The organism is Pseudoalteromonas sp. NZS100 (assembly GCF_015864815.1).
GTDB lineage: Bacteria > Pseudomonadota > Gammaproteobacteria > Enterobacterales > Alteromonadaceae > Pseudoalteromonas > Pseudoalteromonas distincta.
The window spans coordinates 57672-102551 of sequence record NZ_JADYWM010000015.1 but is presented as its reverse complement, the minus strand read 5'-3'; the positions used below and the strand labels follow the sequence as shown (position 1 = coordinate 102551).

The 44880-nt window shown below is 39.3% G+C and carries 34 protein-coding genes, 1 pseudogene and 1 riboswitch (1 of these 36 cut by a window edge); of the genes and pseudogenes, 20 read left to right on the top strand and 15 right to left on the bottom strand.

The annotated features are described in order from the left end of the window. Positions 1–169: 169 nt before the first annotated feature. The 4 genes from I6E69_RS15130 to I6E69_RS15115 form a co-directional block, all read right to left on the bottom strand. On the bottom strand, positions 170–1060 hold the full coding sequence (locus tag I6E69_RS15130) for a dienelactone hydrolase family protein (RefSeq protein WP_197121587.1): 891 nt from the start codon (positions 1058–1060) through the stop codon (positions 170–172). A gap of 106 nt (positions 1061–1166) precedes the next feature. Next, positions 1167–2123, bottom strand: a complete 957-nt coding sequence (locus I6E69_RS15125; protein ID WP_197121586.1) for an alpha/beta hydrolase — start codon at positions 2121–2123, stop codon at positions 1167–1169. 355 nt (positions 2124–2478) lie between these two features. Continuing rightward, positions 2479–5628, bottom strand: coding sequence for an efflux RND transporter permease subunit (locus tag I6E69_RS15120; RefSeq protein ID WP_197121585.1), 3150 nt, complete (start codon positions 5626–5628; stop codon positions 2479–2481). Positions 5629–5630: 2 nt separating this feature from the next. Then, positions 5631–6809 (bottom strand): efflux RND transporter periplasmic adaptor subunit, encoded by a 1179-nt coding sequence (locus tag I6E69_RS15115; RefSeq protein ID WP_004335425.1) that lies wholly within the window; start codon positions 6807–6809, stop codon positions 5631–5633. A 169-nt stretch (positions 6810–6978) separates the two neighbouring features. Here I6E69_RS15115 and I6E69_RS15110 point away from each other — a divergent pair, with 169 nt between their 5' ends. Next, positions 6979–7242, top strand: a complete 264-nt coding sequence (locus tag I6E69_RS15110) for a YkgJ family cysteine cluster protein (RefSeq protein ID WP_007375812.1) — start codon at positions 6979–6981, stop codon at positions 7240–7242. Between the two features lie 160 nt (positions 7243–7402). Here I6E69_RS15110 and I6E69_RS15105 read toward each other — a convergent pair whose 3' ends face one another. Continuing rightward, complete coding sequence (locus I6E69_RS15105) at positions 7403–9256, bottom strand: TonB-dependent siderophore receptor (RefSeq protein ID WP_197121584.1); 1854 nt, start codon at positions 9254–9256, stop codon at positions 7403–7405. 339 nt (positions 9257–9595) lie between these two features. Here I6E69_RS15105 and I6E69_RS15100 point away from each other — a divergent pair, with 339 nt between their 5' ends. Then, on the top strand, positions 9596–10084 hold the full coding sequence (locus I6E69_RS15100; RefSeq protein WP_197121583.1) for a peptide-methionine (S)-S-oxide reductase: 489 nt from the start codon (positions 9596–9598) through the stop codon (positions 10082–10084). 152 nt (positions 10085–10236) lie between these two features. On the opposite strand, the gene I6E69_RS15095 is transcribed toward I6E69_RS15100, so the two are convergent. The 4 genes from I6E69_RS15095 to I6E69_RS15080 all read right to left on the bottom strand — a co-directional run bounded on the left by I6E69_RS15095 (position 10237) and on the right by I6E69_RS15080 (position 15494). Then, positions 10237–10788 carry a DUF4136 domain-containing protein gene (locus tag I6E69_RS15095; protein ID WP_024595193.1) on the bottom strand — a complete coding sequence of 184 codons (552 nt, stop codon included), beginning with the start codon at positions 10786–10788 and terminating at the stop codon, positions 10237–10239. Between the two features lie 108 nt (positions 10789–10896). Then, a complete protein-coding gene (locus tag I6E69_RS15090) occupies positions 10897–13674 on the bottom strand; it encodes an ATPase (protein ID WP_197121582.1) in 2778 nt (925 codons plus the stop codon). Further along, positions 13671–14219 (bottom strand): hypothetical protein, encoded by a 549-nt coding sequence (locus I6E69_RS15085; protein WP_039488140.1) that lies wholly within the window; start codon positions 14217–14219, stop codon positions 13671–13673. Before I6E69_RS15085 ends, I6E69_RS15090 begins: the two co-directional genes overlap by 4 nt. A gap of 3 nt (positions 14220–14222) precedes the next feature. Further along, on the bottom strand, positions 14223–15494 hold the full coding sequence (locus I6E69_RS15080) for a hypothetical protein (RefSeq protein ID WP_197121581.1): 1272 nt from the start codon (positions 15492–15494) through the stop codon (positions 14223–14225). 222 nt (positions 15495–15716) lie between these two features. Here I6E69_RS15080 and nhaD point away from each other — a divergent pair, with 222 nt between their 5' ends. Together nhaD and lysC are read left to right on the top strand one after the other, a co-directional pair. Next, complete coding sequence (nhaD, locus tag I6E69_RS15075; RefSeq protein WP_197121580.1) at positions 15717–16964, top strand: sodium:proton antiporter NhaD; 1248 nt, start codon at positions 15717–15719, stop codon at positions 16962–16964. A gap of 101 nt (positions 16965–17065) precedes the next feature. Beyond that, a riboswitch (Lysine riboswitch) is annotated at positions 17066–17238 on the top strand. Between the two features lie 75 nt (positions 17239–17313). Then, positions 17314–18705, top strand: coding sequence for a lysine-sensitive aspartokinase 3 (lysC, locus tag I6E69_RS15070; protein WP_149602448.1), 1392 nt, complete (start codon positions 17314–17316; stop codon positions 18703–18705). Between the two features lie 59 nt (positions 18706–18764). Here the strand turns inward: lysC and I6E69_RS15065 are convergent, their stop codons facing one another. Continuing rightward, complete coding sequence (locus tag I6E69_RS15065) at positions 18765–19523, bottom strand: 4'-phosphopantetheinyl transferase superfamily protein (protein ID WP_197121579.1); 759 nt, start codon at positions 19521–19523, stop codon at positions 18765–18767. 141 nt (positions 19524–19664) lie between these two features. Between I6E69_RS15065 and I6E69_RS15060 the strand changes: the two genes are divergently transcribed. Further along, positions 19665–20987: a sodium-dependent transporter gene (locus I6E69_RS15060; protein ID WP_197121578.1), complete on the top strand. Its 1323-nt coding sequence runs from the start codon at positions 19665–19667 to the stop codon at positions 20985–20987. 93 nt (positions 20988–21080) lie between these two features. Here I6E69_RS15060 and I6E69_RS15055 read toward each other — a convergent pair whose 3' ends face one another. Next, positions 21081–22061 (bottom strand): 2-hydroxyacid dehydrogenase, encoded by a 981-nt coding sequence (locus I6E69_RS15055; protein ID WP_197121577.1) that lies wholly within the window; start codon positions 22059–22061, stop codon positions 21081–21083. Between the two features lie 88 nt (positions 22062–22149). Further along, the gene (locus I6E69_RS15050) at positions 22150–22710 is read right to left on the bottom strand and encodes a glutathione peroxidase (RefSeq protein ID WP_197121576.1); all 561 of its coding nucleotides are present in this window, start codon (positions 22708–22710) and stop codon (positions 22150–22152) included. Between the two features lie 121 nt (positions 22711–22831). On the opposite strand from I6E69_RS15050, the gene I6E69_RS15045 reads away from it, so the two are divergent. Continuing rightward, positions 22832–23713, top strand: a complete 882-nt coding sequence (locus tag I6E69_RS15045) for an NAD(P)-dependent oxidoreductase (protein WP_197121575.1) — start codon at positions 22832–22834, stop codon at positions 23711–23713. 274 nt (positions 23714–23987) lie between these two features. Here the strand turns inward: I6E69_RS15045 and sbcB are convergent, their stop codons facing one another. After that, the gene (sbcB, locus tag I6E69_RS15040; protein ID WP_197121574.1) at positions 23988–25439 is read right to left on the bottom strand and encodes an exodeoxyribonuclease I; all 1452 of its coding nucleotides are present in this window, start codon (positions 25437–25439) and stop codon (positions 23988–23990) included. 1375 nt (positions 25440–26814) lie between these two features. On the opposite strand from sbcB, the gene I6E69_RS15035 reads away from it, so the two are divergent. The 4 genes from I6E69_RS15035 (at position 26815) to I6E69_RS15020 (ending at position 31938) form a co-directional block, all read left to right on the top strand. Continuing rightward, on the top strand, positions 26815–27450 hold the full coding sequence (locus I6E69_RS15035; protein ID WP_197121573.1) for a hypothetical protein: 636 nt from the start codon (positions 26815–26817) through the stop codon (positions 27448–27450). 488 nt (positions 27451–27938) lie between these two features. Next, positions 27939–28685 (top strand): hypothetical protein, encoded by a 747-nt coding sequence (locus I6E69_RS15030; protein ID WP_197121572.1) that lies wholly within the window; start codon positions 27939–27941, stop codon positions 28683–28685. A 1313-nt stretch (positions 28686–29998) separates the two neighbouring features. Next, positions 29999–30418: a hypothetical protein gene (locus I6E69_RS15025; protein ID WP_197121571.1), complete on the top strand. Its 420-nt coding sequence runs from the start codon at positions 29999–30001 to the stop codon at positions 30416–30418. 269 nt (positions 30419–30687) lie between these two features. Further along, positions 30688–31938 (top strand): sodium:proton antiporter, encoded by a 1251-nt coding sequence (locus tag I6E69_RS15020; protein WP_197121570.1) that lies wholly within the window; start codon positions 30688–30690, stop codon positions 31936–31938. A 76-nt stretch (positions 31939–32014) separates the two neighbouring features. On the opposite strand, the gene I6E69_RS15015 is transcribed toward I6E69_RS15020, so the two are convergent. After that, a complete protein-coding gene (locus I6E69_RS15015; protein ID WP_197121569.1) occupies positions 32015–32563 on the bottom strand; it encodes a hypothetical protein in 549 nt (182 codons plus the stop codon). Positions 32564–32941: 378 nt separating this feature from the next. Between I6E69_RS15015 and I6E69_RS15010 the strand changes: the two genes are divergently transcribed. The 3 genes from I6E69_RS15010 to I6E69_RS15000 all read left to right on the top strand — a co-directional run bounded on the left by I6E69_RS15010 (position 32942) and on the right by I6E69_RS15000 (position 36376). Then, positions 32942–33349: a hypothetical protein gene (locus I6E69_RS15010; protein WP_024609350.1), complete on the top strand. Its 408-nt coding sequence runs from the start codon at positions 32942–32944 to the stop codon at positions 33347–33349. A 544-nt stretch (positions 33350–33893) separates the two neighbouring features. Beyond that, complete coding sequence (locus tag I6E69_RS15005; protein WP_197121568.1) at positions 33894–35192, top strand: porin; 1299 nt, start codon at positions 33894–33896, stop codon at positions 35190–35192. A gap of 257 nt (positions 35193–35449) precedes the next feature. After that, positions 35450–36376, top strand: coding sequence for a LysR substrate-binding domain-containing protein (locus I6E69_RS15000; RefSeq protein ID WP_039488158.1), 927 nt, complete (start codon positions 35450–35452; stop codon positions 36374–36376). A gap of 116 nt (positions 36377–36492) precedes the next feature. Here I6E69_RS15000 and I6E69_RS14995 read toward each other — a convergent pair whose 3' ends face one another. Then, on the bottom strand, positions 36493–38178 hold the full coding sequence (locus I6E69_RS14995; protein WP_197121567.1) for a BCCT family transporter: 1686 nt from the start codon (positions 38176–38178) through the stop codon (positions 36493–36495). Positions 38179–38550: 372 nt separating this feature from the next. Here I6E69_RS14995 and I6E69_RS14990 point away from each other — a divergent pair, with 372 nt between their 5' ends. From I6E69_RS14990 to I6E69_RS14965, 7 genes and pseudogenes are all read left to right on the top strand, one after another. Further along, positions 38551–39741 carry an aromatic ring-hydroxylating dioxygenase subunit alpha gene (locus I6E69_RS14990; protein WP_010553492.1) on the top strand — a complete coding sequence of 397 codons (1191 nt, stop codon included), beginning with the start codon at positions 38551–38553 and terminating at the stop codon, positions 39739–39741. Then, a complete protein-coding gene (locus I6E69_RS14985) occupies positions 39741–41165 on the top strand; it encodes an aldehyde dehydrogenase family protein (protein ID WP_197121589.1) in 1425 nt (474 codons plus the stop codon). The genes I6E69_RS14990 and I6E69_RS14985 overlap by 1 nt, the downstream gene beginning before the upstream one ends. Positions 41166–41264: 99 nt before the next feature. Next, positions 41265–41426 (top strand): annotated as a pseudogene (locus tag I6E69_RS20705) (rubredoxin); the annotation flags it as partial. Further along, positions 41415–42677, top strand: coding sequence for an FAD-dependent oxidoreductase (locus I6E69_RS14980; protein ID WP_331459129.1), 1263 nt, complete (start codon positions 41415–41417; stop codon positions 42675–42677). The pseudogene I6E69_RS20705 and the gene I6E69_RS14980, both read left to right, overlap by 12 nt. 3 nt (positions 42678–42680) lie before the next feature. Beyond that, complete coding sequence (locus tag I6E69_RS14975) at positions 42681–44003, top strand: FAD-binding oxidoreductase (protein WP_039488163.1); 1323 nt, start codon at positions 42681–42683, stop codon at positions 44001–44003. Next, positions 44000–44350, top strand: a complete 351-nt coding sequence (locus I6E69_RS14970) for an ethanolamine utilization protein EutQ (RefSeq protein ID WP_010553496.1) — start codon at positions 44000–44002, stop codon at positions 44348–44350. Before I6E69_RS14975 ends, I6E69_RS14970 begins: the two co-directional genes overlap by 4 nt. Before the next feature lie 241 nt (positions 44351–44591). Next, positions 44592–44880: the 5' portion of a hypothetical protein gene (locus I6E69_RS14965; RefSeq protein WP_010553497.1), read on the top strand. It continues 122 nt past the right edge of the window; only the first 289 of its 411 coding nucleotides appear in the window; it begins with the start codon at positions 44592–44594; the stop codon falls past the right edge of the window.

Sequence of the window (44880 nt, the reverse complement as noted above, 5' to 3'; positions counted from 1 at the left end):
TCGCTTTAGCATTTACTATGATGTGGCTACCAATGTGGGCTGATTGATATATGTACTACAAAGATCAACAGCCCCTAGTTATGCGTAGCAAAAAAAATTAAAGTTAATAAAAACCAAGTATTTTTAATAGTGCCACCGGCTTAGAGCTGGTGGCATTATTTTTTATTCGTTAACTTAGCTTTTTATTAAAAAACTCAACGGTACGTTGCCATGCAAGTTCGGCATTGTCTTTATCATAGCGACCTGTCGAGTCGTTATGAAAACCATGATTTGCCCCTTTATACATATGCATAGTGTATTCAACATTATTAGCTTTTAAATCTTGTTCGTACTGTGGCCACGACGCGTTTACACGTTTATCCAGCTCGCCTAATTGAATCATTAACGGTGCTTTAATATTTTTACGTAAACTTTCACTGGCGGGAGTGCCGTAAAAAGGCACGCCAGCGCTGATTAAATTACTATCTACTGCCGCTAAATAATTAACAATATAGCCACCAAAACAAAAACCGACAGCGCCTAATTTACCGTTACTGTTAGCATGCGATTTTAAAAAGTGCGCTGCGGCAACAAAATCGTTTTGAATTTTAGCGCGATCCATGGTTTTTTGCATAGCGCGTCCTTCATCATCATTACCAGGGTAACCACCCAGAGGAAAAAGCGCATCGGGTGCAAATGCAATAAAACCTACTTTAGCTAAGCGCCTTGCTACATCCTTTACGTAAGGGTTTAAACCACGGTTTTCGTGTATCACAAGTACAACAGGAAGCTTACCTTCTATGTTTGTAGGGGTTGCTAAGTAACCTTTGCCTTTACCGTGCCCATCTGGCGAATCGAATTCTTCGTACGTTGCTTTAATATCATCGTCATTAAACGACACTTGTTCAGCCAATGCGTAATTAGGTAATAATGCTGATGTAAGTACAGCCATCGAAAAGCCAAGTGCAGCAAGGCCACCGAGTTTTTTCATAAACGTGCGGCGGTCCATCAAACCATGGGCGTATTCGTCATACCAATCAAAGGCTTCTTGAGGAATGTGATCAGAAGGGGATGTATTCATAGCTGTTCCTTAACTTTATTATGTCTATTTATTATTTAAATACCATAACGTATTAGGGATAAAAAACGAGCAATATCTCTCTCAATTATTAGGATTGTTGCCAAAGTTATCCATCAAGCAAGGAAAGGAGCACATTCCTTTGTTGTGCGGATATTAAAGAAACCATTTCAAGATGATTTAAATCTTTTACCTCATAAATGCTCACTTTTGGGTTACTAAGAGTAAGCAACCCATTATATGGACTCACTTTGTCTGCATTACTTGAAAAGATGTAAGTTTGCCTTGCATGAGGGGTCTTATTTAGATTACTTAATATGTCGAGTTTATTAAGAGGTACTTTACTGTTTTCAATTACCTTAGCCGCGACTTCGTTTATATAATCATCACCTAACAGTTTGCTATAAACAGGGTATGATAATTTAGCAATTGTTCTTAGTGCGGCTTTAAAATTAATCATTGGAGCAAAAAGTATATGCTTATTAATATTGAGTTTGGTTGTGAGGTCGATGCTTGCAACTGCACCCATAGAGTAACTAAGCAATGAAATGTCGGTGTATTGGTGTTCATTTATATATTTTACTAATAAATCAAGGGAGTTTAAGCCATACTTAAATTCATCGTATTGATTACTTGCAGGCATCACTATTACATTCTTTCCAGTGATATGGCTAAGCCATCGGGCTTGCATGGTGTAAACCAAACTATTTACGCCATATCCCGGAAAAATAATTAAAAGCCCATCATTTGACTTACTCGGTAAATTATCAGCATTGAGTTGATATTCAAAAGTATCGTCTTCAGTGCTTCCTTTACTAATTAAAGTTAATGTTAACGTATTGCCACTTAGTAGATAATTATCAATATCCTTAGGTGAAATAATCCTAAAATCAAGACAACCTATTTCGCTGCTGCAGTAATGGGTTTGTGCTCCAGATAAAGCGATAGAGCTCTCAAATTCTTTAGGGAGAACTTTCTCCGGAGGCTTAGTTATTTGATAAGCAATATAGCTCTGGCAACCACTTAAAAAAATAACTAAAGAAATAATCAGTATGTATAAGCGCATTAAAGTCCCTTTAATTTTCAAGCTGAAATTTTTATTGATTAATTAATGCCTGATATCCCTTCATCTATGCCGATTAAAAAGTCGAGCCCTACAAACGCAAACTATATTGCAACGGCGCCTAATAGCATTAAGTTGCGGTTATTCTTTTTGTAGCCAAGAGTGGTTAATACAGCAAAAACAATAAATAAAATAAGTTGAATTGTGCCCATCATTATTCCTTTTGAGGGTTATATTTATAGAGTTAAACTATCAGTAAGATAAAGACTTAGCAAATAGGTGAATATTATTTTTAAGCTAAAAATAAAAAGCTCGGCATATAATATGCCGAGCTTTTTTGGTTGGGATGTTACTTAATTTAGCTATTTGTAGGCGCTGGTTGGGCATCTACTAGTGGCGGCTTGCCGCGCATTTTACGAACTAATCGTTTAGCATCTTCTAGTGCAACATACTGGCACGGTATAAGTATCAGTGTAATTACTGTGGCAAATAACACACCAAAAGCAAGTGATACAGCCATCGGGATAACAATTTTAGCTTGTAAACTCGTTTCAAAAATAATTGGCATTACACCAATAAAGGTAGTGATTGAGGTGAGTAGTATTGCTCTAAAGCGACGAGCACCGGCTTGTACTACTGCATCTTTAATTGCAACACCTTCGGCGCGGGCTTTGTTTACAAAGTCAACCATAACGAGGGAATCATTTACGACCACACCCGCTACAGCAATAATGCCAAACATCGATAAGCTACTCATGGTCATACCTAAAATCATATGGCCAAACATAGCGCCCACTACACCAAACGGAATAACCGACATTATAATAAGTGGCTGCGAGTAAGAGCGAAGTGGAATCGCTAATAAAGCAAATATAATCATCATTGATATACCAAAGTCACGAAGCTGTTCTGAAGCGCTATCCATCTCTTCTTGAATGCGCCCAGCTACATCACTTGTAACGCCAGGGTAGCTTTTAAGTAATGTTGGTAAGTATTCATCACGAATTTCTTCTGCAATTGCAAATGGTTCGGCTTGGTCGGTATTTACCGCAGCCCATACGTTTACAGTACGTTTAGAGTTTTCGCGGCGAATACGGTTAACACCGTCAACCAGCTTAACTTCGGCTATTTCACTTAGCGGTACTTCAGCGCCTGTAGGCGTAATAATACGCACACTTGCTATGTCACTTATTGAGTTACGTTCGTCTTCTGGATAGCGAATCATGACTTTAATTTCTTCGCCTTCACGCAATATTCGCTGCGCTTCTAAGCCGTAGTAACTAAAGCTAACTTGCGACGCTACATCAGCAAGCGTTAAACCCATGCTGTAAGCGAGTGGTTTCAAATCAAGTTGCACTTCGTCGGTAGCGCTTTGCATTGAATCGTTTACGTCGCCAACGCCTTCCATTGTTTGTAATTTGGCTTTTAATTTACCAGCCACTTCTTTTAGCTCGTTAGCATTTTTGCCTTCAAGTTTAAAGCTAACGTCGCCATCATCTCGACCGCCATTCATTATACTGTCTTGAATGGTCATGGTTTTAATGCTGGGTAGAGCGGGCATTTGCTCGCGCCATAACGCACTTAGGGCAAAGGTATCGATAGGGCGTAAATCAGGCTCTACCAAAATGGCCATAATATTTGCTTGCGTTCGTCCGCGCAGACTTACCGATAAATCGCGGATCATCGGTTTACCGTATTGCTCTTGTAGTTGCTGATCGACCTTTAACAACACGCTTTCTATTTTACGTGCGGTTTCAAGTGTTGCTTGCTCAGATGAGGCAAGGTTCATTTCTATATCAATACGCGGAAAGTCGTGCGGTATTTTAGGGTTTGGTACAAACTTAACTAAACCACCTGCAAACATACCTGCGCTTACAATAAGCAAACACATAAAGCCGACAATCACTGTATAGCGATAATGAATACAGCGGCTAACAAAAGGAAGGTAGTAGTTATTCACAAAGCCTTTTAAACCACTATCAATCACCATACGTAAGCGATGCAATAGGTTTTTAGGATTTGGTTTACGCGGATTCATTGCTGCAATATGCGCAGGTAAAATTAGTTTTGATTCAATGAGTGAAAAAATCAAACATAAAATAATAACGCCACCAATGGCCTTAGAAAAAGCAGCGCCAGGGCCGGTTGCGAGTGTTTGTGGTAAAAATGCCGCAATGGTGGTTAGCACACCAAAGGTTGCTGGCATCGCAACGCGTTTTACACCACGTACAACGTTATCAAGTGTATGGCCGTGTTTTTCTATTTCGGCACTGGCTGACTCGCCCACAACTATGGCGTCATCAACAACAATCCCGAGTACAAGTATAAAGGCAAAAAGAGAGGCTAGGTTAATTGTTACATCTAAAAAGCCAATAGGCATAAACAAAAAGGCGCCCAGAAAAGACACCGGTAAACCCATCATTACCCAAAATGCTAAGCGTAGCGGTAAAAATAGTGCCAGCACTATCATTACTAACAAGCCACCCCAAATCATGTTATCGACCATCATATCGAGTCGACCTTCAAGGTAGTAAGTTAAATCAACAATAGGAGATAGCTTAACACCTGCAGGTAAAAGTGGCTCTTTAGTTGCCATGTAGCTTTTAAGTACTTTTGCTACATCGGTAATGTCTTGATCTTTTGATGCGTTAACTTCAAACGAGAGTGAGTTTTTACCATTGTATTTTGAATATTGTAGACCTTCTTCAAAGCCATCATTAATAGTTGCAACATCGCCTAAATAAATTTGTGCGCCATCAGCAAGGGTAATAAGTGGCAGTTTTTCAAACTCAAAACCACGGTAGGCTTGTTTTTCAACACGCATCGAAATATAACCATTTTCAGAGCGTATTTGCCCCGCCGACATATTTGCCGAAAAGTTTTGCACCGCGCCTGCAATATCTCTAAATGTTAAGCCGTACTCGCGCAGTTTATCGGGGCTGACTTCTATACCAATTTCGTATTCTAAGCCGCCGTTAAAATTAACAAGGTTAACGTGAGGCAGTGCTTGTAACTCGTCTTTTATATCGTTGCCAAGCTCTTTTAACTGGTAGTTACTCATGTCGCCGTAAAGCGCGAGTATCATTACCTCTTGCTCAAACTTATCGCGGCGCACAACAGGGCGCTCCATTCCCGCAGGAAAGGTGTTTATTGAATCAACTTGTACTTTAATTTCATCAAGTACTTCTTGTGGATTGTATTGTTCTTCTATTTCAATCCACGCTTGTGAAAAACCACGGTTAGAGTACGTAATTAGGCGTTTAATGCCTTCAATACCTTCGAGGTTTTCCTCAACTTTTATGGTTATGCCTTCTTCAACCTCTTGCGGGGCTGCACCTGGGTAAACTGCTTGTACACTTATCCAGTTGCTTTCAAACTGTGGGAACATTTGTTTGCGAATGGTCATCGCCATTAAAATACCGCCCACTAATATAAATATCATTAGTAGGTTGGCTGCAACGGGATTTCGGGCAAACCATGCTATTAACCCTGTTTCACGAGTGTTCATGATTATTCCTCTTTCAGCGCAAGTTGAGTTACATCAGTTTTATCAGGCGCAATATCTTCAATTTTTACTGCCATACCTTCAGTTGGGTATTCAAGCGCTGAGGTAACAATTTGCTCGCCATTTTTTAACCCTTGGCTGGCTATAATCATGCCGTTTTGTTCGCGTATAATATTGAGGGTTTTAAACGACAATGTTAAATCGTCATTTAAAATTACAATTTTATTATCTTTAACTAAGTGGTGGGCAACAATAATTGCGTTATCAAGCGGGCGACCTTCAATGGTAGCGTTAATGTACGAACCAAAACGAAGAGGGCGTGTTTTGTCGCCATAAGGTGTTGCAAGTTGTGCTACCAAATAGCTCATGCGGCTTGTTTGATCAACCACACCTTCGGTGCGAATTACTTTTGCCTGCCACATTGTTTGCTTACCTGCGTATTCTGCGTTAAATGTAACATTTGAGCCTACGCCGCCATTTTTTAAATATTGCAGTTCTTGATCGGCAACCGGTAAACGTACCTCTGCAACTGAGGTTGCGCTTAGTGCGCCAAAACTATTACCTGGGTTTACTACTGACCCCAAGCTAATTGTGCGCTCATTAATAATGGCATCATAAGGGGCTTTAATATAAGTACGCTCAAGATTGCGGCTAGCACGTTTAACACTTGCTTGAGCAGAGCGGTAACGCGCTAATTTTTCGGCCAGCTGTGGTTTTCGTAAATAAAGTTCTGATGCGATAGCGTCGCTTGAATCTGACTTAATGCGCTCCCACTCAGCTTGAGCGACATGTGCTTGCGCGCGTTCTATTTCAAGTGCTGAGCTTGCTTGTGCTAAACCCGCTTGCGCTTCAATAAAGTCTGCCTCGTAATCATTTGCATCAATTCGTGCTAAAATATCGCCTTGCTTTACAAACGCGCCTTCAACAAATTGATCTGATACCGAAATAACTTGCCCGCTAACTTGTGCTATTAGCTCGGTACGATACTTTGGTTTAACAATGCCGTACGATTTAACATCGAGCGTTATAGAATCTAAAAGTACGCTTTGTGTTGCTACTAAAGGACGTAAATCTTGCTCTGGCTTTTCTTCGGGTGGTTTTTTCATTGCCATAAAGGCGAAAGCTAAAGCAATACCGCCTGCTAAAACAGCGATTGGGAGTATTATTTGTTTTGTAGTAGCCACAAGGCATTCCTTCATAATTGGTGGTGACAGAGCAATAATACGCAATAAAGTGTTTACAAGCTGTTTTAAGATGTAACAAAGCATTACATGTGTGTGTTACAACTCACTATGCGACTAATTAAGTTCCTAAAAAGAAAATAAAGTAAGTGTTTTTTATACAGAGGAAATTATGAAAACCGAATCGATGAATTGCAGGCTAGGCTGCGGCGCATGTTGTATTGCGCCAAGTATTAGTTCGCCTATTCCAGGTATGCCAAATGGTAAAAAAGCCGGAGAACGTTGTATTCAGCTAGATGAACGTAATTTATGTAAGTTATTTGGTGATGAAAGTCGCCCAAAAGTATGTAGTGATTTTAGCGCCACGCTTGATGTGTGCGGGTCAACAAATGCACAAGCTCTAGCGCTTATTACAGAGCTCGAAGAGCTAACTTAGTGAGCTCTTGAAATACACATATATTTACACTTATCTATTAGTGAGTATTTATTTTAAGTAATTAAAAGCTGCGCTTTTCACGCGAGCAAGCTCTGCGTCTACCGCCAAAGTGTAGGTTTGTGTCTGTTTTTGCAGACGTGAAGCTTGCTTACGTTACTAGTTACCAGCTATACGTTGCGCTTAACGTATATTGCTCACCGCGCCCTGGTGTACCTGGTATTTCTTCAAACGACTCATCCCATAAGTTATCTGCCGCTAGGGTGATAAATAAATTACTCAACTGTGGCGGCGTTATTTTAAGTGTTAGCTGGGTAAATAACGCGTTGTCATTGCCGTTTCTAAGTGAATTTTTGTGTTGTGTACGCCATTCGTTATCTATTCTAAATTCTAAAATATCAGTTGGGTTGTACACAGCGCCAAGTGTTAAACGGTGATCAGGAAAGTTTAACGCGTAAAAGCTGGCATCAATATCGGCTGCGCCGTAGTTTTCTGATTTATGTAAATAGGTGTAGCTTGCTATAAGTTTTGCTGTATCAAAGTGCTTAGTCGCTAAAAATTCAACCCCTGCTGTATCAATATCAACTGGGTTTGCAAAGCGCGCTGAGGTTGAATCAAAATTAAAGGTCCAATCGGTTAAGTTATTATCTTTTCGATAAAAAATAGCCGAGTTTAACTGCCAGGTTTGTTCTTCAAGTAATAAACCAAGCTCCAAGTTTGATGTGGTTTCGCGCTCAAGGTTGTAGTTACTTCTAAATAACCCGCCTGAATCACTGCCGCCAATGGCTGTGTAGCCTGCAACTTGACTCGCTTGCGCGTATGATAAGTAAAGGGTTTGTGCTGTGCCGTCACTATTTTGGGTGTTTAAGGTTATGTCACCAATAGCTGATACTTCAGCATCATCACGATTTGTATCGTCATAGGCTGCGCCTAAACGAAATGTAAGTTGTTTATTATCCTCAAGCGCCATTTTGTATTCAGGCAATACGCTTAATTTATAATACTTACGAGAGGTAAAGTTGTTTTCAAGTGTGGTTGATTCAATCGAGTCGTCAATAAACTGTGCAGAGTAGTTTATTGCCAGTGCATCGCTTTGTGCATGGCGACCCGAAAGTCCAAGCGATTTAACTTCGCTTTTATGAAAAGCTTCAAATGCACTAGGATTTTCGCGCGAGTAAATATAGTGATCGTCATGGGTACGATAATAAGCAGATACTTCAAAGTTGCTGTTATCAGCGTAGTTTTGCTTGTGATTAAGCATCCAAAGACGGGTTTCTAAATCTTCAGTTTCGTTAACGCCAAAAGGGGTGTACAAGTTAGGCCAGCCAAAAAACTTATCTTGTGAGCCAAAAAACAAATCTGTTTGGCTGTGCTCGCTAGCTAATTGAACGCGAGCTGAGGCGCGCGAGAAGTCATGCTCGCCATTATCAATGGTGCCATCACTTTGCGAATGAGAATACTCACCTTCAAAACCCAGAGTATAGTTAACTAAACTATCAAGTTGTGTGTTTTTAGCAGCGTGAATACTTTGCAGATTAAAGTCGTTTGTACCAGTACCAAGGGAAACACTACCGCCAGTAATAATCGGTTTCCAACCAAATGAAACCGTACCTACAGAGCTATTCATACCGTAAAGTGCGTTATCGGCACCGGTTAAAATATCTGGGCCGCTTAGCATTTGCGGTGCAATGGGTATTTCAGCAAAATAATGACCAGATTGCGGGTCAAGCAGGGTAGTGCTTCCTACTCTAAAACCGGTGTTTTCGAAAATACCGCCGCGTATAGTTACATCAGCCTGCGCCTCAGCCATATTACGCGATTGTAAATCAACACGAGGGTCATATTCTAAATTAGAAATAGGTGAGTCGAATGTACCTACTGGCAACTTATTTGCAGTGGGTGAGGCCTCAACCGTTATTTTCTCGATTGCCGACTCATCAGATAGCGTATTAGCATTAGCAAATGCAGTAACGCTGCATAATATTGCAGGTATTATAATGTGTGGTGTGCGATTCATGTGTTTCTCATCATTTTTTATTTGTAGCTGCGGTTACAATTAATTTTAAAGCTTATATTTGAGCATGATAAAATAACTAAATGTAACAGCAGTCATTTTGTGCGCGATTGTACATTAATTTGTTAATAACTGCATTTGATAACCATTTACGTAATACCGGCTTTATTAAAAACATGGTCATTCTATCGTATTAAATAGCGCACTCACTGCGTTAAAAATTATTTATATAGAACAACTATATGTCATAATTTCGCCTTGTTATTGCGCTATTTTCTTGGCGCTATAATAGAACACTATTTTAATGCAATCGGTATAATTACTTATTAGGTAACATTTATAATGGATACTAAAGAATATAATACTATTTACTTTGCTGGTGGCTGCCTGTGGGGCGTACAAGAATTTTTAAAGCACTTACCAGGCGTAATAAGTACTGAAGCAGGGCGCGCTAATGGTACAAGCAAAACCACTGACGGCGAATACGATGGTTATGCCGAATGCGTAAAGGTCATTTTTGATTTAAAAGTCGTTAGCCTAAATAAGCTGTATGACTACTTTTTTGAAATTATTGACCCGTATAGCATTAATAAACAAGGGGATGATGTAGGCCCTAAATACCGCACTGCCATTTATAGCAAAAGCCAAAGCCATTTAGACGCAGCAAGCAATTATATAAACAAGCGCAGTGATGCCGATAAAATTGTGGTAGGGGTAGAGCTGCTAACTAACTACGTGCCAAGCGATCCTGAGCATCAAGACCGACTAACTAATCATCCTGATGACTATTGCCATATACCGCTTGAGTTATTGCATAAGTATAAATCGTAAATTTAACTCGGTGTTTTTTTGTAGACGTGCAGCTTGCTGACGTGACGAGCGCAGCTCGTAATTACTTAAGTCTGTAAGCCCAAAAATACACATCCACAAAAAAGCTCACGAACTGTGAGCTTTTTTAAAACTTACTTATAGCTAATTTTAACTTACTGCTGCTTTTGCGGCGGGAAGTTACTTAAAATTTCGCTCACTGTTTTATTAATTGATGCTTCACGTTGTTCTGGCGATTGGTTTTTCTTTAATCGGCCTTCTTTTGCGCCGCGCCATACTAGCTGGTTAGATTCACGATCCACAATATCAATAATCAGTGTACCCACTTCGTATTCACGCGCAGTTGTATCGCGTTGAAAACCAGTACCCCAATAACCCCAATGCGGGCGGTAGTTTACATTAAATGTATCTACTTCAAGCTCTTTGTCTACCGATGCATGATAGTTAACAAGTACATCAGCATTTGCTGCATCAACTAAGCTCATACCTAGTGTTTGGCTCAGTTCTGCGTTAACGGCAGTGCGAACACGTTTTTCCATTAGGCCATTAATTTGGTAGTTATTTGTGTCTTTAGTTAGGCTGGCGTTTTCTACCCAAGCAAATGTTTTAAAATTACTAAAGTTGGCTGATTTATCGTAATCCCAATCAGGGGTTTGTGTACAGGCTGTAAGTAGTGCTAGCGCTGCAACAATAAGTATATTTTTCATTACGTTTGCTCCAATAAAATGCATTAATTTAAAATAACACACATAGTTTAAATGTGTATTATTTAAACGTCCTATATTTTAGTTTAGTTGGTTTGCCTTAACGGCCAATTAATTGTGTTCAACTTCAATCCAATCTTTTTCATCCACCCAGTTTTGTGCACCGTCTTTTACTGAACGAATAGGCACAATGTAGTCACAACTTATTTGTGGCTTAACTGAGGCAAATATAGGCACAAAACCAAAGCTTAGTGCGGTTTCTATAATCGCTTTTTGATTTTGCGGGTCAATGTCGGCCGCTTCATCTATGTAAATAGGTATACGGTATAGGTTTTGTTCTTGATCGCTTAATAAGTAACGAATAAACAACATGCCACACAATAACTTAATCGTAATACGTGTGCCATTTGAACCCGCCGAATCTATTTTTTCAAAGTGTTCGGTTTCACCTGCGCGGTTAACCACTTCAAATCGAATATCAAATAAATCAGTTAAGGTTAAACCCGCTTTATCTGAGGCGAGTTTAATTAAGTGATCTTTTGCTTCGTTTACCGCGCTTTCGCTGTACGGTTCTTGGCTAAGTAAATCAAGCGTGTCACCTTGCTCAAACTGATGCGACGTACTGATAATGGTATCTATACTATCAACCAGCATTTTGCGCGGTATGACGTTAATTTTAAACGCTTGCAGGTTTGAAATTCGGTGCTGGCTTATGCCTTTATTAAAGCTGTTCATTTCGCGGCGAAGGCGGTCTAAATCTTCTCGCAAGCCTTTAATAGTTGCGGCCACTTCGGTAAGCGCAACACGTGCTTGGCGCTCAACAGCGTCGCGTTCGTTATCAATATTATGAAAGGCGCTTATTAGCTTTTGGTATTTAGTGTATTCGTCATTTTCGTTGTCGAATTTAGTAATACCCGCGTTATATACATGCAAATAGGTATTACGCACGTTTATGTCAAAATTACGCAGTTCTTGGCAGTCTTTATTAAAGTGATGAACAAGGTCGCTTAAGTTATCAAAGTCGACCGTAATATCAATCATGTACGGGGTTACTTTACCACTGTATAAATCAAGCGTGTGGTCAATTCGCTCGCTTTTAACTTGGCGTAGGCGCTCAGTTTGACGATTAATTTGCTCTTGTTTCGATTTAATTAACGAGCGACGATCGGCAATTGAGCCGCTATTTTTTTGAATATCTTGCAGGTAGTCGTCAACTTGTTCGCGCTCTGCTAACAATTGCTCTTTTAGCATGGCTTGCGCTTCAACCGATTGCTGCATTATATCAAACTGCTCTAAGCGTTTTAGGGCGTTCTCAGCGCTCATTAGTTCATCGTATAACGCGTCTTTTTCTTTTTGCTTGTCGGCAACGTTTGCAGCAACATCGCGCTGTTGCTTAAACTCTTTAAGTGAATGCTCAAGTGCATTTAACTGAGCGGTTAATTGCTCTTTGTTTTCGCCGCTTTGCATTTGCACAGGCGAGAGCTTTTTAAGCTTAATGCTCGCACCTGGTAGCGTTAATACGCCGCCTTTAACGTTTTCACTTAATAGCGATAAAAACTCACCAAATGCATCTTCATCATCAATGGTTATATCGCCATTAGTGGTGGTTGCAAACGAGAGAATATCTGGGTTTAAAATGCGCGATATTTCTTCTACTTCTTTTAACGAGAGGTCTTCGCGCATGCGGGTAAACAAATTAAATTCAAGATTTTTAAGTTGCAGCTTTAAGCTCTTAATTTGTTTTTGTGTTTCGCTGATGCGGTAGTCAAGCGTGTGTAGGCTTTGCCCTTGTGCGCTGGTTATAGAGTGCGAAAGCGACTCGTAATCTTGCTTTAACTGAGTCAGGCTGGTTTTAAGCGTGGCTTTATTTACCAGTTCAAACTCGCTTTTAAGCGCATCGTAATCTAAAAACCATTGCTCAATTTGAGTTTGTCTGCGCTCTATATCACGCGATTGCTGTACGTATAAGCTTTGCTTTTGCTCAAACTCGTGTTTTTCGTGCTCTATATCTTCAAGGGCAATGGCAAGCTCAGAGAGTTGCGACTCTTGATAGGTATCAAAATCAATCAGTGCTTGGTCAATTTTAGGTGCGTATGCGGCTAATTTACCTTTAAGCACGGTTTGGTTTTCAAGCATTGATTCAAGCGCGGCTATTGGCTCTTGCATTGACTCAAGGGCTTTTAATTCGCGTTTTGAGCGATTTACTTTATCAAACGAGCGGCGCCATACTTCATAAAAGTCGACTTTAGAGTTCGACATATGGCGTTCAAACACGCGTAGCATAAAGCGTTTTACGTCGCTTGCGCCTAATTTGTGTAAGTTAAGAATACGTCTAAATATTTCTTTATAAATAGAGGAGTCTTGCACATTATTAAGCGGGATCATTTTTAAGTTTATGTCGCCGTCAAAAGGCGTTGCGCCGCCAGTAAGTAGCGCGTTGAGTTCTTGTGCTTTTAACTCAATAGGGTTGTAGTTAAGCGATTTTAAATGGTTGAACAGCTTGGTAAATTTAATAATAGTTTTACCTTGCGTGTACTGTTCTAAATCAAGCTTACCTTGATAACAAAAGTACTGATGCGCGTAACCAGCAATTTTACCAAGTCCCGCAACGCCTATTACTACCGAGCCATGAGGCAAGTTAGCTTCTAGTAAAATGTACGACTGATCGGATGAAAAATAAAACTTACGAGTTTCATCTAAATCGTGTCCATCCCATTCTGTTAAGCGTAAATCGTTAATAAGCGGGAACTGCAGGGCGTTAATAACCGAGCTTTTACCTGTGTTATTAGGCGCGCAAATAGAGCTGCTTTTATCAAGCGGGATCACACATTTTGCATAGCCTGCGGTGTTAAGTAGGGCGAGTTTGCTTAGTCCGTATAGATTTTTCATTCCTCGTCCTCTGTTAAATAGGTTTCTTCGTTTACTTCCATGAGTGCATCTATGTAGCGGTGAATTGGCGCTTGTAGCATAAAGCCGCCTTCTACTTCACGGGCTAAACCTAAGCGCACCATGCGCAGGTAAACGTCTTTACGTAGGTCCGATCCCGAAAATATCTCAAGCTGATCAAACAAATGTTTGTTAATTTGCACCAGCGTTTGCATAAGCTCTAAATCGTTTATGTCGTCAAACAATGCGCGCATTGGGTCTTTACCCGTATTGGCGTAGTGCTCAATTAAAATGTAAATGGTGAGCGCGATAGCGCGAGATATTTTGCCCATATTGGGTGTGCTTTCGTCGCTACCAAAATAATAAAAGCCACGGCTGTCGTGTTTTAAATCGTTACCTAAAGCGGTAAATAGGGCGGTGTAGTCTTCTATGTGTTGGTCAAGCTCTTGCCACATTACGTTGTCTTGCTCGCAAATGTGATAACCCGCTACTAATTTTTTATTAATGGCTTGTAGATGGGTTAGCTCGTCTAAGTTTATGTGTGTCATGGTTTATTTACCTGCCTTTTGATCTGGCTGAGGCTCTGAATTAAATGGATATAAAGAAAAGTGCTGACCGGCAATTTTTACGCGGGCTTTTTCATCGCTTTGAATTATTTTAATATCGCTGTCGCTGACCAATTTTTGATACAAAAATAGCATTTCGTCGGCATCGAGATCTGGATAGCTTTCGTCTAAAAATTGCAGCAAGGGCTGCGGCTTTTTGCGTTTTTTATTAAAGCGCTTAGCAAAGCTGGTTTTAACATCGTTGTAGTCAGGAATATTAGGTGTAACAAATGCAGGCACGTCTTGCTGGTCAGGCAATTGGTATTCTTCGTGTTCAAATTCAACCAAGCTTGCCATGTAAGCCACAATATGGCGTTGCTGACCAAGCGAATATCGCTGCGCGTCGCTTACAAAATGTGGTTGCACAGCACTTAGCATATTGTCTACGCCATTTTTACGTACAAGCCCAAGTACTTTGGCTGCTTGGCGAGTAATTAAGTTATTACGGCGTAGCTCCTCGCGCAGTGGCATAAGCATATCGGCACTTTTACGTAAGCTTTCTCGGCCCATTAAATGCATTTCGAGTATACGGGTACGTAATTGCTCCAGCATGCGTTTGTCGGTATACGCTTTACCTGAGCGCTCAATGTGCAGTATTTGCTTACTTATTTGCTCTTCAATGAGGGTAAAACATGCATGAAACTCACCACGAATATCAACCATTTCAAGCATTGGCTCTATGTATTCATCAAAGGCTTCTATTACCGCTTTATAACGCTTTTGCAGCGATTGCACTGCATTATTTGATTTGGCTTGTTCAACAATATTTAAAATAGCGTTTTCGTTGTGCGTATAGAGCTTCATTATTTTACGCACCCGATCATCCATAATGCGGCTGTAGCGGCGTAAATCGTCAAAGTCTTCTATTTCGCCAGCGTTATCTAGGCGGTTACCTAAACGAGCTAGGTCCTCTACTAATACGCTAATTTCTTGCGCTAAACCTAAATGCTCTTCTTGCAGTAAAAAAGTAGCAAAATCAGCAATAGCACGATTTATTTCAAGCTGAGAGGATTTAGCCAGTGGAATTAAAATATCTTGGTTTAACAAACGATTTGTTTCTTTATAAATGCGTTCGTTTGACCACGTAGGCTGCTTTTGCTTAATCGCGTTTTGTACGTCTTTTAGGCTAAAGTCAGCCATTTTAAAACGTTTAAATAATAGCTCTAATACACCCCAATGTTCGGTTATGGTGTTTAGCAGCTTTTTAGCTGGGATCATAAGGGGTTACAACATCCTAGTATTTTATTATTGAGTTCTTTTAGAAGACTCATTATTACGTATTTTTAATTAACCTTGTCTGTATATAGTATTCGTTTTTAAGACCATTTAATAATAGTTTTTGCATAGAGGCAGTGCTAAAATTCGCGCCGAAAATAGGCACATGAAATGGAATGTTATTTGTGTGTTCTTTAAAACTATATCAAAGGTTGTTTAACTACCATGGTTTCCTCGATTATTCTAACCCTGATAGCGATTGCATTTTTACTGATCGTTATAGAAGATATAATCCACGTAAATAAAGCTAAAACCACGCTGTTTTTTGGTACGCTTTGCTGGATTCTTCTTTTTATATACCCCCTACACGGGCAAAGCCCCGATACGATTCAACATCTTTTAAATGAAAATATTTTAGAAATTGCCTCATTATGGCTATTTTTAATGGCTGCAATGACCTTTGTAGCGTATTTAAATTCAAAGGGGTTTATAGAAAATATTGTGCACCGTGTTATGCCAAAAAGTATTAGCGAAAAAAAGCTCATGTTTTTGGTGGGTGGATTTGCATTTTTGTTTTCGTCGATTTCAGACAACGTAACAGCGACGCTTATATCGCTTGCGGTTGTTATGTCGTTAAAACTTGAACCTAAAAAGCTCGTTAAATACGCCACGCTTATTGTGTTTGGGGTTAACTCAGGTGGGGTATCGTTAATAACCGGTGACGTAACCACACTAATGATATTTTTAGATGGCAAAGTAACCATTGCTCATTTATTACTACTTATAGCGCCAGCACTTGCAAGCGTTATGCTGCTTGCCGCGTTACTGTCTATCGGTATGAAAGGGCGTGTTGAGTTTGCTAGTGCAGGTAAAACCCGCATTGAAAAAACCGACATAACCATTGCTGTTATATTTTTATCTACCGTAGTGAGCACACTTACGCTGAGTGTAATTTACAGCGTACCGCCTCTATTAACCTTTTTGTTTGGCTTATCAGTGATGTTTTTAGTGGCGCAATTTTTAATGCGCAAAAAAGACATAAACAAAGACATAATCGATTTTGTTCGCGATATAGAATACGACACATTATTGTTTTTTGTAGGTGTACTTTTACTTGTAGGCGCACTTAAAGAAATTGGTATGTTGAGTAAATTTACCGACCTATACACGGTAATGGCACCTGAGTACGCAAACTACTTAATGGGCATATTATCAGCAGGGGTCGATAACGTACCGCTTACCGCTGCATTATTAAAAGCCGATATAGTAATGAGCCAACAACACTGGTTGTCGTTTACGTATGCAACGGGCGTGGGCGGTTCAATGCTTATTATTGGGTCGGCTGCGGGCATTATTGCCATGAGTAAAGTTAAAGCGCTTACCTTTATGAGCTACTTGCGTTTATCGCTACATTTATTAATTTGTTACACGGTTGGATATGCGGGCTCGTATTACATGGGCAGTTTTATTTAACTCATAAATTATTAAATGCTTGACAGCTAGACGTCTAAACGATAACTTTCAAAGCCCCGCTACTTAGTGGGGTTTTGTTTTATTAGCCACTGGTTAATAAAGCATTCAGAAGAGGTGCGATACTTAGGTACTTAATGTTAGGCGACGAAAGCCGATGATCATTAAGGAGGGAAGTACTCGCCGAGGAAAATAATGGTACGTCGTCATTGTTTTTCGGTTTATGGGGCTGAATCCTCAAAACTGTCACCAATATAGGTGGAGAGCTTCTGGCAGTGGACTTATCTTCAAGCATTCCTTTGCCAAGTTCTTCTTGTTTTATTGCGGTTTGGATACCGCGAAAGGAGACTAAATGACTACCCAATCAGTGCCACAAACAGTATCAGGCGCAAAATCAGATTACATCGTTGCCAAATTTGGCGGAACCAGTGTTGCAAATTTTGAAGCGATGAGTCGCTGTAGCGAAATTATTGTTGCAGATAAAAGCGTACGTATTGTTGCCGTGAGCGCCAGTGCCGGCGTAACTAATCACTTAGTTGCACTGTGTAAATCAAGCATTACCTCAAGTGAGCGCCAAGAACACATAAACGGCGTGCTTGCTATTCAACAAACTATTTTAGATGAATTATCGCTAGATGCCGATTTAGCGGTTGGCTTTAACGAAACCTTAAAAGCATTTCAAACATTGGCTCAAGAGCCACTAACAACCGATCAGCAACACGACGAGCTACTTAGCTTTGGTGAGCGTTTATCGTCGTATTTGTTTGCTCAGGTACTGCGTTTACAAGGTTTAAATGCCGATCGCTTTGATGTGCGCAAGGTGCTTAAAACCGACAGCCAATTTGGCAAAGCAACGCCCAATGTTGCAGCCACAGCGCAAGCTGCTAAAGAGCATTTAATTCCGTTATTAGACGCTCAAGTAATTGTAACTCAGGGATTTATTGGTAGTGACGAATACGGCCAAACCACAACGCTAGGACGAGGTGGTTCAGACTATAGCGCTGCATTACTAGCAGAGGCGATTAACGCTAAAAGCGTGCATATTTGGACCGATGTAGTGGGCATTTTTAGCACCGACCCGCGTTTGTGCGCAAAAGCGACGCCTATTGCACGCTTAAGTTTTGACGAAGCCGCTGAAATGGCAACCTTTGGCGCAAAAGTATTACACCCAGCAACTATCTTACCAGCGAGCCGTAGCCACATTAACGTGTTTGTAGGTTCTAGCCGCGAGCCAGAGCGTGGCGGTACGTGGATTGAGCGCGAAAAATCGCAGCAACCAGGTATACGCGCAGTAACGCAACGTAAAAACCAAATATTGCTTACGCTTAAAAGCCCAGAAATGCTCCTAGCAAGCGGCTTTTTAGCACGCGTATTTACACTATTAAGTGAATACAATATATCGGTAGATTTGGTAACCACATCAGAAATCAGTGTAGCTATAACCCTTGATAACGCGCAAAACGCCTCGCGCCCAGAGCTTGATCAAGAATGCCTAGATAAGCTTGCAGAGTTTTGCCATGTTTCGGTAGAAAACAACCTAACATTGGTGGCACTTATTGGCTCTGAGATTCAATTACGCCAACACGAAATGAACTTAATGAGTGTGCTAAAAGATTTTAACATTCGATTAATTTGTCACGGTGCTAGTAAGCACAACCTGTGCTTTTTAGTAGAGCAAACTGAGTCAGATAACGTAGTACAGTCTATCCATAGCCGTTTATTAGAAAACGATTTTGCTGCGTAAGTAACTGTTATTCAGGATAATCACCTAGTAAAGTTAACTAGTAAAGTCACTTAATAAAGTTACTTAACAAAATCAGTTAATAAAAAGCATCGCCAGTCGATGCTTTTTCTATGCACCACACTCACATCAAAACAAACATTACTGTCACTGCTATCAGCTACAGTAACGCGATTACTGCAAGCACTCAGCTTTGCACTATGTAATTCGTCAAACACATTGGGGCTAAGTAATTTTGCAATAGGGCGGCTGGTGGCTTTAGCAAGTGACTCTTTTAATGTCCAAATTCTAAAAAACGTATCTGCTTGGGCTTGGGTATTAGTAGGCTCGGTAATAAGTGTAATTTCATCATTATGATAAAAATGCTTAGCGAGCTTTTCAAACGGGCGCTTTAGGCTTACTTTTTCAATATCAAACCCAAACTCACTTTTATCAAAATTTAGCGCGACCCCAACTAAACCATGCGAGTGCGAAATACAGGTATTAATAACATCACCATTTACGTGTATTTGCAGCTTTGAGCTTGCCTCGTCAAATTCGGTACTTATTTTATTAAGGGCTACGTGCGCATGTTGCGGCTGCGTTACTTTAATAAGGTGTTTTAACAATAACCGCGTAGCTAAATACTCTTGCTTAGCTTGTGGGCTTTTACGGCAGTTTATAATGTTTAACTCAAACGGGCTTAAGCAATCGGGCAAATTAAAGTCACTAAGCTCAAGTGTTTTAGCATTAAATAATAAAATGCTGTTACTCGCTAAAGACAAATTTGCCAATTGAGTTGAAGTAATACTCAAGGCGTTTTTAAAATAGTGTTCAGTCATAAAAGCCCTAAAGCAAAAGAAGTCGCTGATATTGTGAACGGTTAACGCCACTAATAAAGGCTGGGTACAATTTTATTACTCAGCTGGCATGAAATATGGTTTAATTCACAATAATCAAAATAATAACAGATTTGTAGATGTATGGCACAAGTGCGTGATGGGTTTCAAAGCCGACTTGGTTTTGTTTTAGCCGCTGCTGGCGCAGCAGTGGGTTTGGGTAATATTTGGGGTTTTCCTACGCAAGCGGCCAACCATGGCGGCGGTGCTTTTTTACTGGTTTATTTTATTGTTATATTTTTACTTGCGCTTCCTGCGCTGTATACCGAACTTTATTTAGGTCACAAAGCACAAGCTAACCCGGTAAAAGCATTGGGCGATGCATGGCAAAACACTAGCCGTAAAGTAGGTGCAGCAGCCGGTTACATAGGCCTTGCAGGCGCAGTTGTTATGCTAAGTTTTTATTCAATAGTGGCAGGGTGGATGCTTTCGTACGCTATTGAACCCATAACAACCTTTTTTGGGTTTACAGGCGCAAGCGAGTTTTTACATAGCGACTCAGTGCTGCGTAATTTTGTATTTACGCCGCTTATGCTTATTTTAACTGCCAGTATTATTTTAAAAGGGGTTAAGTCGGGAATCGAAACCTGGTCGCGCCGTTTAATGCCACTGTTACTTGTGCTGCTAGTTGGTTTAATTGCCTACATTGCAACACTCGAAGGCGCAAGCGAAGGTTTTGCCGCGTATTTAATACCTGATTTTAGCCAGATACTCGACCCTAATTTAATTATTGCCGCAATGGGGCAAGCGTTCTTTTCGCTCTCACTAGGTGTGGGTTGTATGATGATTTACGGCTCGTATTTACAGCCAGATGCTAATTTACCAAAGCTCACAGCAGGTGTTGCACTACTTGATACTGGCGTTGCTTTTTTAGCGGGATTACTTATTATTCCTGCTATTTATGTGGCGCAGCACAACGGTGTTGAAGTATTTAGTGGCGGTAAACTGATTGGCGAAGGGCAACTAATTTTTGCTATTTTACCTGAGCTATTTAGCACCATGGGCGAAATTGGTTTATTAGTTGGTTTATTGTTTTTTGTATTAATGTCTATTGCATCGGTTACGTCAACTATATCGACGACTGAAATTCCGGTAGCGTTTTTAGTCGAAAACCACAACGTTAGTCGCACTAAAGCAACATGGGCAGTGAGCGCCGTTGTACTTGTGTGTGCAAGCGCAATTATATTAAATTTTGATTGGTTATTTGGCTTAGTTATTATGCTATTTACCCAATACCAATTACCGCTTATGGGCTTGTTTTACTTTATTACGGTAGGTTGGATGTGGCAGCGTGGTAATAAATTACATCAAGCAACAACCGGCGTACATTACTGGTTTGCTCAGTATATTCGTTTTGTTTGCCCAATATTAATGACCTTAGTATTTGCAAACGTCGCGTTTGGCTAAGCTCTATTTAAAGTGAATTTTTAAACAAAAAAGCGAATAGGGCTCACCTTATTCGCTTTTTTTATGCCTGTTATTTAGGTATAGCCAAGAACTTTATAAAACCTCATTAGTTAAAGGTTTACCTTCATTTACTTCAAGCGCGTTTAGTAGGGTTGTGTTTGCTATTTCGGTTAGTGCTTCTTGGGTAAAAAAGCCCTGATGCCCCGTTACTAATACATTTTTAAAGCTCACTAAGCGCGAAAATATATCGTCTTGGTTTATTTCGTCGCTGTGGTTTTTAAAAAACAGCTCCGACTCTTGCTCGTAAACGTCGAGCCCCAAGTACCCTAATTTTTTAGTTTTAAGCGCATTTATGCATGCTTTGCTATCAAGCAGTGCGCCTCGTGAGGTGTTAATAAGCATAACGCCGGTTTTCATTTTACTAAACGCCTCGTCATTTATTAAATGATGAGTTTGTTCCGTTAGAGGGCAATGCAAAGAAATCACATCGCTTTGGCTAAGTAAGGTGTCTATATCGGTAATTGTATAATTACCTGGTTTTGCATAAGGGTCGCACACTAATACTTTAGCGCCAAAGCCATTTAAAATGTTGCACAGCGCAAGGCCAATTTTACCGCAACCTACAATACCCACGGTTTTATTGTGCAAGTTAAAACCAAGCAATCCGTTTAAATCAAAGTTGTCTTCGCGTACGCGGTTATACGCTTTATGGGTTTTACGGCTAAGCGTCAGCATAAGTGCAATACAATGCTCGGCTACTGCTTCTGGGCTGTATGCTGGTACGCGTAATACTTTAATTTTATGTGCTTTTGCTGCAGGTAAATCAACATTATTAAATCCTGCACAACGCAGCAAAATAGTATTTATGCCTTGGCTTGCCAGTTGTTCAATAACCGTGGCGTTTACAGTGTCGTTTACAAATACGCATATGGCATCAAACCCGTTTGCTAAAATAGCCGTTTGTTCGCTCAGGGATTGCTCAAAATACGTTATTTTTATATCACGGTGATCGCGTGTACTTTGTTCAAAAAAAGGCAGTTCGTACTTTTGTGTACTAAAAAAAGCAATGTTCATGGTAATAGCCTCGACGCTTAATAAGTATCAATACAATAAACTACTTTATAAACCTGTGCTTTAGTAACACGCATTTTATTGATTTAAATTAAGCCTTAGCTGGCGTAAACAAAGGTATTTTTGATGCTACCTTTTTACCACCTCTTGCTGCGCTTAACTTAGCTGCTTGCAGTAAGTTATTTTCTATTACTTGTTTAAGCGTTTCGGGCTTAGTACGCGGTGCATAGCGTGCAACAAGTTGCCCTTGTGAATTAATTAAAAACTTAGTGAAATTCCACTTAATTGCACGGTTTTGCGAAATACCCCGCGTATGCGACTTTAAATAATTAAACAACGGATGTGTTTCTGGCCCGTTTACCATTACCTTACCAAATACCTCAAACGAGATATTAAATTGATCTTGGTAAAAGTCTTTAATGGCTAAATTATCAAGCGGCTCATTTTGGCCAAACTGGTTACACGGAAACGCAAGCACAGTAAAACCATTGCTTTTGTATTGCTGATAGAGCTTTTCGAGTGCGTTTAATTGCACCGAAAAATTACATTTACTCGCTGTATTAACAATAAGGACGGTTTTGCCCTGTAACTGGCTAAGAGGAAAATTTTCGCTGTTATAAAGTGGTGCATTAAATTGATAAATACTGTCCATAGGTTACCTACTTACCTTTCCCGTTAAGGAAATTTTATAAAGACTTTCATTCGCTTTTTTATCGACCGGTTGACATAATCGAGGTCTAGTTTCTAAGTTATCAGTTAAATAGGTCATTTTTATGTCAATGAAAGTCGCATTTATAGGTTTAGGCGTAATGGGTTACCCAATGGCGGGGCATTTAGCAAAAGCAGGGCACAGCGTATGCGTTTATAACCGTACTCAAGCTAAAGCACAAACGTGGACTGCAGAATTCTCAGGAAGCTTTGCACCAACCCCGCGCGAAGCTGCCAGCAATGCCGACATTGTATTTATGTGTGTTGGTAACGATGACGATTTACGCTCAGTAGTGTATGGCGACGATGGCGTGTTAGCGGGCATGTTACCGCACACTATTTTGGTTGATCACACCACAACCTCTGCCGAAGTAGCACGCGAAGTGGCTGCAAAAGCGGCTCTGCAAAATATCGACTTTATAGATGCGCCTGTATCGGGCGGACAAGCTGGCGCCGAAAACGGCGTATTAACGGTTATGGCGGGTGGCAGCGAAGCCGTATTTGCTAAAGTGCAGCCAGTTATTGCGGCGTTTAGTCGTTTTAGCCAACTGTTAGGCGGCGTTGGCTCGGGGCAACTTTGTAAAATGGTTAATCAAATATGTATTGCTGGCGCAGTGCAAGGTTTAGCCGAAGGCTTACATTTTGCCAAGCAAGCTGGGCTTGATGGCGAAAAAGTTATAGAAACCATTTCTAAAGGTGCAGCCGGTTCGTGGCAAATGGAAAACCGCTACAAAACAATGTGGGCGGGTGAATATGAGTTTGGTTTTGCCGTAGATTGGATGCGTAAAGATTTAGGTATTGCACTCGATGAAGCTAAAAACAACGGCGCTACTTTACCAATGACCGCAACGGTCGATCAATACTACGCCGACGTACAAGCACTCGGCGGCGGCAGATACGACACCTCAAGCTTACTAGCACGCATTGAAGCGCTGCATAAAAAGTAACGTTTACGTTGAGTATGTCGATGTAGACGCCAAGCTAGCGTGACGGGCAAAGTCCGTAAAGTAATTTACTCACAAAGAGGTTTAGAGGCGCTGCGCTTTTAGAGGAAGTAATAGATCTAAAATTTATTGTTTTTATGTCTTCTCATTTACTCCTCATTCGCTTCTCTTTGTGAAATAGATTTTGCTTTGTTTGAAGTGGTACAGATATTTATAAACAAAAACGCGACGCTTTATTGCTAAAGCGTCGCGTTTTTAATGCGTTATACAAACAAAATTACATGCTTTGTGCGTAGTTATACAACGCCTTTAAAATTGTAAGATTTTTTTCGCTGTCGTCATGTTCATGCGCTAGGTTTTCAAGGGTGATCATAAAATCTTGCGCATTAATCGACGGTTGATCTTCTCCGTGCATTAACTTGTTTTGGCAATACTGGCGCCATTGGTCAAGCTCTTGCTGGTTTAGCGTTTCAGGCCAGTTACGGGCGCGGTATCTAAACAATAACGTATTAAACTTTTTATCTTCAAAGTCTAACTTCAACCCAGCCAATTCATCTGGTTTAGCATCACGAATAATCGCAAATTTAGCTTTGTCAGCATGGCTTGTAAACCCATCGTAAAGTAAGTAGTCAACGTTAGTAGTTGCGCTGTAATCGCCTTGCTCGTTAAACACTTCGGTTACTTTATCGCGAAGGTCGGTATTGGCTTTTAAAATAGCTAAGTTAGCTAAGCACTGCTCGCGGTCAATCCCAAGGCGGGCGGCGTTTTCAGGCAATAATGTTTTAGCTGGGGCTAAAATAGGGCACTTGTTTAAATGCACCAGTTTTAAGCCAACAGGTAAATCGCCCTCGGCTAAATCAACACGTTTGGTGTATAAACGTTTGCGTAACTCTTCCACGTTTAAATCAATGAGTACTTGCGGGTTTTGGGTTAAATCAAAACAAATAACCGCGTTTTTATTAACCGGATGAAAGCTCATTGGTGCAACCCAGCTTGTACAGCCTTGTGTTGCAGGTATACGCGACGTGGTATGCACCAGCGGCGTCATGTTAAATACATCAACCAATTCAGCAAGGGCTTTTTTATTACGCAAACCAAAAAAGAAGGTATATAGCTTTGGCTGTTTTTCTTTTATTAGTTTAGCCAGTGCAATAGTGGCGGTTACATCGCTTAGTGCATCGTGCGCTGCGGCGTGTTCAATACCATTTGCTACTGTTAAGTGCTCTAGCTTAAAGCTTGGGCTGCCGTCTTCTTTTAACGGCCATTCAATGCCTTCAGGGCGCAGCGCGTAACAAGCGCGTACTAAATCAATAATATCCCAGCGGCTATTGTTATTTTTGTATTCACGCTCGTATGGGTCGTAAAAGTTACGGTAAAAGCTGTAACGACTTACTTCGTCATCAAACCGAATACTGTTATAACCGGCGACACAGGTGTTTGGTACGCTAAATTCGGCATGAATTTTTGCTATAAACTCAGCTTCAACTAAGCCTTTTTTCATCGCCACTTGTGGCGTAATACCCGTTATTAAACACGCCTCAGGGTGAGGTAAGTAATCCGCTTGCGGCTTACAATATTCAATAAGTGGCTCGCCAATAATATTTAAATCAAGATCGGTACGAATACCCGCAAATTGGCTCGGCTTATCCTTTTGAGGGCTCGCCCCCCAAGTCTCGTAGTCGTGCCAATAGATTGTTGCTTGATTCTCTTGATAGCTTTCATTATTCATTCTATGTCTTAGCCCTTTATATTTACGGGTTATTAGCGCTACTAAGTTTCTTTTTGTATTTTCGAGTTTCTTGTAATTGGCGCGTTGTGTGTATAGTTTCGTGTATCAATTTTTTGCTAACTGTGTATAAAAAATTAAATGGCAATCAGTGACACCAAATTAAGAAAGCTGCTAGGTAAAAATCAAACACTGTACGTATTATCGCATAGAGATAGTTTAAGTGTAAGGGTATCAGCTAAGGGGACTATTACTTGGCAATACCACTATCGTTTCAGGGTTCAGTACGCTGCAGGTACCGCCAACTAGAAAGGCTACGTAAAAGTCAGAGGTGGCATAAGCATAGGCCGTGCTTAAATGCACACTTGAAAACATATATAACGTAATGACTCAAACAAGCCTTAAAACTCGCCTAGTAGAATGGAGAAGGCAACTCAAAGGCACTACCGAAAAACTCAATGCTAAGGACAACACCAACGTCGACGAAGCGGATCTATCTTGGGCTTGTAGTAATAATTGTATGCCTATAGCGCCGAATTATTACTGGATATGGTGGGTTTTTCAAAATATAGTCTTGATGATTTAATAAACGATCTAAATAGTGGTGAAAGGGACGTGATAAACGGCCAAATTTACAAAGTAAGAGACCGCCAATGACAAGTATTAGACGCAGCAGCGCAATTTAAGCACGAAAAACGTTTAGCAATCGAGGCAACAGCTGAAACTATCAGCGCAAAAGATGGCTGTTGGTTATTCACCGACGAAGATTGGACCGAAACCCGCGAATTTATAAGCATGCAGGAAGAGGAAGGCGTACAACGCTTATTCCAACACGAAATAACAGAGGCCTAATCACCATTAGCGATTGGGAACTAGTAACTTTCATTAAATAGGGAGTGTTTCAGCAATTAGCAATAACGATTGGTGGACACTGGATTTTATGTCGTATAAAAGGAAATGACAATTTAAATTTCAAAAGTACTCATGCCAAAGGCATATATTAGTTGCCAGGACTTTTGTCAAAAGGCTATGCAGAAGATCAGCACTGCCTGTTTATTACTAAATTCGATAAGGCAAAGCCTAAACCCAATACGGTCAGTGTGGAAAAAGTAATAACAGCGTATTCGCCACCGAAATTTGCACTAGCTACCAGCAAGAACCCAACGGCGATGTATTTCAGTAGCTAATAGACTATATTCAAAAATTAGAAAATATATTTTCGCTGTTGGTACTTTAGATTAGCCTAGATTAGTATTAAGCGGTGTAGCAACGAGAATTAGTCATTGCGATTATTATGCACTAAACTAAAACGGACAAATGTAACCGTTAACTACTTAATTAGCTGGGACATATGTAAGTGATAAAATAAGGAGTTGATATGAATAAAGGCGTTGAGCTAGCAGCCGAATTAACTGAGGTCGCAGTTAAAAGTCAGCTACTAACAGGAATAGCTAAAGATATACCTTACGTGAGTACGTTGCTAAAAGCATGGAATTTGAGTGACTCTATTAGAGACCGTATGTTTGTAGTTAAAGTAATGCGCTTTTTAGAAACACTTGATGATGTTACGGGTAAAGAACGTGAAGATATGTCTAGCAAAATAAAGTATGTAAACCAAGATGACTTAAATAGCGCTACCGATAAAATTTTATTTTGCATTGAATCAATTACTGATATTGATAAGTCTGAATTTATAGCAAATATATTTATTGCCTTCATATATGAAAAAGTTAGCGAAAAAGATCTGCGCAGATTCATCGACATCATCCAAGTAACATTTTTAGATGAATTAAAAGACTATGTAACTTCTTTTTCTGATTGTACTTTTATAGCAGAAGAAGAACTAATTCGAGACGATATATTGTCTTTAACAGATACCCCACTTTTTACACATTATCGAGATGATCAGCTTGATAATATAAAAAAGTTGCTTTTTAAGGAAACTAATATTGGTTTTAAGTTCAGGGCAGCTTTTAATTTTGGTAAAGAAAAAAGAGAAGCTGAAAACTATTAATTGACAAAACACAGTTGAGACGATGATTTAATAAGTAACTCAAAGTGTTCAACTGATTTTAAATATGGCAATTTTAAAACTTAGTTGATAGGGGGTATAACCAGCGGCTAGTTATTTTTACATAACCAAAGACGGCCTAACCTTTTTAATAATGGACTCAAACCTAAAGAATGCTATATACGCGAGTTTAACTCTAAAAAACGTTTACAACTCTACGGTCACCCTACACAAGACAACACCCGATTTTCAGCCCCACTAGGTCAGACGAGTGATCAACTAGCAAAATATCAATTCACACAACCTAAAAAAGGACTACCTTTAAAGGTGACTATTATATAATTAAAAACTTTAAATCTTAAAAGAAGCTGACATGGAGTGTCGGCCTTTTTATGTCTTAAATTCATAGACTTTACATACAACAGAATGTATATAAATAAAATAATTATGAATATGGATTCAATGGAATGTTTAAAAGGCTAGATAAATACATGGATAATTTAAAATCTCCTTACTGGGAAGTTTATTTTTGGATCATCGTCATAGCTATCGGGATTGCTGGCACAGCTGTAATTTTTATTGACCCTATGGGCTTAGCGAGCAAATTTGGTAATGCAGGTAGCTTTTTAGGTGGTTTATTCACGATAGCGGCGGTAGTGATTGCAGTTATTACATACAAAACAAGTAAAAAAGAACACAGAAGAAATACATCTTTAAATTGGTTACTAGAGTTGGAACAGGGAATATTGCCGTTACTAGAGCAACAACTATCTACGGTAATAAATATGGCAGCTACTGCTATCAATCATTTACAATTCCCTCGAGATAATAGTGACATTAGCGAAGCTTGGTTGGAGCTTATTGAGAAACAAAACCAAAGTTTAAGAGTTTTAGGGATTAAACTCTCAATGTTAATTGGACGGCTTGAATATCTAAATTATGTAAATGTGAAATATTCTAACTATTTTACTGAGACACTGGAGTTGATTGACTACATTTTGTATTCTAGTAAAAAAAGTACAGGTATATTAAAAGAAAGAAAATCAGATAAATTTGAAAAAATAAAATTGAAGTTTTTATCTGAAATTGAAGCAAACGAATTACATAAAAAATATATCGTACCGATAACGTTTATAAACATTTTACCTTTCCCCGCAAAAATAGAGAGTTCAAATGAAGATGATATAAAGGAGTTGATCTTAGGTATTAGAAAATATATAGACTTAAAGTCTAATTAATTCGAGACGTTGTTCGCGAGGTAAATTTTTTATCAGTGCAGCGGCGAGTTGCACGGTGGTTTTACAAGGTGGATTTAAGGAGTGACCAAAAGACTGGGAATTCTAAACGCAGCCCCGTACTTTTTAGTGTTAGAACATTAGCAATATAAATTAACCACATGCGCGCTATGTTATCGTTGCTTTAGCTTCACAATTTGGACAAGTAACCCGCGCCATAATAACCACCAACCTTTAATAAATTTAACTGTCATTATACACAGTGGCTTTCTATGTGGTAAATAACCAATTAACTATTAACTGAGAATCAAAAACTAACATGTTCACTCCTTTTCGCCTTCCTTGTAAAAAATGCGTCAAAATGACAACCCCAGTGACACACCATTAATCGCTAGCCAGCACAATGAAAGGATCAGTGAGCATTAGCGATCCAAAAGTCAGGAGGGTTTAAAACTCATAGTGAGATTAACCTTCTTATATCTAACTTCCTATCAGCCTTTGATTTGGTATTCAATATAGATTGGCAATATACAAAATTATGTTTAGAAGAGGGTGACATCTTAATTTCTAGTTATGGTACGTTTATTGACCCAAAAGTTGATATTGAAGGGAATAATTGGGGCAATAGGGTTCCACTTTTAAACTCGTATCGTGAATTGGTTGCTTATATTGATAAACATGAGATTGATATAGGGTTTAGATATTTTGACTTTTGAGAATAAATTTTTACTATAGGGAATGTAATATTTATTACAGGAGTTGACCCACTTTTACGCTTAAAGGCAAGTAAAAGCGCTAGCTCCTAAGTAGCGCCTTGCTTTGGCTTCAAACTGGGAAATTTTAAAGCTGTTTTCAGCGCGTGCTACATCAGCGGCCATTTCTGCCGCTATGCGTTTACGCTCAACATAGCTGCCGCTTAAATCGGCTATTGGGTCAGTGATAAATGAAACCAGTGTTTTTAACCATCCTATTATTTAATCCCTCGTATAAATTTAAGAAAGCTTTTAGAGTCTTTGCTAAACGTTTGGTGCCTAAACAGCTGGTTTGGTGGATTAATGAAGTTGTAGTCAAAGGTTTTAAGTCTAAAGTTGTAAGTCAGTAGTTAAGTTACTGAAACGCACTCAATAAGTTTAAGTTTCGTTGGTTTTTTTTATAAATATCAATTTTCATAAATTAGTAATTTGGCATTAGACTAAAGTCTATAGGTTAGATTTATTCACTTATTAGGTTTGTTTTAATCGTTTGTCGGTTTTGTGTTAATTCTCTAAAGTTCAGTTGTCGGCAACAAGCACGGCTTAACCAACAGGACTACGACCATGAAACTTACTCTTATCAAAACTATCGCTCTTAGCTCACTACTTACATGTTCAGCTGCTGCAATGGCTGAGCAAAGTGATTACAAATTAATGGTTATTGAAACTGCCACAGCGCCACAGCCACTTGAGCAATCATTTAATAGCTGCGCACTGAATGTTAAGTCAAAAAATTACGCTGAGGCTGAAGCAATTTGTACTAAAGCAATCGCACTTTTAAAAGACGCAGATGGCCCTAAATTTAAAGTACGCCAACTTACGTCATTTGCATTAAGTAACCGTGGTGTTGCACGTTTAAAAGCGAATAATGACACTGCTGGCCTTGCTGATTTATACGAAGCAAACCAAATGTCTACAAGTACAATGGTATCGCATAACTTAACTCGCGCTAAAGAAGACTTATCTTTGATAAGCGCTTTATAAAATACTTACAAAAGTATGATATAAAATAGCGAGAGTAAAAAAGCCCATGTTAGGTTAATTCCTAACATGGGCTTTTTTGTTTTATTTAATGCGTAAGTTAATACCCTAAATATGTTAATAGAGTAGGGTGTGTATTTATAATTAATATTTTGGGTATGCTTGTTTAGGCTACGCGAATATAATGCGAGATAACCGTATAAAAAATAATAACCCTTCTGCTTTGCTTGTTTTGAGCAAGGTATCATTAAATAAATATTGAGATTTAAACCATGGCACCAGGAACCAGCCTAAGCGTACTTGAAATAAGTGCGATTTTTTTATCAATTACCGCGTTACTCACCTATGTAAACCATCGCTTTATTGGCTTGCCAACAACCATTGGCGTTATGGTTATTTCGATGCTTTTATCTATCGGCGCTATATTTTTGGGCTTTTTAGGGTTTGATGATCTTATAGATTACGAAGTGAGCTTACTCGATCAGTTAGATTTTACTGAAGTTTTGCTCGATGGCATGCTCTCTATGCTGCTGTTTGCTGGGGCGCTACATGTAAATGTTAGCGATTTAAGGCGCTATAAATTGCCAATAGGTATTTTGGCCTGTGTTGGTACGTTGCTATCAACGGTTATTATTGCCGGTGCGCTTTATTTAGTACTCCCTTTGCTCGGTTTTGATTTAGCGTTTATTTGGTGTTTACTATTTGGTGCATTAATTTCGCCAACCGATCCTATTGCGGTAATGGGTATTTTACAATCTGCGGGGGCGCCTAAAAGTATTGAAACCGTGATTGCGGGTGAATCGTTGTTTAACGATGGTATTGGCGTGGTTATTTTTGTGCTTTTATTGGGTGTTTTATCAAGTGGTGATATTCCTACAACTTATTATGTGGCGCACACGCTGGCGGTTGAAGCGGGTGGCGGTATTATTTTTGGTTTGGTATTAGGTGGTATTTTATATTACTTACTTAAAAGTATTGATAGTTACCAAGAAGAAGTACTACTTACTTTAGCGGGCGTTATTGGTGGCTATGCACTTGCAAGCCATTGGCATTTGTCGGGCCCACTTGCAATGGTAATGATGGGGTTAATGGTGGGCAATCATGGTCGTAGTATGGCTATGAGCGACAAAACACGCCATTACGTTGATTTATTTTGGGAACTGATTGACGAAATTTTAAATGCCATTTTATTTGTACTCATAGGGCTTGAAGTCGTCATGATTGCATTTTCGAGTAATTTGTTTATTGCTGGTGGCTTAACTATTTTTATCGCGTTACTCGCACGTTTAATTGTTGTGGGTATAACAACCACTACATTTAATAAGCAATTAGAGTTGCCATCTGGTGCGTGGAAAGTTTTAACCTGGGGTGGCTTGCGCGGTGGTATTTCGGTTGCATTGGTATTGCAATTACCTGATGGGAACGAGCGCGATATTTTGTTGGTTCTTACTTATGCGGTTGTGGTGTTTTCTATTTTAATTCAGGGTTTGAGTATTGGCAAAGTAGCCAAAACTATCCGTTAAATATAATTTTTTAAAAAGCGTGTGAAATAGCTGTATTTCACACGCTTTTTATTTTTCTTATAAAACAAAAGGGCAATTAAAACGTAAAACTGAGCTGCACACCGCTGTAAATATGTTCTTGTGCTTCCCAGTAGTCGCCATCTATTTGGCGTGCTCGAGTAAATACTTCTATTTTAAATGGCTTAAAGTGATAACCCGCACCTATACCTGCGTAGCCGTCTATGTCGTTGTTCGATTTTTCTATTTGGTAGGTGTTATCGCCCCTATCGTTTTTAAAGGCGAGTTCGAACAGATCTAAGCCAAGCTCGGCGTATATAAAAAAGTCATTAAAATAACCAAGCTTCATGCCGTTGTCCCACGTTATAAATTCTTCTTGCTCGCCTTGTTTATTATCGATTACTGCCGCGCCAATTGCGCTTGTAAAAACAACACCAAAGTTACTGTAATTTTGTTTAACCATCATTTCTACACCCGCAGATGTAATGCTGCTATCGCCATTAAATTCTGATTTTATAAACATACCGGTGTTAGGCATGTCATTACCGAGCAAAAGCCTTGCGTTAGCATTTTGGCTAAATGATAAAAGCGTGCTTAATAAAACAAAAAGAGAAAGTATGTGTTTCAAAAAAGTTAACCCATTAATGATGAAAAGTTACCAGAGCTGTAATTATAAATACATGACTTAGTATTGCATGTAATTAAATGTATAAATTTGTTTGATAGTTACTCAGCTATGCCAAAGTAAGGTGTTTAAAATAAAACCAACTAAAAAAAAGCATAAATAATTATATACATTTTAAAACGTAAAGTAGCGATTTTAGGCACGATTGTTGATGCGTAAGTTATTTAAATATATAGAAAAAGTTTAAACGTATTAGACTAAGGTCTATAGGTTAATTTTCTTCACTTATTAGGTTTGTTTTAATCGTTTGTCGGAGTTGTGTTAATTCTCTAAAGTTCAGTTGTCGGCAACAAGTACGACTTAACTTACAGGAAATTAATCATGAAATTTACACTTATCAAAACTATCGCTCTTAGCTCACTATTAACATGTTCAGCTGCTGCAATGGCTGATCAAAGTGATTACAAATTAATGGTTATTGAAACTGCAACAGCGCCACAGCCACTTGAGCAATCATTTAATAGCTGCGCACTAAATGTTAAGTCAAAAAACTACGCTGAGGCGGAAGCAATTTGTACTAAAGCAATCGCACTTTTAAAAGACGCAGATGGCCCTAAATTTAAAGTACGCCAACTTACGTCATTCGCATTAAGCAACCGTGGTGTTGCACGTTTAAAAGCGCATAACGATACAGCTGCACTTGCTGATTTATACGAGGCATCAAAATTGTCTAACAGCTCAATGGTATCGCACAACTTATCTCGCGCTAAAGAAGAATTATCTCTATAAGGTCTTTTATAAAGTGCTTACTAAAGCATAATATAAAATAGCGAGAGTAAAAAAGCCGATGTTGGATTAAACCCCAACATCGGCTTTTTTGTGTTTATAGCATTGATAAAATGCATTACATACATCATCACAATATAAAAGTAACACTCCTCATATAACGCCCAGCATCCCTTGTGTTTTAAATCTGTGCACTTATAGCCTCGCTTAGAATTAATTGATGATTAATTCTCATGGTGACCTATCAAAAAAGTAGTTTGTTTGTTGCTGAAATGTTAAGCAGAATTTGAGAGCTAATTTTAATAAATAATAAATGTGGTTAATAATTATTAGTCATATTTAAAATATCGAAAAATATCTGTTTTTATTAGCATTATTGCTTTTACGCGGTTGGTTTTAACGTGTGATTAGGCTTACTTTTTAATGGAATTATTGTTTTTTTTGTAATTGTATTATTGCCTTTTTACGTGAATACACAGCTAAAAGTAATAAAAAAACGAGTAATGCTACACATAATAAACATCAACACGGCACACAAGGACACACAATGAGAGCTTTTAAACTATCGGCTTTAGCCGTTGCTATGGGGGTTGTTACCTGTAGTGCTAATGCAAGCGATGATCTAGACACAGTTAAACAGCAATTAAGCGAATTACAGCAACAGGTTGAAAATTTACAGCTTAAGCTTGCAAACGCCAATAAAAATGAAATAAATGCTATAAAACGCAATACTGAAAAACTATCAAATAGTGGCGAAGCGCAAGATGTTGTAGCTGAGCAAAAAGCAGGAGGAATAAAAGTAGGTGGGGCTGTTCGTACTAACTACAGTTATACGTCGTACGAGGATGGCAGTAAAAACAGAGGTGGGGATTTTGATTTTGATATTTTTAGGATAAATTTTACAGGCGATATAGGTGGTGTAAAACTAAATGCCGAGATCCGTTTTTTTGATTATATGACCGCAGTTAAATATGCTTATGCAGCATATGATTTTGCTGACATTTGGCAAGTACAAGCCGGTATTACAAAGGTACCATTTGGTAATTGGCCTTATAATTCGCACAGCTATTTTTTTAGTACTAATTACTACATTGGGCTCGAGGATGACCACGATTTAGGGGTGATATTTAAACGTAAAATAGCAGATAATTGGCAGCTTGATTTAGGCTTTTTTAAAAATGATGAGCTAGGTGGCATAGATGGCTATGTTGATAACCGTAGTGATCGTTATTCATATGATGTAGTGGGTTTTAGGGGCGCACAGGAGGGGACATACGCAGAGCTTGATAATCCACTTGCTGAATATAATACATTTTCCGCGCGTTATGGCTATCATATTGAACACGATAAAGGGAAGACTGAGGTTGGCTTTTCTGCTTTAAGTGGTGGATTACATGATGGTGTAGACAGAGCGGGTGATTATTATGCGTGGGCAGTGCATGTGAATAGTAATTTAGGGCCGTGGAATTTACAGTTTCAACATGGCGAATACAATTACGATATAGAAAACGCAAACACCATGGCTGTAGGTGCGTACTCGTTTTATGACAGTATTGCTGCTGAGGCCACTACAACCAATGCAAATATTGCTTACAACTTACCTGTAAAATGGGGGCCTGTAACCGCTTTGCAGTTTTATAATGATTACGGAGTAATTTACGATAAATCTGATAGCAGTGCAGATACTTGGATGAACGTAACAGGGTTTTCAGTTGCTGCCGGTGGATTGTTCACCTATTTTGACTTAGTACACGCTAAAAACCAGCCGTTTGTTGGTGGCTCAATTGCTGGTGACAGCGATGAAACTGAGCGCCGTTTTAATATTAATATTGGTTATTATTTTTAAAAAAGAAGAGCATAAGCTTTGCTTGAAATAAGTTTATGCTCTTATATTACTTTTTATAATCGGTTACAGTGAATTAGTCTATTTGAGATGATAGGTTGCTGGCAATCGACTTGGTAGAAAAACTCAAGCGAACAATGAGTTGACCACAACAATTACCTGCAAATTACTCACCTTAATTTATACCTTATAAACGTGTATGTATTCTCAAATTGGTTGGTCAGTCTTTTCTATTGAGTAGAGACAAAGTAGGAAGCTATATGAAAATTAATCCGTTACCGCCGTTAAATAGTTTAGTGGCATTTGAAGCGTCTGCACGACATTCAAGCTTCACTATTGCTGCAAAAGAGTTAAATGTGACGCAAGGGGCAATTAGCCGTCAAATTCGACAATTAGAAGAGTACTTAGGTAAGGCTATTTTTATTAGAGCAAGCCGAAGTATTCATTTAACACCAACGGGGCTTCAATATTATCAGGCAATCAGCCGCTCTTTAGTTGATATTTCAGATATAACTGGGCAAGTTAAAAAATGGCAAGGTGATAAAAAAATAACTGTAGCAACAACAAATGCCATGGCTTCGTTATGGTTGTTACCTAAAGTCGCCGAGTTTCAAAATTTACACGATGATATTGATTTGCGTATTTTAGCCTCCGATAACGAGGTCGATTTAAACCGCTTGGAGTGTGATCTCGCTTTATTTTACTGCAGAACCCAACCTGCCAATATGAATATAACAACGTTGTTTTGCGAAGAAGTTTTTCCGGTGTGTAGCCCTTCTTATTTAGAAAAAATAGGCAGTCCAACTAAACCGGAAGATATTTTTACTAAAACAATTTTACACCTAGATGAAACACAAATGGGCTGGGTTAACTGGGAAGAGTGGTTTGCGGGTGTTGGACTTGAACAACTTGAGCCAAGAAACCGTATAAACATTAATAACTACCCAATGCTTTTACAAGCTTCAATTAACGGTCAAGGCATTGCATTAGCGTGGGGGTCACTAGTTGATGAATACTTACAAAGTGGAGTATTGATCCGGCCAACAGAACATGTACTTACTACAGGTTCTAAGTTTTCTATGATAGAACCTAATAATCGTGGTCGTATGCCAACAAGCGTTAAGCACTTTAGAGAATGGTTGTTACAGCAAATTCCAGATGAGGTAGGTGAACGAGGACTCGTTTAATTACCCTCGGTTTTGAGGTTAGAATTTGGCGTGTAGATTCTGATATTTAATAGTATGAATGCGCTGCCTAAGGAGCAAACCTAAGAGCAGCGCGTATTTAGTGCTTATTTAGTAGCTTAGTTGATTGTATTAGTATGCTTTATTGGTTCGTCGAGTTGATCTTTACCTGGGCGAACATGTTGTGGAAGCATTGCCCAAGGTTTTGGCTCACGTCGAATACTATAAAATAGCGTTACACCCATCATTAAAATAAAAATCGAGATAGGAAAACCAATAATAATGGAGGCAAATTTAATTGCTTGTAATCCACCTGCATAAATTAATACCCATGAAATCACCGCAATTGCAACTCCCCATAAGACACGTATAGATTTAGGTGGTTCTGTATCGCCTGCGGCATCAAGTATGCACAGGACTAACGTTCCTGAATCTGCAGAGGTGATAAAGTAAGTTGCGAGCAATATACACGCTAGAATACTGAGTATCGTCCCTAATAAACCTTCATCTAAGTTATTAAATAATGTAAACAGTGCGCGCGTGCTGTCTTCTTTTGTGGCCTTAAGGACTGTTCCACCTATAAATACATCTTGCTTAATTACTTGCTCTGAATTGCTTACTTGAGCTGCAACGTTATTTTTTTCAAAGGCGTTTCGCTCGTCTTGCTCTATTTTTAATGCACTGCCACCAAACACAGATAACCAAATAAATGCAATGGCTGTCGGTGCTATCAGTGCACCGCCTATAAGTTCACGAATTGTGCGACCTTTAGATATACGCGCAATAAACATGCCTACAAAAGGCGCCCAGGTCATCCACCATGGCCAGTAAAAGCTAGTCCACGAATTTTGCCAATTGGTGTCTTTTTGTGTGTCGGTCCATAATCCCATTTGCACAATATTTTGAAGGTAGTTACCAGTGCTTTCGAAAAAAATATTAAAGATGTATCGAGTAGGTCCAATTGCTAAAACAATTAATACTAATAATAGAGAAAGCAGCATATTCCATTGAGATAATAAACGAATACCTCGGCCAACCCCTGAAAGCACTGATCCAACAGCGATGGTACATAAAGTAACAATTAAAATAGTTTGTGTTGTTAGGCTTATATCAATACCAAAAGTTTGTTGTAATCCGGAGTTTATTTGTATAACACCGAGGCTTAAAGTTTGGGCTATACCAAAGGCAGTTACAGCAACGGTAATGATATCGGCAATATGACCAATTGGGCCGTAAATACGTTCCCCTACGATAGGATATAAAATAGATCTAAAAGTGAATGGTAGGCCTTTACGATAAGAAAAATAAGAGAGGGCTAGTGCGACAATAACAAAAAGTGACCATGGATGAAGACCCCAGTGATAAAAAGTTAGCTGCATCGACATTGAGGCTGATTCGTCGGTCAACCCTTCGGTAAATGGATTATCTGCGTAATGCCACATAGGCTCTGCGACTGACCAAAAAACTAAACCTATTCCCATCCCGCCTGAAAACAACATTGAAATCCAAGCCCAAAAGCTAAATTCGGGCTTGTCGTTGTCGTTTTCGCTTAATCTAATATGGCCATAACGGCTAACCATAAGATAAATCAAAAAGGCGACCACGAGCGAAACTAAGCCAATAGAAAACCACTTCATATTATAAAGTAAGAAAGTAGCGAGAGTTTCAAAGTAGTGACCTGCTTTATTAGCGAGTATCACAATAAATAAAATAAAGGCGATTAAAATTACTTTGGAAGCAATGGTAACCGTGGGGTTGAGTCCTTTAAAAATTCCGGACTTAGCTCTTATTGTTGAGTGTGTCATGTGTTGTCCTGTGAGTGTGTATTTTTTATTGCTTTTTGTTAAACAGTGTTTAAAAACTAGAAAAATTACTTCCTCATTACAAATTATAAATTCTCATCAATCCATGAGCTTTAGTTATGCCTGTAATTTAGTGCTATTACTCTAAAGCTTTGTCGAAAGTTAAGTTTAATAATTATGCATGATAAAAACTCATCGATAGGTGGCGCAAAAATCGTTTGTTTAGTGCACTGTTGTTAATCAAAATCAAGTCAGTTGATAACAAAATGTAGTTATGGCCTGAGAGTTTAATTTAAATAAAAACGCTTAATTTGTTTTTCTTAAATTAAAAGTTAGGACTTATCTTTCATCACACACACCGTTTGGAGAAATAGCATGAGCAATGTAAAACAAAAAATAATCCCTATTCAGCAGATTGATCGTGTACTTAATCCTATTCATGAGGCTACAGGGATGCCTAATGAGGCTTATACCAATCCAGAGTATTTTAAATTTGAACGCGATCAGGTTTTTGGCAGCACATGGGTCTGTGTTGGTTTCGCTTCTGATTTGACAAAAAATGGTTACGTAAAGCCAATTAACTTTATGGATTTACCACTTTTACTAATGAAAAACCGCCAAGGCGATGTGCAGGTTTTTCATAATGTATGTAGTCACCGAGGCATGAAGCTGATTCATGAAGAGGGTGAAGTACAAGGCATGATCCGCTGCCCTTATCATTCTTGGACATACGATCTGGACGGTAACTTAAAGGGGACTCCTCATATTGGTGGTATTGCAAAGCATAAAGACGAGCGCTTTAAGTGTGAAAATCATGGGTTAAAAGCACTGCGCTCAGCCATTTGGATGGATATGGTTTTTGTTAACTTGTCGGGCGATGCTGCAAGTTTTGAAGAGCACATTGCACCGCTTGAAAAACGTTGGGAACAATTTATTGGTAATGACGGTTTAGATTTATTGCGTCGCGTAAATATGAGCGGACACATTGAAATAGAAGTAAATAGTAACTGGAAACTAACAATAGAAAACTTTTGTGAAGCCTACCACTTACCTTGGATACACCCCGCTTTAAATAGTTACTCTAAGTTAGAAGATCATTATAACATTATGTTTAATGAGCATTTCTCTGGTCAGGGTAGCTTAGCGTATAACCTTTCTGATACCGCCGGTACACACTTACCTAAATTCCCTAACTGGCCTGAGGACAAGTTACGTCAAGCCGAATATATTGCGCTATTTCCTAATGTTTTAATTGGCATTCAAGCCGACCATGCATTTGCGATGATGATTGACCCGGTAAATACCGATAAAACAGTTGAGCGATTACGCATTTTTTATGTGGGTGACGAGGCAATGAAAGATGAATATGCGGCATGTAGAACGTCGACCGTTGAGTCTTGGCGCGTGGTATTTAGCGAAGACATTATTGCGGTTGAAGGCATGCAGCAAGGACGTTACTCTCCTGGATTTGGTGGTGGTGCTTTTTCTCCGGAAATGGACAAGCCAACTCACTTTTTTCAAACATGGTTAGCAAAACAAGTTAAATCGGCGACGGAGCAAGAGTGATGGCACATTACCTTAATTATATAGGCGGTCAATGGCTTAATGCTGATACCCATATAGATGTAATTAATCCTGCATCTGGGCAGTTATACGCAACAATTGCCAGTGCGACGATTAACGATGCAGATAAAGCGATGGCAGCGGCTAGACAATGCGTTAATAGCGGCGAGTTAAACGATATACGCCCTGCGATGCGCACACACTGGATGCTCAATGCGGCGCAAGCAATAAGAGATATTGCTGATGAAGGGGCGCTCGAGCTATGTCGCGAAAATGGTAAATCTTTGCAAGATGCTAAAGACGAATTTTTAGAATCGGCTCGCTATTTTGAATACTACGCAGGTATGGCGGATAAACTCGAAGGTACCTCTATTCCGCTTGGTAAAGACTACATTGATTTTACTCAATATGTGCCTATGGGTGTATCGGTTCAAATAGTGCCTTGGAATTTTCCAGTGTCTATTTGTGCACGCTCTTTAGCCCCGGCGCTTGCTGCAGGTAATGCCGTAGTTATTAAATCCCCTGAAATATCACCAGTAGGCATGGTGTATTTAATTAGGGCACTTGAAAACTGTGGTTTTCCTAAGGGATCAATAAACTTACTTTGCGGAAAAGGCTCAGTTATAGGTAACCATTTAGTTGAACACGCTGAAGTAAATCAAATTGTTTTTACGGGTTCAGTGCCTACAGGGCAGCATATTCTTAAAGCATCTGCTGCGAGAGCAACACCTTCAGTAATGGAATTAGGCGGTAAATCTGCCGCTATTGTTTTACATGATGCTGACTTACAAAACGTTGTAAGTAGTGTACGCAGCGGGATATTTTTTAATGCTGGACAAGTTTGCTCTGCTATGTCGCGTTTATTAGTACATAAAAGCCGTTATACAGAAGTGAAAGACGCAGTGGTAAAAATGGCTGAAAGCTTATTGATTGGCTCTGGCGAAGAGCAAGCTGATTTAACGCCTGTTGTCTCAAAAGCGCAGCAAATCAGTGTTATGGCAATGATCGAGCAAGCTAAAAAAGAAGGCGCAAAAATCATCACCGGTGGCTATATACCTGATATGCCTGGCTACTTTGTAGCACCAACCATAATTGAAGCAACGCCAGAAATGACAATAGCGCAAGAAGAAGTATTTGGCCCTGTACTTGTTGTTATGCCGTTTGATACAGACACTGAAGCTGTTGCTATTGCTAATGGAACCGACTTTGGTTTAGTTGCGGGTGTGTTTGGTGAGGGCTTAAACCATGTATTTAATGTTGCTCAGCAACTTAGAGGTGGCCAAGTGTTTGTTAATGAATGGTTTGCCGGTGGTATTGAAACCCCTTTTGGTGGTGTGGGCTTGTCTGGCTTTGGGCGAGAAAAAGGCCAAGAAGCAATTTATAGCTATGTTCAAACCCGCAATATTGCGATTCGTTTGCAACATTAAAACAATATTTAGGCTTGTTACTCGCATTCGCTTCTTATTTTTTTATTCAATACAGTGAATGCAACAAGTGTTTTAAATAAAGTCAGTAGGATGAGAGATATGAAAAAATGGCTCTGTATTATTTGTGGTCTTATTTACGATGAGGCTCAAGGCTGGCCAGCTGATGGCATTTTACCAGGCACTCGTTGGGAAGATGTACCAGAAGATTGGGTTTGCCCAGATTGTTTAGTAGGTAAAGCTGATTTTGAAATGATGGAGATCACACAAGACGACGTTCAAGTAGCGAGTCATGTGGAGCTAATCGAGCAGGCTCAACCTATTGCAGCACAAGACCTAAAATCAGACATTACTTTAAAACCGATTGTTATTATTGGCAGTGGGCATAGTGGTTATCAAGTAGCGGCAGCACTTCGTAAGCAATCTTCAACGGTCCCTATTACTGTTATTACTGCTGATAACGGCGCGCTTTATAGTAAACCGGCACTATCTAATTCATTTGCATTAGGTAAAAGTTGTGACGATTTACAAAATGAAAGTGCGTTAGAGTGGGAGCAAAGGCTTAATATTCGTGTCTACCCTCATACTCGAGTAGAAAAGATTGATAGGAATAAGCAGACCCTAAATACTAATATTGGCAGCTATGAATATAGCAAGTTAGTACTAGCCACTGGTGCTTCTGCTATTAAAATCCCGATTGCTGGCGATTGTAGTAATGTATTAAGTATTAATGATTTAACAGACTATCGCTGTTTTAAAAATGAGCTTACAGGAAAAAAACGCATCGCTATTCTAGGTGATGGTTTAATTGGCTGTGAATTTGCCAACGATTTGAGTGCAAGTGGTTATGACGTGAGTGTGATTGGTTTAGGTAAATGGCCAATTGAGCGCTTAATTCCACAAATATTAGGAGAGCGTTTAAAGAAATCATTGACCGATATTGGGGTTTCTTGGTTTTTAGAAGACAGTATTTCTCATATTGACGCTGAGCCTGATGGAAGTTCTCAATTACATTTACAAAGTGGAAAAGTAATTGAAGCTGATTTAGTTATATCGGCCGTTGGCTTAAAAGCAAATACAGCATTAGCAGAGCAAGCTGGCCTTGAAGTTGGCCGAGGTATAAAGGTTAACGACTATGGTCAAACAAGTGATGAAACTATTTTTTCATTGGGTGATTGCGCCGAAACAAGTCAAGGCTGGCAGCCATTTATAGCGCCAATTAATCAGCTTGTGCCTTCATTGGTTTCTTGTTTATTAGGCGACTTGACCAAAGCTATTTTTACATGTTCACCAGTGATAGTGAAAACTCCAATCATGCCTTTATCTATTTATCCTGCGGCAGTAGGGGCACTTGGTGAGTGGCAAATAGAGCAGATTGAAGATGGTTTAACTGCTCGGTTTTATTCTGTTGATGGTTTATTACTAGGTTTTGCCCTTTTGGGTAAACAAGCTCAGATAAATAGAAGCCACTTACTTGAGCAGCTTAATACAAAACAGCTTACTGTAGCGGAGTAATAAATGATTCATTTACCAAACGATGATGCTACATGTGGTTGGTATCATGCAATAACTAAAACACCAGAAAAACCTAGACTAACAGGTGAACAAACTGCCGATTACGTTGTACTAGGTGGCGGGTTCGCTGGACTTGCAATGGCTAGGCGACTAGCTTTGCATGCGCCTAATGCACGTATTATATTGATTGATGCGCAGCGTATTGGGCAAGGAGCATCGGGTCGAAACTCAGGCTTTGTAATTGATCTACCGCATAAATTTTCATTAGAGCATCCAGATCCTGCGCATAAGCAAAAGCTACTTAAGCTTAATCGCTCAGCGATAGATCAGCTTTCGAGTTTAGTGTCGAAATATAAGATTGATTGCCAATGGTCTGCAGCTGGTAAATATCAAGGTGCAGTCGGTGAGCGTGGTGAAGCTTACTTAGATCATTTTGAACACTTAATGAAAGATTTAGGTGAGCCTTACCAACATATAAATGGAGATGATCTTTCTAAAGTATTGGGTACAAACTATTACAGTCGCGCTATTTACACACCTGGTGGTTATTTAGTGCAGCCTGCGGCTTTAGCATGCGGGTTAGGAGATAACCTTCCTGATAATGTTGAGGTATTAGAAAACTCGCCAATAAATAACTTATCTAAAGAGCATGGGAAGTGGCTACTGCACTCTAAGCATGGTGTAGTTAAAACACCTAAGTTACTGCTTGGTACTAGTATATTTACGCGAGAGTTTGGCTTTTTAAAAAATCGATTATTACCTGTCATGACTTTTGCTAGTTGGACCAGGCCTTTAAACGATGATGAAATGAAAGCGTATACAGGGTTGTTAGATTGGGGCTTAACACCCGCAGATCATGCTGGCACAACGATAAGAATGACAGCAGATCGCCGCATATTAATTCGTAATACTTACAAGCATGTCGATAAATACGGTGCTAGTTCCACTGTAAATGAAAATGTGCGTAAACAGATTCAGGATGATCACCGTAAAGTGTTTTTAGCACGTTATCCTCAGTTAATTGACGTTCCTTTTACCCATTCGTGGGGAGGTACTTATGCAATTTCTCGTAATTTTACCAACTTTTTTGGCGAATTAGATGATGGCGTATATGCCAGTGCATGTGATAACGGTGTAGGCATTGCGTGGGGGACAGTATCAGGAACATTATTAGCAGATTTAGTGATGGGCGAACAATCAGAATCCCTCGACGATATTCAACACGTTACAGGTATGCCCAGCCTTAATCCTCCAGAGCCGTTTTTAGGTATTGGTGTTAAAAGCCGAATTAGTTTAGCTAAATGGTTAAGCCGGAGCGAAATATGAAACAAGTTAAATTAGTAGACAGCAAAAATCTAGATTTTAATGTTAGAGGGGAGACCCTTGGTATGGCTTATGTTGCACGTGCTTTAAGCACAGAAATATCACCTCACATTGGAGTGGGTTTTGCTAAGTGGGAAGGGGCGAAAGTTGCTTGGACCGTTTTATACGATGAAGTTATTTTTGTAATTGAAGGGTGCTTTGAGCTAACTGCAAATGGAGAAACGCATTTGGTTCATCCGGGTCAAATGTTATGGATACCTGAGAATACAGAATTGGTATACGGCGGGCATGCGTTATTTGGCTATGTGGTACACCCAGGTAATTGGAAAGAAATACATGGAATAGTTTAATTTTTAAATCTACACATAGTTCCTGAGCCCTTAGTGCAACCAAACTAAGGGCTTTTTTAGTATATTAGAAGAACTCAATTTTTGTAATTTAGGTAAATTTAAAACCAAATATTAGACTAAAGTCTATAGGTTAGATTTATTCACTTATTAGGTTTGTTTTTATCGTTTGTCGGTTTTGTGTTAATTCTCTAAAGTTTAGTTGTCGGCAACAAGTACGACTTAACTAATTAGGAATATAATCATGAAATTTACACTTTTAAAAACCATCGCTCTTGGCTCATTATTAACTTGCTCAGCTGCTGCAATGGCTAATCAAGGTGATTATAAATTAATGGTTATTGAAGACTCTGTAACTGCAGCACCTGCATTTGAAAAATCGTTTAATAGCTGTGCTTTAACTGTTGAATCAAAAAACTACGAAGAAGCAGAAGCTATTTGTACACAAGCAATTGCTTTACTTAAGCAAAGCCATGGTCCGCGTTTAAAAGTACGCGAACTTACATCGTTTGCATTAAGTAACCGTGGTGTAG

What these genes read in the sequence shown, in the direction of transcription:
- I6E69_RS15130 (WP_197121587.1), bottom strand. Translation starts at nt 1,060, where the DNA reads ATGAATACATCCCCTTCTGATCACATTCCTCAAGAAGCCTTTGATTGG.
- I6E69_RS15125 (WP_197121586.1), bottom strand. Translation starts at nt 2,123, where the DNA reads ATGCGCTTATACATACTGATTATTTCTTTAGTTATTTTTTTAAGTGGT.
- I6E69_RS15120 (WP_197121585.1), bottom strand. Translation starts at nt 5,628, where the DNA reads ATGAACACTCGTGAAACAGGGTTAATAGCATGGTTTGCCCGAAATCCC.
- I6E69_RS15110 (WP_007375812.1), top strand. Translation starts at nt 6,979, where the DNA reads ATGAAAACCGAATCGATGAATTGCAGGCTAGGCTGCGGCGCATGTTGT.
- I6E69_RS15105 (WP_197121584.1), bottom strand. Translation starts at nt 9,256, where the DNA reads ATGAATCGCACACCACACATTATAATACCTGCAATATTATGCAGCGTT.
- I6E69_RS15100 (WP_197121583.1), top strand. Translation starts at nt 9,596, where the DNA reads ATGGATACTAAAGAATATAATACTATTTACTTTGCTGGTGGCTGCCTG.
- I6E69_RS15095 (WP_024595193.1), bottom strand. Translation starts at nt 10,788, where the DNA reads ATGAAAAATATACTTATTGTTGCAGCGCTAGCACTACTTACAGCCTGT.
- I6E69_RS15090 (WP_197121582.1), bottom strand. Translation starts at nt 13,674, where the DNA reads ATGAAAAATCTATACGGACTAAGCAAACTCGCCCTACTTAACACCGCA.
- I6E69_RS15085 (WP_039488140.1), bottom strand. Translation starts at nt 14,219, where the DNA reads ATGACACACATAAACTTAGACGAGCTAACCCATCTACAAGCCATTAAT.
- I6E69_RS15080 (WP_197121581.1), bottom strand. Translation starts at nt 15,494, where the DNA reads ATGATCCCAGCTAAAAAGCTGCTAAACACCATAACCGAACATTGGGGT.
- nhaD (WP_197121580.1), top strand. Translation starts at nt 15,717, where the DNA reads ATGGTTTCCTCGATTATTCTAACCCTGATAGCGATTGCATTTTTACTG.
- lysC (WP_149602448.1), top strand. Translation starts at nt 17,314, where the DNA reads ATGACTACCCAATCAGTGCCACAAACAGTATCAGGCGCAAAATCAGAT.
- I6E69_RS15065 (WP_197121579.1), bottom strand. Translation starts at nt 19,523, where the DNA reads ATGACTGAACACTATTTTAAAAACGCCTTGAGTATTACTTCAACTCAA.
- I6E69_RS15060 (WP_197121578.1), top strand. Translation starts at nt 19,665, where the DNA reads ATGGCACAAGTGCGTGATGGGTTTCAAAGCCGACTTGGTTTTGTTTTA.
- I6E69_RS15055 (WP_197121577.1), bottom strand. Translation starts at nt 22,061, where the DNA reads ATGAACATTGCTTTTTTTAGTACACAAAAGTACGAACTGCCTTTTTTT.
- I6E69_RS15050 (WP_197121576.1), bottom strand. Translation starts at nt 22,710, where the DNA reads ATGGACAGTATTTATCAATTTAATGCACCACTTTATAACAGCGAAAAT.
- I6E69_RS15045 (WP_197121575.1), top strand. Translation starts at nt 22,832, where the DNA reads ATGTCAATGAAAGTCGCATTTATAGGTTTAGGCGTAATGGGTTACCCA.
- sbcB (WP_197121574.1), bottom strand. Translation starts at nt 25,439, where the DNA reads ATGAATAATGAAAGCTATCAAGAGAATCAAGCAACAATCTATTGGCAC.
- I6E69_RS15035 (WP_197121573.1), top strand. Translation starts at nt 26,815, where the DNA reads ATGAATAAAGGCGTTGAGCTAGCAGCCGAATTAACTGAGGTCGCAGTT.
- I6E69_RS15030 (WP_197121572.1), top strand. Translation starts at nt 27,939, where the DNA reads ATGGATAATTTAAAATCTCCTTACTGGGAAGTTTATTTTTGGATCATC.
- I6E69_RS15025 (WP_197121571.1), top strand. Translation starts at nt 29,999, where the DNA reads ATGAAACTTACTCTTATCAAAACTATCGCTCTTAGCTCACTACTTACA.
- I6E69_RS15020 (WP_197121570.1), top strand. Translation starts at nt 30,688, where the DNA reads ATGGCACCAGGAACCAGCCTAAGCGTACTTGAAATAAGTGCGATTTTT.
- I6E69_RS15010 (WP_024609350.1), top strand. Translation starts at nt 32,942, where the DNA reads ATGAAATTTACACTTATCAAAACTATCGCTCTTAGCTCACTATTAACA.
- I6E69_RS15005 (WP_197121568.1), top strand. Translation starts at nt 33,894, where the DNA reads ATGAGAGCTTTTAAACTATCGGCTTTAGCCGTTGCTATGGGGGTTGTT.
- I6E69_RS15000 (WP_039488158.1), top strand. Translation starts at nt 35,450, where the DNA reads ATGAAAATTAATCCGTTACCGCCGTTAAATAGTTTAGTGGCATTTGAA.
- I6E69_RS14995 (WP_197121567.1), bottom strand. Translation starts at nt 38,178, where the DNA reads ATGACACACTCAACAATAAGAGCTAAGTCCGGAATTTTTAAAGGACTC.
- I6E69_RS14990 (WP_010553492.1), top strand. Translation starts at nt 38,551, where the DNA reads ATGAGCAATGTAAAACAAAAAATAATCCCTATTCAGCAGATTGATCGT.
- I6E69_RS14985 (WP_197121589.1), top strand. Translation starts at nt 39,741, where the DNA reads ATGGCACATTACCTTAATTATATAGGCGGTCAATGGCTTAATGCTGAT.
- I6E69_RS14980 (WP_331459129.1), top strand. Translation starts at nt 41,415, where the DNA reads ATGATGGAGATCACACAAGACGACGTTCAAGTAGCGAGTCATGTGGAG.
- I6E69_RS14975 (WP_039488163.1), top strand. Translation starts at nt 42,681, where the DNA reads ATGATTCATTTACCAAACGATGATGCTACATGTGGTTGGTATCATGCA.
- I6E69_RS14970 (WP_010553496.1), top strand. Translation starts at nt 44,000, where the DNA reads ATGAAACAAGTTAAATTAGTAGACAGCAAAAATCTAGATTTTAATGTT.